This window comes from Xenorhabdus sp. BG5 (genome assembly GCF_015163665.1).
Classification (GTDB): Bacteria; Pseudomonadota; Gammaproteobacteria; order Enterobacterales; family Enterobacteriaceae; genus Xenorhabdus.
Genome location: NZ_JADEUG010000003.1, coordinates 57,672 through 115,342 on the forward strand (window position 1 = coordinate 57,672; position 57,671 = coordinate 115,342).

General features: G+C 44.7%; 38 protein-coding genes (2 of these 38 cut by a window edge). 24 read left to right on the forward strand and 14 right to left on the reverse strand.

Annotation, left to right across the window (positions count from 1 at the left end; translation table 11 throughout):
- Positions 1–1,015, reverse strand: the 5' portion of a protein-coding gene (locus tag IQ209_RS03210; RefSeq protein ID WP_193848938.1) for an HlyD family type I secretion periplasmic adaptor subunit. Its footprint begins 341 nt before the window's first position; the window shows 1,015 of its 1,356 coding nt (coding positions 1–1,015); the start codon lies at positions 1,013–1,015; its stop codon lies beyond the left edge, outside the window.
- Positions 1,008–3,113 carry a peptidase domain-containing ABC transporter gene (locus IQ209_RS03215; protein ID WP_193848940.1) on the reverse strand — a complete coding sequence of 702 codons (2,106 nt, stop codon included), beginning with the start codon at positions 3,111–3,113 and terminating at the stop codon, positions 1,008–1,010. The genes IQ209_RS03210 and IQ209_RS03215 overlap by 8 nt, the downstream gene beginning before the upstream one ends.
- A gap of 536 nt (positions 3,114–3,649) precedes the next feature.
- On the opposite strand from IQ209_RS03215, the gene IQ209_RS03220 reads away from it, so the two are divergent.
- The 3 genes from IQ209_RS03220 to rtxA are packed head-to-tail and all read left to right on the forward strand — an operon-like array spanning position 3,650 to position 18,326.
- Positions 3,650–4,000, forward strand: a complete 351-nt coding sequence (locus tag IQ209_RS03220) for a peptide chain release factor 1 (protein WP_193848942.1) — start codon at positions 3,650–3,652, stop codon at positions 3,998–4,000.
- A gap of 34 nt (positions 4,001–4,034) precedes the next feature.
- Positions 4,035–4,496: an RTX toxin-activating lysine-acyltransferase RtxC gene (rtxC, locus tag IQ209_RS03225; RefSeq protein WP_193848944.1), complete on the forward strand. Its 462-nt coding sequence runs from the start codon at positions 4,035–4,037 to the stop codon at positions 4,494–4,496.
- A 21-nt stretch (positions 4,497–4,517) separates the two neighbouring features.
- Positions 4,518–18,326 (forward strand): MARTX multifunctional-autoprocessing repeats-in-toxin holotoxin RtxA, encoded by a 13,809-nt coding sequence (gene rtxA / locus IQ209_RS03230; protein ID WP_228005693.1) that lies wholly within the window; start codon positions 4,518–4,520, stop codon positions 18,324–18,326.
- A 189-nt stretch (positions 18,327–18,515) separates the two neighbouring features.
- Here rtxA and IQ209_RS03240 read toward each other — a convergent pair whose 3' ends face one another.
- From IQ209_RS03240 to ybfF, 4 genes are all read right to left on the reverse strand, one after another.
- A complete protein-coding gene (locus IQ209_RS03240; RefSeq protein WP_193848946.1) occupies positions 18,516–20,054 on the reverse strand; it encodes an FAD/NAD(P)-binding protein in 1,539 nt (512 codons plus the stop codon).
- A 69-nt stretch (positions 20,055–20,123) separates the two neighbouring features.
- Entirely contained in the window at positions 20,124–21,083 is a 960-nt protein-coding gene (locus tag IQ209_RS03245; protein ID WP_193849066.1) for a methyltransferase, read from the reverse strand.
- A 397-nt stretch (positions 21,084–21,480) separates the two neighbouring features.
- Positions 21,481–22,215 carry a class I SAM-dependent methyltransferase gene (locus IQ209_RS03250; protein ID WP_193848948.1) on the reverse strand — a complete coding sequence of 245 codons (735 nt, stop codon included), beginning with the start codon at positions 22,213–22,215 and terminating at the stop codon, positions 21,481–21,483.
- A 186-nt stretch (positions 22,216–22,401) separates the two neighbouring features.
- Entirely contained in the window at positions 22,402–23,181 is a 780-nt protein-coding gene (gene ybfF, locus IQ209_RS03255; protein WP_193848950.1) for an esterase, read from the reverse strand.
- Positions 23,182–23,543: 362 nt separating this feature from the next.
- Between ybfF and seqA the strand changes: the two genes are divergently transcribed.
- Positions 23,544–24,077 (forward strand): replication initiation negative regulator SeqA, encoded by a 534-nt coding sequence (seqA, locus tag IQ209_RS03260; protein ID WP_193848952.1) that lies wholly within the window; start codon positions 23,544–23,546, stop codon positions 24,075–24,077.
- An 81-nt stretch (positions 24,078–24,158) separates the two neighbouring features.
- Complete coding sequence (pgm, locus tag IQ209_RS03265; RefSeq protein ID WP_193848954.1) at positions 24,159–25,799, forward strand: phosphoglucomutase (alpha-D-glucose-1,6-bisphosphate-dependent); 1,641 nt, start codon at positions 24,159–24,161, stop codon at positions 25,797–25,799.
- A 38-nt stretch (positions 25,800–25,837) separates the two neighbouring features.
- Here pgm and IQ209_RS03270 read toward each other — a convergent pair whose 3' ends face one another.
- A complete protein-coding gene (locus IQ209_RS03270; RefSeq protein WP_193848956.1) occupies positions 25,838–26,266 on the reverse strand; it encodes an EamA family transporter in 429 nt (142 codons plus the stop codon).
- A 449-nt stretch (positions 26,267–26,715) separates the two neighbouring features.
- Between IQ209_RS03270 and pulA the strand changes: the two genes are divergently transcribed.
- Complete coding sequence (pulA, locus tag IQ209_RS03275) at positions 26,716–29,514, forward strand: pullulanase-type alpha-1,6-glucosidase (protein ID WP_228005694.1); 2,799 nt, start codon at positions 26,716–26,718, stop codon at positions 29,512–29,514.
- 58 nt (positions 29,515–29,572) lie between these two features.
- Here the strand turns inward: pulA and kdpD are convergent, their stop codons facing one another.
- The 5 genes from kdpD to kdpF are packed head-to-tail and all read right to left on the reverse strand — an operon-like array spanning position 29,573 to position 36,803.
- Entirely contained in the window at positions 29,573–32,290 is a 2,718-nt protein-coding gene (gene kdpD, locus IQ209_RS03280) for a two-component system sensor histidine kinase KdpD (protein WP_193848960.1), read from the reverse strand.
- Complete coding sequence (kdpC, locus tag IQ209_RS03285; protein WP_193848963.1) at positions 32,277–32,876, reverse strand: potassium-transporting ATPase subunit KdpC; 600 nt, start codon at positions 32,874–32,876, stop codon at positions 32,277–32,279. Before kdpC ends, kdpD begins: the two co-directional genes overlap by 14 nt.
- A gap of 56 nt (positions 32,877–32,932) precedes the next feature.
- On the reverse strand, positions 32,933–34,999 hold the full coding sequence (gene kdpB, locus IQ209_RS03290; RefSeq protein ID WP_193848965.1) for a potassium-transporting ATPase subunit KdpB: 2,067 nt from the start codon (positions 34,997–34,999) through the stop codon (positions 32,933–32,935).
- Positions 35,000–35,015: 16 nt separating this feature from the next.
- The gene (kdpA, locus tag IQ209_RS03295; protein WP_193848967.1) at positions 35,016–36,713 is read right to left on the reverse strand and encodes a potassium-transporting ATPase subunit KdpA; all 1,698 of its coding nucleotides are present in this window, start codon (positions 36,711–36,713) and stop codon (positions 35,016–35,018) included.
- A complete protein-coding gene (gene kdpF, locus IQ209_RS03300) occupies positions 36,714–36,803 on the reverse strand; it encodes a K(+)-transporting ATPase subunit F (protein WP_193848969.1) in 90 nt (29 codons plus the stop codon).
- A gap of 351 nt (positions 36,804–37,154) precedes the next feature.
- Here kdpF and IQ209_RS03305 point away from each other — a divergent pair, with 351 nt between their 5' ends.
- The gene (locus IQ209_RS03305) at positions 37,155–37,364 is read left to right on the forward strand and encodes a YbfA family protein (protein WP_193848971.1); all 210 of its coding nucleotides are present in this window, start codon (positions 37,155–37,157) and stop codon (positions 37,362–37,364) included.
- Positions 37,365–37,597: 233 nt separating this feature from the next.
- Positions 37,598–38,341, forward strand: a complete 744-nt coding sequence (locus IQ209_RS03310) for a type 2 GTP cyclohydrolase I (protein WP_193848973.1) — start codon at positions 37,598–37,600, stop codon at positions 38,339–38,341.
- Between the two features lie 30 nt (positions 38,342–38,371).
- Here the strand turns inward: IQ209_RS03310 and IQ209_RS03315 are convergent, their stop codons facing one another.
- The gene (locus IQ209_RS03315; protein WP_193849068.1) at positions 38,372–39,520 is read right to left on the reverse strand and encodes an MFS transporter; all 1,149 of its coding nucleotides are present in this window, start codon (positions 39,518–39,520) and stop codon (positions 38,372–38,374) included.
- A 120-nt stretch (positions 39,521–39,640) separates the two neighbouring features.
- Here IQ209_RS03315 and IQ209_RS03320 point away from each other — a divergent pair, with 120 nt between their 5' ends.
- On the forward strand, positions 39,641–40,426 hold the full coding sequence (locus tag IQ209_RS03320) for a helix-turn-helix transcriptional regulator (protein WP_193848975.1): 786 nt from the start codon (positions 39,641–39,643) through the stop codon (positions 40,424–40,426).
- A gap of 121 nt (positions 40,427–40,547) precedes the next feature.
- On the opposite strand, the gene IQ209_RS03325 is transcribed toward IQ209_RS03320, so the two are convergent.
- Positions 40,548–41,843, reverse strand: coding sequence for a citrate synthase (locus tag IQ209_RS03325; RefSeq protein WP_193848977.1), 1,296 nt, complete (start codon positions 41,841–41,843; stop codon positions 40,548–40,550).
- Positions 41,844–42,465: 622 nt separating this feature from the next.
- Here IQ209_RS03325 and sdhC point away from each other — a divergent pair.
- The 15 genes from sdhC to tolR form a co-directional block, all read left to right on the forward strand.
- Positions 42,466–42,855: a succinate dehydrogenase cytochrome b556 subunit gene (sdhC, locus tag IQ209_RS03330; protein WP_193848979.1), complete on the forward strand. Its 390-nt coding sequence runs from the start codon at positions 42,466–42,468 to the stop codon at positions 42,853–42,855.
- Positions 42,849–43,196, forward strand: coding sequence for a succinate dehydrogenase membrane anchor subunit (gene sdhD / locus IQ209_RS03335; protein WP_047770308.1), 348 nt, complete (start codon positions 42,849–42,851; stop codon positions 43,194–43,196). The genes sdhC and sdhD overlap by 7 nt, the downstream gene beginning before the upstream one ends.
- Positions 43,197–44,963, forward strand: coding sequence for a succinate dehydrogenase flavoprotein subunit (gene sdhA, locus IQ209_RS03340; RefSeq protein ID WP_193848981.1), 1,767 nt, complete (start codon positions 43,197–43,199; stop codon positions 44,961–44,963).
- A gap of 37 nt (positions 44,964–45,000) precedes the next feature.
- Positions 45,001–45,717 (forward strand): succinate dehydrogenase iron-sulfur subunit, encoded by a 717-nt coding sequence (locus IQ209_RS03345; RefSeq protein ID WP_193848983.1) that lies wholly within the window; start codon positions 45,001–45,003, stop codon positions 45,715–45,717.
- A 336-nt stretch (positions 45,718–46,053) separates the two neighbouring features.
- Positions 46,054–48,861 (forward strand): 2-oxoglutarate dehydrogenase E1 component, encoded by a 2,808-nt coding sequence (gene sucA, locus IQ209_RS03350; RefSeq protein WP_193848985.1) that lies wholly within the window; start codon positions 46,054–46,056, stop codon positions 48,859–48,861.
- Between the two features lie 15 nt (positions 48,862–48,876).
- Complete coding sequence (odhB, locus tag IQ209_RS03355; RefSeq protein ID WP_193848987.1) at positions 48,877–50,088, forward strand: 2-oxoglutarate dehydrogenase complex dihydrolipoyllysine-residue succinyltransferase; 1,212 nt, start codon at positions 48,877–48,879, stop codon at positions 50,086–50,088.
- Between the two features lie 158 nt (positions 50,089–50,246).
- Complete coding sequence (sucC, locus tag IQ209_RS03360) at positions 50,247–51,413, forward strand: ADP-forming succinate--CoA ligase subunit beta (protein ID WP_193848989.1); 1,167 nt, start codon at positions 50,247–50,249, stop codon at positions 51,411–51,413.
- Positions 51,413–52,282: a succinate--CoA ligase subunit alpha gene (sucD, locus tag IQ209_RS03365; RefSeq protein ID WP_193848991.1), complete on the forward strand. Its 870-nt coding sequence runs from the start codon at positions 51,413–51,415 to the stop codon at positions 52,280–52,282. Before sucC ends, sucD begins: the two co-directional genes overlap by 1 nt.
- A gap of 643 nt (positions 52,283–52,925) precedes the next feature.
- Entirely contained in the window at positions 52,926–54,497 is a 1,572-nt protein-coding gene (gene cydA, locus IQ209_RS03370) for a cytochrome ubiquinol oxidase subunit I (protein ID WP_193848993.1), read from the forward strand.
- Between the two features lie 14 nt (positions 54,498–54,511).
- Entirely contained in the window at positions 54,512–55,651 is a 1,140-nt protein-coding gene (cydB, locus tag IQ209_RS03375) for a cytochrome d ubiquinol oxidase subunit II (protein WP_193848995.1), read from the forward strand.
- 11 nt (positions 55,652–55,662) lie between these two features.
- Positions 55,663–55,779: a cytochrome bd-I oxidase subunit CydX gene (gene cydX / locus IQ209_RS03380; protein WP_099131149.1), complete on the forward strand. Its 117-nt coding sequence runs from the start codon at positions 55,663–55,665 to the stop codon at positions 55,777–55,779.
- Positions 55,779–56,066 carry a cyd operon protein YbgE gene (gene ybgE / locus IQ209_RS03385; RefSeq protein ID WP_193848997.1) on the forward strand — a complete coding sequence of 96 codons (288 nt, stop codon included), beginning with the start codon at positions 55,779–55,781 and terminating at the stop codon, positions 56,064–56,066. Before cydX ends, ybgE begins: the two co-directional genes overlap by 1 nt.
- A 114-nt stretch (positions 56,067–56,180) precedes the next feature.
- Positions 56,181–56,585, forward strand: coding sequence for a tol-pal system-associated acyl-CoA thioesterase (gene ybgC, locus IQ209_RS03390; protein ID WP_099131151.1), 405 nt, complete (start codon positions 56,181–56,183; stop codon positions 56,583–56,585).
- Entirely contained in the window at positions 56,582–57,271 is a 690-nt protein-coding gene (gene tolQ, locus IQ209_RS03395; protein WP_193849000.1) for a Tol-Pal system protein TolQ, read from the forward strand. Before ybgC ends, tolQ begins: the two co-directional genes overlap by 4 nt.
- A 24-nt stretch (positions 57,272–57,295) precedes the next feature.
- Positions 57,296–57,671 carry the 5' portion of a colicin uptake protein TolR gene (gene tolR, locus IQ209_RS03400; RefSeq protein ID WP_099131153.1) on the forward strand. The gene runs 56 nt beyond the window's last position, so only the first 376 of its 432 coding nucleotides appear in the window; it begins with the start codon at positions 57,296–57,298; its stop codon lies off the right edge, out of view.

The following is a 57,671-nucleotide window of genomic DNA, read 5'->3' on the forward strand; positions in this document are numbered from 1 at the left end:
GGACATGTTCATCAGGAACAATCACCATCAAATTCTGCGCAGGTTGCAGTACCGCGCCGAAGGTATGGACAGTTAATTGTTGAACGGTGCCGGTTACGGGAGAGCGCACAACTTCAAGCTCTTCCCGCTCTTGCATTTTCGAAATTTCTTGATGCGTTAACGCCAACTGTATTTCTGCTTGTTTTCTTTTCTCAAACCATTCCCGTTCTTTTTTTATTTTGGTGCCTTTTAAGCGTTCTTCCAGGCTTTTGTACTTCGTTATCAGAATATCGAGTTCCGATTTTTGTTGGGCGATCAGCCTTTCGGTTTCCAGAAATTCCTTTTCTTGCTCCAGATATTCCACTTTGCTGATGACCTGCTTTTGGCTCAAGGTTTTTCTGGCCTGTAAACGTTGGTTGATATTTTCACGCAGGTTGGTTAATGAGCGAATATCGCTGTTTCGTGCCTGTTGGGAAGTCAGGTTCTCTGCCATTTCCGTATGGATACTGGTAATGATTGAATCAAATTCCTGCTTTTCGTGAGCGTAATGCGTCAGAATGCTTGTCTGTCTATCTGCGGATTGTTGCTGGAAAAGTGGCAGGGATTTTGGATCGTGCTTTTCAAGCAGGGCCTGGTAACGGATTTCCTCTTCCACCAGATAATCACGTTGCTCGCTTAAACGGGCAATATCCTGATTGACGCCCAGCGTATTGAGTGTAAGCAGAGGTGTGCCTTTCTCAACATGCTGACCATTTTTGACATGGATAGCAATCAGGCGGCTCTGCTCATAAGCCTGAATGATTTGGGAACGACCAGACGCTATCAAGCGTCCGGTTGCGGTTGCCTGTACATCCAGTTTCCCCAGACAAGCCCATAGCAGGGCAAGCAAAACGCTAATACTTAGGGTGATTGCCGTATAACGGGCGAACGGTGAAGGTGGACGTTGTGACAATGCCAAATGGGTTGGTAAAAAATCATAATGCGGGTTGGCAGTACGTAACGGTTTGATTCCTTTCCCAAAGATAGCCTTAAACATGGGCAGGCTCCTCCTGTTTTAGCTCTTGTTGTAACTGCCAAAGTTTCCGATAGTGTTTGCCTTGTTGCAGAAGCTGTTCATGGCTACCTTGTTCGATGATTTGGCCCTGGTGTAATACAATAATCCGGTCACATTGGCGTACCGTAGAGAGACGATGTGCAATGGTGATGACGGTTCTGCCTTGGGCAATCTCAGCCATGTTAGATTGAATGATGGCTTGTGATTCATCATCCAGTGCACTGGTGGCTTCATCCAGGATCAGGATGTTGGGATCTGACAGCAGGGTTCTGGCTATAGCCAAACGCTGTCGCTGGCCGCCTGATAGCGACTGTCCTCCTTCTGCGATCACCGTGTCATACCCCATCGGCAATCTGAGAATAAAATCATGTGCCCCAGCCAGCTTTGCCGCTTCGATGACCGCAGATAACGGGGCGTCAGGGCAGGATTGAGACAAATTCTCATACACTGTTTTATTAAATAGAAAGTTTTCTTGCAGAACGATACCGATCTGCTGCCTGATGGATTCAATATTGAAATTTTGCAAGGGAACGCCATCCAGCGTGATAGCCCCACTTTCTGGGGTATAAAGCCGTAACAGCAAACGTGCAAGGGTACTTTTCCCGGAACCAGAGGTGCCGACAACGCCTACAGTTTCCCCCGCCCGAATATCTAGGGTGAAATGGTTGATAGTGGGGGGGAGATCGGGTTGATAGCGAAAGACGATATCCGAAAATGAGATTGCCCCGTGTAACGTAACCTGTTCGTTACCTGATTGCTGCTCTGTTGGCAGATTCAGCATATCTCCCAGTTTTTCAATGGCAATGCGTGAACGGATAAATTGTCCCCACAGTTGCACTAACTTAGCCAGTGGTTGCTGGGTGTGGCTGACCATCATGTTGAAGGCGATCAGTTGACCAATGGTCATGTGCAGGGAAAGCACTTCCGAAGCCCCCAGCCAGATAATGATGGCACTGGTGACTTTTTGTAGCACCATCACCAGATGGCCGGAGCGATTATCCCATTGCTGTACCTCATAACTGGTGCTGACCATTTTTTCAGTCTGGCTATCCCAGCGGCGAATAAAGCGGGGTTCAGCGGCGAGGCTTTTCAGTGTCTCGGCACCGGCCACGGTTTCGGTCAGGAAAGAGGTATTCATTGCGGCATGAGTGAACTGTTTTTCCACCGCTTTTTCGATTTTCGGCGTCACCCACCAGGCCAGCAGGGCATAGCAGGGTAGGGTAAGCAGGAAAACCAGAGTCAGCATACCGGATAGCAGGCTCATGACATAAATAAAGACAAACATGAACAAAACGTCGATACACAAGGTGAACATGGAGCCGGTTAGAAACTCCCGAACGGTTTCCAGTTCCCGTACCCGTGTCACAATCGCGCCCACTTGACGGGATTTAAAAAACAGCAATGGCAGGCCAAACAGGTGGTTAACCAGCTTCAAACCTAGTTTTATATCAATTCGGTTGGCGGTGTGAGCATACTGATATTCACGCAATCCCCGCAAGATAATTTCAACCAGTCCGGCTGCGACCAGCCCAAAAATCAGCACATCCAATGTGGAAAGCGCCTGGTGCACAAGCACCTTGTCCATAACAACTTGCACCACCAGAGGAGAGATAAGTGCCAGGATCTGTAGAACGAAGGAGAACAGGAGGATCTCCGTCAGGTTCTTCTTTTGTCTGACAAATTCAGGAATAAACCAGCGAATATTAAATTGGTTGCTTTTTTGTGTTATTTTTATCCACTTACCACTCCATAAATTGATAAATTCTTCTTTATCTAATATCTCCGGTGTATCTTGATAAGGTTTTTGGATTAAAATCCGCTGTTCATCATATTTAGCCAGAATAAAAGGTTGTCCATCATTATTAAACAAAATGGCCGGCAGAGATATGGCACCTAACTTCTTATTTATAGAGTATTTATTTTTAATTTTAATATTACATTCTTTTTGTAGCTGGTTGAGCGCGGAAATATAATCATCACCATCATTTAAATTTTTATTTGATATTGGCGTATGATCTCTATTAGATATCATTATTATTAAATTAATTAATGATATTATTGTTTTTTCTATTTCATTCATTAAAGTAAATCTTTTTAAATAAAAAGTCACATTTTTGATATAAACAGATAACCTGGAAATGGGTGAAATGTTAATATATTAAATAATTTTAACAAATCGATAAAAAACATTATCTGCTATCAAAGAGCCTGTGAATGTCATTAATTGGAATAAAATGCAAAGTCTGAATAGACATGCGCTATTTATATGTTGATTTTAGCCAATAAATAGTTATATCTTTATCCAAAGTCGTTGGCAAACTATAGTTGGTAACGCATCGTCAGTAAAGTACCTGATTATAGAGTCATCCTTAATTTTGCCCATACTTTACTTGCTATTTTGTATTTTGGATAGTTCATTTCAAAATGATCGGTTTTTCAAAAATAGCGATTGAAAAATAAGGGAAATATAAATGGCTTTAGCTGACATTGATGAACTGTAGTAATCAGGTTAAATCATAAATGAAGCTATCATGTATATGGGTTCATTCATGATTTAATCATATTAATTTAATGAAATATTAACATTAAATTAATATTTATTTAATGGATAATGCTATGTCTGAAAAATTTGTTCAAACCATCTCAAGCGTTAATTATAACAAAGGCGTATTTTCTCTTTATTTTGTCGGCCAGGAGCCTAATCAAATGGCGAAGGGTACGCTGGCAGAAAATGATCAGGAATTGCAGTTAAAACAAGTGATCCATATGCCTGCTTCTGGTTTTATGTATATGGTTTCCATGGTCAAAAGTATGCTTGAAGACCCAAGAATGGTAGCCGAAATCAATAAACTGATTGCCGCGGGTTTTTTACCGATGCCTGAGATCAATGAAAGCGAAAAACCGACGGAAGCCGCCGCTACTGAGCCGAAAAAGCGTTCAACACGCAATTCTGAAACCACAAAATAGTATCAGCAAAATTTTATCAGGCAGTTGCTAACTTATGGTGATCACACATCATTCAGCAACACTGAGTGCGCATGAAATACAGGCAATGATGGGTGGGGTGATGTTGCTTTGTCAGCATTCCCCCTTGCACCAACGTTATTTAGTTGCTGAATGGCAACAACGTATCTTGCCATCATTCCAGCTCAATCAGTTTTGCTATTACGAAGATGAACATCAACGCCCAATTGCTTTTTGTAATTGGGCTTTTTTGTCTGACAGCAGTCGGGATGCCATTCTTGCCGGTGAACGGGAAATTGCACGGGAAGATTGGCGTTCCGGCCAGCATATTTTTTTTCCAGAAATGATTGCGCCTTTCGGTCATGCGCGTGACATTGCCTGCGATCTGCGCCGGCGTGTCTTCGCCGCATGGAAAGGGCAAAAAGCCTGCACAGTCAGGGGAATGCTGGATGTGCCAAATAACCGCTGTATCCGCCGGGTACAGTGGTTTTCGATTTAACTTTTACTCAGAGATTGATATATGGGAAAACCATTTTGGAGAAGTGTTGAATACTTCGTTACGGGGAATTACTTCGCCGATGATGGTGATAACAACATTAAGGCCATTGGATTTGGCGGTAATATATATGCTTACGGCGGCAATGACCATATTACAGTGGGATCAATTGGTGCTACGGTGTATACGGGATCTGGACATGATACCGTTGTAGGAGGAGCCGCCTATCTTAAGGTCATTGACACCACTGGAAACCTGACGGTCAAAGGAGGAGCTGGCTACGTAGAAATTGACAAAGATAATGACGGAAATATTGAATTTTCTGGTGTTGCTGGTGGGGTGTCGATAACGCACACGGGCAAGGACGGTGATATTACGTACAGTGGTGGTGCGGCTTATAACCGTATCGAGCGTATACGTCAGGCGACTGATACCTACTCTGAAACTCGTGGGAATATCCGGTTTGAAGGCGTAGGCGGTTATAACCGCATTTACTCTGATGTTGCGCACGGTAATATCAATTTTACAGGTGGCGGTGCTTATAACGAAATTATCCGCAAAGGAGCCGCCAATGATTTCAGCAGCGAAGGGATGGAATACGCCAAAGCTGAAGAGGTTGTGCTGACAACGGCAACCATGAGTGGCGCATGGATTGGCAACTCCCATCAGGTGACAGGGGTTAAATCGGCACGAGAGCCGAATACTTACCTGTTTGCATTTGAGGATGGTACTTACACTAAAATCAACAAGGTGCAACTGCGCAATGATCCCGAAACGGGCAAACTGAGATATTTTTCGACTGCCTGGTATAAAGAAGGCAGGCATCTCAAGGGGCTGGAAAAACAAGATATCTCGGCTCAAAGTGGCTTTAATTCAGTCGGTACTGACGGCGCATACACGTTATCAAACCTGATCGTTGAACAACAGAAACCGATCACGATCCATGCGGTTGAGAAAAAGCTGACAGAAAACCAATGGGTAGATTATGGTAATGGTGTCCAGATTAACGCAGCAGATATTACTTTGTCTGATGCCAAAATGGGCGGTTATGCTATTTATCGTGATGGAACCACCGTTGATGTAAAAGCCGTCAAATCCAACCGGATGCCGAACACCTATATTTATGGTAAGCAACTTGGCGAATATACCAAGGTCGTGGTAGTTGAACTAAAGAATGATCCCAATACAGGAACGCTGCAATATATCGCTCGCCCTTGGTATAAAGAAGGCAACCATACCGCTAATCTGGCGAACACCGATATCTCTCTTGCCAATGGTTACCACTATATGGGAACCGGTAGCTACTCACTAAGTGATCTGCATTACAGCGTTAATACTGTGCGCACAACCTCCAGTCGTGTGCCTGATATGCATGAATATAGTGATCTTGAACTGTTCAACTCAGCAACTGGCAGTAATGACAGTTCCGGTAATATTTATTATGTTGGTGCCGGTGGTGGCAACCTCATCAAATCCAACGTGACTCGTGGCAATGTCAGCTTCAAAGGTGCGGGTATTGCGAACGTAATTGAACATAGCTCTGAATTCGGTGATACAACCTTCGCAGGTGGTGGTGGCGCAAACATCATCATCAAAAAAGGCAAAGAAGGTAACCTGAACTTTGATGGTGCTGGCATTGCCAACGTATTGCTGCACCAGAGCCGGAGCGGTGAGATGAATGTCAATGCGGGCGGGGCAGCAAACGTGTTGGTTCGCGTTGGCGATGGCCGCTATCTTGCTCACCTTCTGGCGGTTGGCAATATCTCTATTCACAAAGGCAACGGCAACAGTCGCGTTGCAATGGGCGGTGGTTTCAATACCCATACCCAAATCGGTCATGGCGATGCGTTCTGGATGGGCATTGGTGGTGCCAATGTTCTGACCCAGATGGGGAACGGTAATGTCGCATCAATACTGGCGGGTGGCACTAATATTCTGACCAAAGTCGGTGAAAGCGATTTGGAATCTGCCATGCTGGGTGGAGCCAATATTATTACCCATATTAGCCATAATGAGACTTTGGATTCCGGTTCTGCAAATACATCGGCAATTGCGTTGGGCGGTGCCAACATCCTGACGAAAAAGGGCAAAGGTAATATTCAGGCCGTTATGGGCGGTGGCGGTAATGTCCTGACCCATATGGGGGATGGCAAAACGACCGGTGTTATGTTGGGTGGTGCCAATATTCTGACCAAAGTTGGCCAGGGTGATACGACCGGCATTATGTTAGGCTTGGGTAACGTTTTGACCCATGTTGGTGATGGGCAAACGCTGGGTGTGATGGGTGCGCTGGGTAATATTTTCACCAAAGTGGGTGATGGTACAACCATTGCGGCGATGATTGGTGCAGGCAATATTTTCACTCATGTGGGTGAAGGCAATGCCTGGGCGTTGATGGGCGGTAAAGGCAATATCTTCACGAAAGTTGGCGATGGCGATGCACTGGCCTTGATGCTGGCATTAGGCAACGTATACACGCACGTTGGTGATGGCAAAAGTGTTGCTTTGATGATCGCCAAAGGCAATATTGCGACCAAAGTCGGCGATGGCGATGCCCTGTCTGCCATGATTGGCAAAGGCAATATCTTTACCCAGATTGGTGATGGTTCCACTTTTGCGGCCATGATTGGTGGGGCAAACGTGCTGACCAAAGTGGGGGATGATCTGACCGCGGCATTGATGGTGGGTAAAGCCAACATTTATACCCATGTCGGAGACGGCACCAGCATTGGTTTGTTTGCAGGTAAAGCCAACATCATGACTAAAGTGGGTGATGGCACAACATTGGCTGCCATGTTTGGCGAAGCCAATATTATGACCCATGTCGGTGATGGTTTAACCGGTGTATTGGCATTAGGCAAAGCCAACATTGTGACAAAAGTCGGCAATGATTTTATGGGCGTTGTGGCCGCTTCTGAAGCCAATGTGGTGACCCATGTTAATCAGGAAGGCAATAGCACAACGGCAGCCGTGTTGATGGGCAAAGGCAATATCCTGACCAAAGTTGGTGATGGAAGTGCGGTTGGCCTGCTGGTTTCTAAAATCGGCAATATCATGACCCATGTTGGTGACGGCACAACGGTCGGATTTGCCAAAGGGGAAGGCAATATCATCACTAAAGTGGGTGATGGATTGGGCATCAATGCCGCCTGGGGTAAAGGTAATATCCTGACTCAGGCTGGTCACGGCGATCGCTATAACTTTGCCAAAGGTGATGCAAATATCATTACCAAAATCGGCGATGGTCAGGAAGTGACCGTTGTCCAAGGGCAAGCCAATATCGTCACCCATGTTGGCAACGGTGATGACTATACCGGTGCGTGGGGCAAGGCTAATGTCATCACCAAAGTCGGTGATGGTCGTAACGTTGTACTCGCTAAGGGTGAGGCCAATATCGTCACCCAAATCGGGCATGGCGATAGCTTCAATGTGTTATGGAGCCAGGGCAATGTCGTCACCAAAGTGGGTGATGGTATGCAAGTTACGGCGGCCAAAGGTAAAGGCAATATCACCACCACAGTGGGGAATGGCCTTAGCGTGACTGCGGTTCATGGCGACCTGAACATCAATACCAAAGTCGGCGATGGGGTTTCCGTCAATGTGGCCTGGGGTAAATTCAACGTCAATACCCGTGTGGGTGACGGCCTGAATGTTTCCGTCATGAAGGGCAAGGGCAATGCCAATATCCGTGTGGGTGATGGCCTGAACGTTAACGCTTCTTATGCGCGTAACAACGTGGCAATTCAGGTGGGTAATGGTGATTTTTATAGCCTTGCGGTGGCGGAAAGCAATACCCAGAGCAATAAACTGAATGCACTGTTTGACAATCTCAAACAAACCGTACTGGGTAGCGCGGGCAGTCAGGGCATCAATTATCTGGTGAATGGCGATGAAGCCACGACATCAGGAACCCATAAAGGACGAGGCGCCATTGACCTGCCGGAAGTTTCTTCCCTAAATGGTTTCAAACTGACAGAAGTTAATGAAATCTCATCGGATTTGGCAAAAGATTTGAAAGGGGCTGTGACCGGTGTAGATACCCCAGATATTGCAGGGATCGAGAAGACACTTGGCAGTAAAAAACGTCTGAACCCGAATCGACCACGCAATTTAATCGCCAATGGTGATTTTGAACAAGGTGTTGTGGGATGGAAATCCACCAATGGCATTGAAGCCAGCCATTCAGCCAAGGCATATGGATTGAGTGATGAAGGGCATGGTAAGCGGGTCAGTGAACTTGATGTCAGTGGTAACACAAATATCTATCAGGATATCCAGAACTTAACGGCGGGTGAAGAAATTACGGTTAAGTTCGATTTTGCAAGGCGTGCTGGCAGCTCTGCGGATAATGGGCTGGAAGTGTGGTGGAATGGAAAGGTTGTTTTTGCAGCCGCCAATGGTGACAGTGAGTGGCAAAACAAAACACTGACCTTAACCGCCAATGCGGGAAGTAACCGGCTGGCATTTTCTGGAATTGGCTTAAATGATGGTTTTGGTTATGTGCTGGATAATGTAGTTGCAACTACTGAACTGAAAGACAGTGGGGTTGCTGACCATGTGAAACAGGATAAAGCGGCACACAATGCCTTGCAGGACAAGGACGCAGCAGAAGCCGATAGCCAACGTCTGGCTCAGGAAAAAGATAAGCAACTTGCAGCGATTTCTGGCAGCCAGTCACAACTGGAAGCGACAGATCTGGATGCCCTGAATGAGAACGGGCAGAGCCAGCGTAATGCCATCAAAGAAGAAGCGCAGGCGGTGACAGATGAGATGCTGGCGCAGGTTAAGGGGCTGGAAACACTGGATATCCATGCCAGCCATCATGGTGAATCAGGCCAACAATGGCGTGATCAGTTCGCGGCTGGTTTACAGCAGCGTATTCAAACCGAATTGAATCAGTCTGGTGAAACTGCGCAGAATCAATTAGATAATATCCAGGAAGTGATCGCAGCGCGTTTGGGCGATACTAAAGATGCTGTCGCTAAATCAGAAATGGGTGCACTTAAGGCTGAGCAAAATCAACAAGATGCTGAGCAAGATATTGAAGAAGCGCTCATTCAGGCCAAAAACAGAGAGAAAGAAGCCCTTGATCGTGAGCTAAAAGCTAAGCGGGCAGAACATGAGGGTAATCTGGCCGTACAACAAGCAGAGCAGCATGGTCAGCATGAAGTCTCTGCGGCAGACAATAAAACTGCGCAAGTGCAACATGATGCCAAGGGTTCAAAACTGGATAACAGCCATAAACCGGTTCGTACAGGCGCAACAGGCAGTGGTTTGTCTGGTAAAACTTATAACGCTAATTACTCTGAAGACATTGAACAAGCAGAAAAATCCAAGAGTAATATCAATGCCAATTCGACTGTTCAGGCTGATGGTCGATTCAGTGAGCAATTACAAGAGCTGGATAAGGATCTGAGCGAACTTGATAATGCCAAAGCTGCCTTAAACCGCTTGCAGATCAATGCAGGGATACGTGCCAAAAAAGTGTTAACGTCTGTTCATGGCGAAACGTCGGATAATCAGATAATTAGCCAACCTTCTGCCGTGGTGACTGAATGGATCAGGGACACGCCAAAAATTTCGGGACTGGATCTCAGTGGCTTGAAAGCGTTGGGTGAAGAACATGTTCAGCAAGATTCAGTAGCTCTGGCTGAAACTGGTTATTCTGTTGCAAGCAAGGCACAAAAAGTCGCCAATGTTTACCGTTGGTTAGATAAAGACAACAAACTTGCCTCGGAAAAGGAAAAATATATTCCCGTGCCGGGGTTTGATCGTGTGGATGCAGATATACCGGATGACCTCAGACAGAAAATGGTCGCCTATATTATTGATCCACAGTTAGGGGATACGAGTAATCTATCGAAAGCCCAGATCGCTTCACTGAAAAAATTATTTAAAAAAATAAAGAATACGATTATACCGAAAGACCAGTTCCCTTCACTGGTAAGACTCTTTGTTGATGCCACCATTGATTACGACTGGGACAAGCGCGTTGAATTCGTTTCGAAACTGGAAAGCTATGGTTATAGTTTCGAGCCTGTACATGGTGATAACAGTATTGTTACCTTTTGGTCTGGCAAGGGGCCTAAGAGTCTTGAGAAATCCCGTGAAATTATTGATGCAATACAGACTGATGGCAAGAAGGTGGTTTACGATATTGATGTCAAAGGTAACGAGTTTGCTATTGCCCTGAACAGAATGCTGATGAATTGGAGCAGCTTATCGCCTAGTGGGATTGCGGAAAAGGAAGCGGTGAAATCATCCATTTTGGCTTCTGCACGCAGCAATACCGGATTCTGGAGTTCCCTCTATGCAACTGGCTCACGTAACGATGTTTATCTCATTTCGGAAGGCGGATTGCCTCTTGGCAACTATTTCTGGAATGTTGAATTACCTGTATTGCGTCAATTACAGCGTGAGGGCCTGATCGGGGAAATTCGCCTGCTGGATAAAGCTGATGAAGAGTATCAAGGCGCGTCACCTGAATCCCTTGGCCGCAGATTGACAGAAGCCGGTGTGACTGTAAAAGTGCGTTTTAATTCACTCAGCCTTGCAGAGCAGAAAAGGCTGCTTGCATTGGACCCTGACAAATATAAACCGTATACATTGGTTGATTTGGATATCAAAACCAGTGCCATCGATAACTTGCTGAATCAAGCCTTACCATTCTATGGTTTGCGTACAGAACGCAATTTGTTGGTGAGTGAAGCTGATGGTGAAGGTTTTGAAGTCCGCCCTTGGCCGGGTAAGAACAGTGATAGCTTCAAAACTATCATGTTGGAAAATCCAAAAGATTCTGCTCAGATTAAATCTGTTGAGCGTTTTATTCTCGCCAACTATAACCATTACGACCAACTGCCTGATGAATTGCATTTGGTGAAAGATCGTATTATTTCCCACGAACACGGACGTACTCGCATTATCGCTGAAAAAGCGGAGGGTAGCTGGCGCTATAAGCCGCAAACTGACTTAATGTCTGTGGGGGAGTTGCGGGAAGCCGCTTATGTTAAAGGCAAGATCCTTGGTGACAGCTATCGAAAAGTGTTGGATGCCCTCAGTAACTACGAAAATATGTTGCAAAATAGCAAGGATTATAGCTTTGATGCAGTAGAAAAATTAACCGTTCTGCGTTACCAGGTTGAAAGCTATTTGCAAGGACATCCAGATTCAAAACGCGTTCCTGCACTGCAAAATTTGTTGTCACAAGTGAGTGTCCGTCTGGAAGAGTCGCTGGTGCTGACGGAAGTTACCCTGAGAGGTGGCGAAAAAGTTGCCATTGACAATAATGGTACGCCACCACGTGACAGTGAACCGTCCAATTCAATAACGCGTTTGATAAACGAGCGGCTTTTCGGCACCAAAGAAGAACGCCGTAACGTAGATAACGATACCCAAATGATATTGGATGAATTTGTCAATCAGGGGACAGCGGATAATATCACGTTACAGGGCGAAGCAGGACGCTTAACCGGTTATTACTATAACGGTGATCAGCAAGAGCAAGATGAGCCGAGTACGGCGAAAAAAGTTGTGCTTTTCCTTCATGGTTCCCATTCATCTGCGGAAGAGCAAACCATCACTGTCCAAAATTATTACCAAAGACAGGGTGTGGATATGCTGGCGGTGAACATGCGGGGTTACGGCGCCAGTGATGGTCATCCAAGTGAAAAAGGGCTTTATCAGGACGCCCGTACCATGTTCCGCTATTTGGTTAATGACCGTGGCATCCAGCCTGAAAATATCATTATTCATGGCTATTCCATGGGAGGCGCTGTTGCGGCGGATCTTGCCCGTTATGCCGAGCGCCGTGGGCAAGCTGTCTCCGGTTTGCTGCTTGACAGGCCAATGCCAAGTATGACTAAAGGGATTACCGCCCATGGAGTGCCAAATCCTGTGGGGATAAGCGGTGCTCTGGCAAAAGCGGTTAATGGTCAATTCTCGGTGGAGAAAAACTTGCAAGGCATCTCGAAACAGACGCCAATCATGCTATTGACCGATAATGAAGGATTGGGCAAAGAAGGGGAAAAACTGCGTGCCAAACTGGTTGTCGCCGGTTATCAGGTATCAGGCCAACCGACTTCTTATAGTCATGAAGACCATGGATTGATAAGCAATTATGCAGACCAGATTGTCTCAACACTTTCTGCACCTCAGCATGAAAATGGTAGCGTGAAGGCGGGTTTGCGGGAAAAATTGCTTTACATCCTGTTTGATATGAAATCAGGTGGCAAAGAGTTAGATAAATACTCACTCCATTTCAATCAGGGAGGATCTCTGCTCAATGATCTTCAGAAACTTGTACCTGAAATTGGCAATGTTCTCCTGACTAATGGGAATCACGTTGAGTCAAAAGAATTTCTGGAAGGCATCTGTTTTGCCTTGTCTGGCCGTTACCTGATAGAAGAGCGAGTTCATGGGCTGGGGGGTGGCAAAGCCTATTTGTCGTGGCTGACCGATGCAGTCAAGGCCTACAATGACAATACGGTGAATAAAAAGAGTGATATCAATTCGATTGAAGCCTCTTTGCTTAATCAGTATCGCCGCCAAAATATCGGCCCGGCAATCCAAGATCTGCTATCAATGCAGTATAGCCAGACGCAAAACCTGTCCAATTTGGCAGACCGCAGGAAAGCCAACCAGGCTTATGGCGGTAAATTGAAAGCCAATGGGCTGACGGGAGATCGCATTGACCGCTCGCTGAGCAATGATATTGCTGGCTATGAGAGCGTCATGGAGACACTGCGCAATGTGGATAAGACGACCTATATGTCCTTTATGTCTGAAGATCACGCCATGGCCGTTGTTGTCCATAAAGGGGAAAGCCAAACTGTTTGGTCATTCTATGATCCTAACTGTGGTATCAAATCATTTGATAACTATAAAGACTTTGAACACTTTATGGACTCTTTCCATAAGGGAATGATAACGGGATATCAATCCAAGTTTGCTTATACCTATGAGGCCAGCCAAGAAGAAGGCCAAAGTTTCTATGTTAACTACAATATCTTTGAAGATGACACCATTACCCAGTATGACGGAGTCTGGAAACAGGCGCGTGAAGGTGAACAACCGTACGTATTGCGTGCGCTGAAGGAGCAGGGTAAGACCTTTAAGCTGGGTGCAAACGTAACGGGACGTGTGGTTGATTATGATAACGATGCCGTGACATTGGAAGTGACGACCAAGAAAGGTGAGAAAATTCGGGTTGAAGTTGAAAGTCACAATTTCAAGCAGGCGGCTAACCTTGTACAGTCGAATATCGATACAGTCGTTGCCCATGCCAAAAATGGCACATTCATACTCAAAGCATCGGCAGAGAATATTACCCAACAACCTAACGCAGAGATTGCGCCTGATTCGTTTGAAGTGAGACCTCAGCCTGACGAACCAGAAGTACTCAAAGGTACTGATAACGACCTTAAACGTTACGGTGAAGTAATAAAACCACAGCCATCCGGCTCAAGTAAGAAGCTGACAGATATTCGTACAACCGAAGATTTTCTGGTGGGTTACAAGCAAGGCCATACGGAGCAGGTGGTGGATGGTTTCCGTCCAAACATGAATCTCAAGCAACTGGTGGATTTGCTGGTTAAGGGTAACTGGAGCCTGGAACAGAAAGGCGCTTTGGCTTGGGAAATTGAAAGCCGCGCCTTGAAAATCACCTTCCAGCCAAGAGCTGAAAAATACAATCGGTTGTTCCGTGATGTCGCTTCAACCGGCATTGCTGACACTAAAGCGAGTGAACAACTGGCACCCCAATTGTTATTGCTGAATCTGTCAAATGATGGTTTTGGCGGACGTTGTGACCCACTGTCGAAGTTGATTCTGGTTGCGAAACAACTTGAAAATGAGGGGCAGGATGGTGTTGCCCGTCAATTGCTGGAGAAAATGTATTCTGCGGCAGCGGTACTTAACAACCCAGAACGGTATTCTGCCACTGAGCACGCCAACGCAAATAAGCTGTTGGGATCTTTGGCCGCACTCCATGCTAAGAACCCAATGTCAGCGACATCCATGAAAGTATGGAAAGAGAAACTGGAAGACACGAAAGCACTGACAGTCGATGGCGTCGTCCAGAAAATTACTGCTGGCAATCCAGAAGGTAAACCAGTGTTGCTTGAGCTGGATGGCCCAGACCATGCCATGGCGGCGTGGGCGAAAGGCAGTGGTGAAAATCGTGTTTATGGTTTCTATGATCCCAATGTGGGAATTATTGAATTCTCGTCGGCGGAGAAGTTTGGCGCTTACGTGACGCGTTTCTTCGGTGAATCCGATCTAAACATGGCACAAAGCTATAAACTGAAAAAAAATGCAGCAGGGGAAAGTGTTTTCGAACGTGTCGCCGTTATGGATGGTGAGGTCTTGGCAACTTATCGTCCAAAGTGGGATGTTAAATTCACGATGCGAGACATCTTAGAACTGCCCGTGTTTGATGATACCCCAATCAAGAAACCGACAGAGATTGATACAACTCATAGTGTGAAAAAACCGTTAGGTGATGACTCGCTGGAAAGCCATATTCACGTGGATAACCAGGACGTCAATGCCTGGGAAAATATTGTGGTCAAACCACAGCCGGAAAGTAGCGATAGTCGTTTTGCGGGTCAGATCATTATCCAGACTGAAAATGATCCTACTGTTGCACAAGCCACCGCGAATTTGGCGGGTAAGCACCCAGATTCCACTGTGATTGTTCAGCTTGATGCCAATGGTCAATACCGTGTGGTGTATGGTGATCCGGCTGTCTTGTCCGATAAATTACAATCCGGAAAATTACGCTGGCAGATTGTGGGGCATGGGCGTGAAAAATCGCTACAAAACCACACACGTGTCAGCGGTTATAGTGCCGATGAACTGGCCTTAAGGCTGAAACAGTTCAATACCGATTTCAAACAGGTTGGCATGCCTGATCATATCAGCCTTGTCAGTTGTTCTTTGATCGGTGATGACAAACGAGAGGGGTTTGCTCGCCGCTTTATTTCGGCACTGGATGAGCAGGGTATCCGTACCACGGTATCGGCGCGCAGCAGTGAAGTTGCGGTAGACAGTATTGGCCGCAAATACACAAAAGATGTGCAAGAACAGTGGGTTCACAAGCTGATGGATAATAAGCTGGTGCTGGGATGGAATGACAACGGTGAAGTGGAAAGCCACTCCGAACGAATCCGCCGTGGTATTGCTGAAAATGACATCAACTTGTCCCGCGTGGGGCAGGCAGATGTGGATGCAAAAGCGCAAGGTGCGATTGCCGATAATACCGAGACATTCCATGCACCGAAACAACGCGATGCGGCGGATAACCATTCAGCGGCGGCATCATCCAATAACCAACTGAGTTATTCCGGCAATATTCAGGTACAGGCGGGTGATGGTGAGTTTACGGCGATTAACTGGGGCACGACCAACGTGGGCATCAAAGTCGGTACAGGTGGCTTTAAGTCTCTGGCCTTTGGTGATAACAATGTGATGGTTCACATTGGTGATGGTAACAGCAAGCACAGTGTTGATCTTGCCGGTTATCAGGCACTTGAGGGTGCACAACTGTTTATCGGCAACCGCAACATCAGTTTCAACATGGGACGCAGTAATGATCTCATCGTTATGTTGGAAAAATCTATTCCAACTCCACCGTTGATTAACCCATTTGATGGTGCAGCCCGTATTTCGGGTGTATTGCAAAACATTGCCGGCTCGTTTGATTCACCAGATTGGCTGGCGACCCAAAACCAGCAATGGACACTGGAAAGTGCGAAGAAATACGTCAGTGATCTGTCTGGTCTCGATTTGACCAGCAGTGTGGATTATAAGACCCTAACTGATCTCGACTCACAAAATGAACGTAGCAGCCGTGGCCTGAAAAATGATCTCGAAAGCACGCTGAACAAGAAATACAACCAATGGTTGAGTGGAAATGGCAATACCCCGGAAATGGGTAAAATCAGTCGGGCGGATAAATTCCGTCAAGCGAATGAAAAACTGGCCTTCAACTTTGCCGTGGGTGGACAAGGTGCGGATATTCAGGTTACGACGGGTAACTGGAACTTTATGTTTGGTGACAACATCCAGTCGATTCTGGATACCAATCTGGGTTCATTGTTTGGCTTGATGACGCAGGAATATACCTCAACGGGTGTGGCAAAAACCACGTTTACCTTTAGCCCAACGGACTTGCCACGTCAGATCAAAAACAAACTGTTGGGGAATCTGGCGGGGGTCAGTGCGGATACTACACTGGCAGACATCTTTGGTGTGGATTATACCGCGAAAGGCGCTATTGTTTCCCGCTCTGGTCAGGATGTTGATGGTGTAGCTATTGTGCGTGAAATGCTGGAAATCATCGGTGAATTCAGTGGCGATCAACTGAAAACCTTCACTGATCCAGAAAAATTACTGGATAGCCTGAAAGCCGGCCTGAATATGGGGGCTGATGGCGTGAAATCTTTTGCTGAAAGCCACGGTCTGAAAGCCAAAGCACCTGATGAAAATCAGGAGGGGCGTGTTTCCATCAGTAAAGGGGATGCATCAGCACCAGAAACGACACAGGCAGATCGCGCCTTTGGGCTGACATCCCTGAACCTGCCAAACCTGTTTGCAACGCTGTTCAATCAGGATAAACAGGCTGAGATGAAATCGCTGGTCACTAACCTGAAAGAGAACCTGACAGCCGACTTACTCAACATGCAGGATAAAACTTTCGACTTCCTGCGTAATAGCGGTCATCTGCAAGGGGATGGTGACATCCACGTCTCCCTGGGTAACTACAACTTTAACTGGGGTGGTGACGGTAAAGATCTCGGTGCGTATCTGGGAGATAACAATAACTTCTGGGGCGGCCGTGGTGATGACGTTTTCTATTCCGTAGGCACCTCGAATATTTTCACAGGCGGCCAGGGTAATGATGTCGGTGTCATGATGGGGCGTGAAAACATGATGTTTGGTGGTGCAGGCAATGATGTGGCTGTATTGGCTGGACGGATTAACTACGCCTACATGGGAGATGGCGATGATCAGGTCTTTGCCTTTGGTGAAGGCGGCGTGATTGATGGCGGCAAGGGACGTGATTATATCGTGGCTTCCGGCAACTTTAACCGCATTGATGCAGGGGAAGATCAGGATTACGTTGTCGCCATTGGCAATAATAATCAGGTTGATTTGGGTAAAGGTAACGACTTTGCGACGGTATTCGGCAACAATAACCGAGTCGATGGCAAGGAAGGTAACAATGCCATCAAATTGATGGGTTATCACGCTGTTATCAATGGGGGGATAGGTAGTGATCACCTGATTGCCGATGTGATCTCTAAGTTCAGCCAACTTAACGGTGGCGATGGGGATGATCTGCTGGTATTGGGTGGATACCAAAACCACTTCAAAGGCGGCACGGGCGTGAATAGCTTTGTGGTCAGTGGTGATGTGATTGATAACGTGGTTGAAGATATCAAGCAAGGTGACAAGATTATTTTCAACGACATCAATTGGCAAAACCTGTGGTTCCAACGCAGCGGTTACGATTTGGTTCTGTTGACCCAGCGTAATGTCAAAGATACCTCTGCACAGGGGGAATTTGAGGCAATGGGTTCTGTAACGTTCAATGACTATTTCAATGGCAACCGTGCGGATATCATCACCCAAATGGGAGATAAAGATGCACAGGGTGAGCGTGAATATACAGCACTTTCTGCCAATGCCGTCGATTCTCTGGTGCAGGCCATGAGTGGATTCGCACCTAATATGGGAGATAGCGGCTTTATTGATTCACTTGATAGTAAATCGAAATCAACCGTTATAACGGCTTGGTCTGATACCCTAAACGGGAAATCTAAACTAGCCTGATAGTTTTATTCACTGAACTTAGTTAACAAAATGGCCCATGCATGAGTGTGGGCCATTTTTCAATTAATGTGTTATTGGGATTTATTTTATCCATCTATGATTGCTTGCAAGAGAACCATGCTTAACATGGATCTTCCTCTTCGGTATTAAAACCTTAAGGAAAATCCATGTCAGACGAACGGGTTAAAATTATGTGCTGATTTCTAGCTCTTTTTCGTGGTTACCTACAGCAGTTGGGGCCTGAACATCTATTTGTAACATATTCTTAATCACCCTGGTCGCAATATTCGCTACCACGACGAGGGCATTGGGCACCCATAACCGCTTATGCGCGGGCGTTCCGACAAACCAAATACTTTCCTTTTCTTTAAGGTCAGGGTGGATGGCGACCATTTCTGGCGAGATCGATATGGCGCGTTCTGAACGCTGGCCGTGAGTGTCAATCTCAAGTTTCCCATCCTCGTCAATGACAAAGTCAGGTTGGTGATAACCAACAGCAGTGACAACAGCATCAAACGGTTGATAATCCTGCCCTAAGTTGACTAACCAGGTATTAGCCTCTCCTTCCTCTATAACAGCATCTAGAATTTCTCCTTGCTGGATGTTCAGAGAACCCTCATCCATATAGTGCAGAAGCTTTCGTGCATTGGGTAAAGCAATGGCGGTGATATATCGATGAAGCATTTTTTCGACGTTGGGATGAAATGAACCGTCGAAATGGGTTTTATCATTTAAATGCACTTCATTAATGACATCCATGAAGTTGACTATCATATCCTGCCATTGACTCTTTCCTTGCTCGGCAATAGCTATTTCTTCACGCAGACGTTCCCGATAACTATTGGCATTAGAAAACTGTTCTCGCCAGGGTATTTTGGTGTATTTGTTGAGTGCGCGGTAGAAATATTTTAGATATGCCTGTTTCAATGAGTCAGGAAAAAAATGGTTCGATCGATTCCCCTTACGGGTCATTATCGACATTATGTTTTCATGCTCAAAGAAGGTTCCAGGGCTTCGCATAAACCGTGAACGAACAGCGGGAATATCTCCTGATGGCGACGTCATGGTGACGCGATGCCCTTCACGGCAGAGAAGAATAGCTGCATCGATGGCTGAAAGTTTACTGCCGATAACCAATACCCGCGATTGTGAGGGTATTTTGGCTAACATATCCTGTTCTGGATAGGGGCAGTGAATAAAAGTTGGGTGAGTTAAGTGGGATTTCAATACCTCAGGGATCCGAGAAGAGCCAAAGCCTGTACAGAAAATGACATCGGTCACTTCCAGCGATTGAGGTGACAAGGTATCACCGTACCAGAGCGTATAACAACGATGTGAATTGATTTTTAACCCCTTAAATACATAGGGGATATGGAAAACATCGATTCCGGTCTTGAGAGCGATAGTGTTAAATTCCAGAAACTTTTCATTCAGATAGTTTCCTACCCATTGGCGCGGTACGAAAGATTCCGGTGTAACGGTATGCCCACGTTTATGCAGATAATCCAGAAAATCCAGAGGGTTATCTGCCTCGACGGACATGGTATCAACTGAGGTATTGCAGAGGATATCACCATCCAAATTGAAAAAGGCCATACCGGGGCCAACGGCCCCAGGCTCAATAATATAAATGGTTTGTGCCACACGATGTTGCACTGCTGCGATGAATGTTGCCACGCCCGCAGCCCCGCCTCCGACAATCGCAAGACTTCTTTTTTGAAAAGACATCATTATTTCCTATATTTTAACTATATTGAAATTAAGGACGTTTTATCCGGCTGACTTAAGTGAAGGCATTCATTCTGCAATGGCTTCGACAATCGAAATATAACAGCCTGTATCAATGACGCGATTAAGTTTCAAATCTGCGTTAGCCAGTAATTGTCGTAGCTCATCCTCTGTGCGTTCGCGTCCCCCTTCGTAGATCCCCATGCAGAGGAGATCCATTTCCTTACCTGCGTGCGAAACGTTGCCACTAGGGATTACGGGGTCCATTATCAGCACTCGGCCGTCAGGGGACATTGCTTGTCGGCAGTTACGTAGGATGCGTATACATTGTTCATCAGGCCAGTCGTGCATAATGTACTTGAGCAGATAGATATCGCCCTGAGGACATGACTCGAAAAAGTCGCCAGAAGAAACCTCCCAACGCGTATCGTCACCTAGCGCGTTAAGTTGATGTCTGGCCAGTACGTGTGGTTGGTCGAAAAGGATCCCTCGCAGAGTGGTATTAGCCTGTAATACGCCTAATAACAGGCCACCAAATCCGCCAGCGATGTCGACAACTGTCGCGTTTTTCGGGAAGTCATAACTGTTTACGAGAAACAGATTTTCCACTTTAGACATTGAGGACATACCGGCATGAAAATCCTCAGCTTGTGTGTCCTTCTGCGCCCAATAATCAAAGAAAGGAAGTCCGTAGAGGTGTTTGAAGGCGGGATTGCCGCGGACACTTTCTACAATCTCACCAAGAGGTTGCCAAAAGGTCCTGTCAGTCAGCATCAATACTGCTGCCTGGAGGGAGTGGTGTGTGTCTTTGCGCAGGAACTCTGCGGCGGGTGTTAGTGAGAACCGATTTTCTTCGGTTTCACGAAAGATATTTCGTGTGGCGAGCAACCGGAGAACTCGGTGTAGTTGTTGCTCTTGGGCTCCGACAGTTTTGGCAAGTTCATGCACTGTTTTTGGCCCATTGCTCAAATGATCGGCGACACCCAGAACTGCGGCAGCACGAAGCGCCGCTTGATAAGAATACCCCATTGTTTGATTAAGTAAATGTAACGCTGCTGATGTGTAGTTAGAAATTGCTGTGTTATTATTTAAAATGTTCATATATATCTCATTTATAATTTAATATTAAAATCAAAAAAATATAAACCACTTTATTGTTTCATTTATATTATTAATCAGAAAATTCTTATTCTACAATCATAAAAAATCTTATACGAAAGTATCTTGTTATCATCATTTTTATTAATGAGGGATAATGAGTGAGGTTATTTTTACGAAAAGGTTATGCTATGAAATTAAGTTTTTTTTAGTGAATGTTTTTAGGGGGGATAGTCATTAAATAACAACAATGAAAAAATGCATCAGGGTTTAATGAAAACTCCATAATAAACAATCCCCCGTAATAAAATTACGAGGGATTATTTTGTTAAAGTTGACAAACAAGGGCTGCATCAATGCAATTTCTTTGGAAATCATCCCAAAACCCTGGTGGATAACTCTCAATATCACTTTCCAATAGCATGGGCTTATGCCATTCAAATTTTAACCCTGCCTTAGTGATTGCATCCTTATATTGTTCACGGCTCCAACGATGCATAGTAAAAGGGCTGGGTGGGGTAGTAAGGAATTCAGCCCTCACAAGAGTTGTATCTTTCACAGGTTCTTCACTTAGAACCTTTATGCAATAATTTTCATAGTTCCCTTTTTCTAAACGATAATCGGGTTCAAATGTATAAGCGATGAGTTTACCGGAAGGTTTAAGATGATCTGCAATGACACGAAACATACTTTCAAGTTGTTCAAGTGTTTCTGCATGGCAAAATAACCAGGCAGCAACTATCAGGTCAAATTTACCAAATGACTCCATTTTGCTGACATCTCTGATATAGTATTCTATACCATCGTCACATTGTTGCGATTTGTTTTTAGCAATTTCTATCATCTTCTCTGATATATCAACACCAATAACTTTTGCAGCGCCGCGATTTCTGAATTCCCGACTAAATAGGCCATATCCACATCCTAAATCTAACATCGATTTTCCTTTTACATCCCCTGCCAAATTGAGGAGGGTACGAGTGACTATTTTTATTTGAGCGCTAGAGTCTGAAAATTCTTCGTAAAGATGTGCAATAGGATTATATAAGATGTTATCTTTCATAATTTTGTCCTTAATTAAAGTCAAGATATTTTATTTGCTTGTAGAATACATTATTTAATATTGGTGTAATAATGATTGATTTTTTTCTTTGTTGTATATTAAGGTGACAGTAATGAATTAGATATAATTATTTTTATATTGGTTATTTTTTTTATCAACCCATATTACGATGGGTTGATATCGTAATTATTTTGTATCTAAAAAGCGATGAATTGCCCTGAGTACAGCTTCTGGTTTTTCTGCATGCACCCAATGCCCGCATCCTGCTACAACCCATGCTGTTGCTTGTGGAAATTGGCTGATAATATCTTCTCGATATTCTTCTATAATGTAATCTGAATTTCCACCACGGATAAACAGGGCGGGTTCGTGCCATGCCGGAATAGTTTCCCAACCGATAATCTTTTCGTACTCTTTTTGCAAAACGGGCAGGTTGAATTTCCATTCCCCTTGATGGAATGATTTCAGTAAAAACGGAATAACGCCCTCTTCCCGAATATCCTGACGCATAATATCTGCCGCTGCTTGCCGGGTTTGTACACCGGCTGCCATGACTTTGTTCAGTGCTGTGAAAATGCTGTCATGACGGCGAACCGGATAAGCGACGGGAGCCATATCAATCACCACGATTTTTTCAATCCGTTCTGGCGCAATAGCCGTCATGGTCATGGCGATTTTGCCACCCATGGAATGCCCAATAATAATGGCTTTGGGCATGGTTAGTTCATCAAGTAGTGTCAGGACATCCTGTGCCATATCGTGATAATTCATATTTTCCATACGGGATGAAATACCGTGGTTACGTACATCAATTTGAATCACCGGATAATGTTGCTGTAGATCTCGCCCCAATACGCCCAAATTGTTTAAATCGCCAAAAAGCCCATGAATCAAGACAATGGGAGTTGAAGATTGCAGATTTTCTACAGTGTGAAGATGATAATTTAATTGACAATTTGACTTCATGATTTGCCTGAATTTAATACCATTTATACGCATTGAACTTCAAGTTGCAATTTACAACACTATATGAAATGTGATCCCTCCCCGCTTTGCGGGGAGGGATCACATGCATCTTGAAGTTAGATTGGTATATATCATGTTTAATATTGAGATGCTTAATATCATGATATGTGAGCTGTGACAAACTCAATAGGATGAAATAGTTGTAACTAATTGATTTATTTTAAAGGAAAGTTGCTTTCCTAAAGATTCTCTATTTTTAAAAGAATCACTTTAAGTTATTGAAAGTTTAATTGTTTTGTTTTGTGGCATTATATCTTATAATCTCAGGATAATTTTTTCATAAAGAACAGTACTGGATAGAAATGAAAACGATAGAAGTTGATGAAGAACTTTACCGCTTTATTGCAAGCCAAACTCTGCATATCGGTGAAAGTGCATCTGATATTTTACGGCGCATATTGAAGTTAGACGCCGGGCAGCCAGTACAAATTACAGAGCCTGCCAACGACCCTGCACCCGTTGTTAAAACTCCAGTTACCCGCTCCCGTGATGCTGTTCGCGTTGTTCGTGAATTATTGCTTTCGGATGAGTATGCTGAAAAGAAAAAATCTGTTGAACGCTTTATGTTGGTTTTGTCTACCCTGTATAGCCTGAACAGCGAGAATTTTTCTAAAGCAACAGAAACGATGCATGGCCGTACCCGTACTTATTTCGCCGGTGATGAGCACACGTTATTGGCTAGTGGTAAGCAAACGAAGCCACGTCATGTTCCTGGTACGCCTTTTTGGGTGATCACCAATACCAACACTGACCGTAAACGCAGCATGATCGAACATATCATGCAGGATATGAAGTTTCCGGCAAATTTGATTGAAAAAGTGTGTGGTACTATTTAATTCTACTACTAATACAATCGATTAGTTTATTAGTACTGCGCTGGCGGTAAGCCAGTGCGGTCTCCCAGGAGAAATAATAAAGTGGCCATTCATCCAAGAGCTGGGCAGCTCGCCCAGCAGCATGATTTAATCAATATTGCTCAGCTCACTTCACAGTATTACACCTTACAACCCCATTCTGAAAATCCAGCCCATAAGGTCAAGTTTGGTACTTCCGGCCATCGTGGCAGTTCTGGCCGCAATAGTTTTAACGAAACACATATTCTGGCTATTTCTCAGGCCATTATAGAAGTGCGTTCGCAACATGGGATTACTGGGCCATGTTATGTGGGTAAAGATACCCATGCGCTTTCAGAAGCAGCATTTATCTCCGTATTGGAGGTGTTAACGGCGAATGGAGTGGATGTCATTGTGCAGGAAAATAACGGGTTTACACCGACTCCTGCCATTTCTCATGCCATCTTATGCCATAACCGTCAGGGAAAAAGTTTGGCTGATGGTATCGTGATCACGCCATCTCATAACCCGCCAGAAGACGGTGGTATTAAATATAATCCACCTAACGGCGGGCCAGCCGATACTGATTTGACGGCAATTATTGAACAGCGTGCGAATGAATTACTGGCTTCTGGTCTCAATGGGATCAAACGCCTGCCTTATGAACAGGCATTAAAAAGTGAATATCTGCATCCTCAAGATTTGATCGATCCTTATGTCACTGCTCTGGGTGAAGTTGTAGATATGGTGGCTATCCAGCAGGCAGGCTTAAAGATTGGTATTGATCCACTGGGCGGTTCTGGGATTGCCTATTGGCAGCGAATTGGGGAATATTACAATCTCGATCTGACACTGGTTAATGATAAGGTCGATCAGACATTCCGTTTTATGACACTGGATCATGACGGAGTGATCCGTATGGACTGTTCGTCCCGTTGGGCAATGGCGGGGTTACTGGAGCTGCGTGGTAAATTTGATTTAGCCTTTGCCAATGATCCTGACTATGACCGTCATGGGATTATTACGCCGACTGGCTTAATGAATCCTAACCATTATTTAGCAACGGCTGTCGATTACCTATTCCGCCATCGCCCACAATGGCCGAAAAATATTGCGGTGGGCAAGACTCTGGTTTCCAGCGCGATGATTGATCGTGTTGTAACTGATCTGGGGCGTGAATTAGTAGAAGTTCCTGTCGGTTTTAAATGGTTTGTGGATGGATTATATAAAGGCGAATTAGGCTTTGGTGGAGAAGAAAGTGCCGGGGCATCTTTCCTGCGCTTTGATGGCACTCCGTGGTCAACTGATAAAGATGGCATTATTCTGTGCTTGTTGGCGGCTGAAATGACGGCAATTACCGGTGAGAACCCACAGCAACGTTACGACAAACTGGCTGCTAAATTTGGTACACCAAGCTATAGCCGTATTCAGGCTCCGGCGACTCATCAGCAAAAAGCATTATTGTCCAAATTATCACCGGAAATGGTTAAGGCCGATATATTGGCAGGTGATCCGATTACCGCTCGTTTGACCACCGCATCGGGGAATGGTGCTTCCATTGGTGGCTTGAAGGTGATGAGTGATAATGGTTGGTTTGCCGCCCGTCCTTCTGGTACGGAAGAGGCCTATAAAATCTATTGCGAAAGCTTCCTTGGTGTGGAGCATCGTGAAAAAATTGAACAAGAAGCCCTGGAAATCGTCAATCAGGTATTTTCTGCGGGTTAAAAATACAAGCCGTAGCGATTGCTGCGGCTTCTTTGTTTTTATCCCAAAGCGACCATCAAAGCGCCTAGGGTAATTAGCACGATACCAGCAGAAGTCACCAGAGAAATTTTCTCGCCAAATAGAATTACCGCCAGAATGACAGCAAATACCACGCTCAATTTATCGACAGGAGCAACTTGGGAAACGTTGCCATGTTTGATCGCCAGAAAATAGAATAGCCAGGAGAGTGCTCCGGCAATACCACTTAATAGAATAAACAGAAGTGCCTTGCGATTGGCGAGAATTTCGCCGATAAGATTCAATTTTCCCTGTACAACGACAACGCCTACCAAAAACAGTGCCATAATAACAGCACGAATGGCGGTTGCTGTATTGGCATCCAAATTTTGCAACCCAATTTTTCCAAAGATAGCGACCAGCGCTGCCGTTAGCGCGGAGAGTAAGGCATAAATCAGCCATGTACTCATATTCAATTAACCCTGTGTTTGATATTAATGTGTTGTATCAGAGGAATGCATCATAGGCTAATTTTGTTGATCTGAATATGCATAATTCCACTGAAATGCTAAAAATATTTATACGCTTTATTTTTCAAATTGCCGCAACTTTTAATTATGTGAAAGCACAATTAATTAATATCACAGAAGATAGCTCATCCTTTATCCTACTCCTGATATTTATTAATAAAGGATGAGGTGAACTTATCTAATACAATGTTTAATCATTATTTTCATTTTTATTAAGAATAGAGTTGATGTGATCTTTCTATTAAAAAGGTTTTGCTATGAAATCTGTCTTTTGGAGAAAGGTTTATCTTATTGTATTGAGCAGCCTATTTGTTTTATTACTTTCAAGTTGCGCACAACAGCGTTATATCCCAAATAAAAATCATTCGTTCAAAACCCAGGAGGAACTGATGACATATAGTTTGAAGCAAATATTCGGCAGTGAACAAATCTATCGTTGTCATTCTGAGCCAGAAATTTCTCAGGCCTCCGCACATTGGGTTGATCGACAAACATTATTATGGTCAGGTGGAGCAGGCCAGCCTATTGTTCGCCTATATTATAATCACAACAATAAGGTAGAAGCTAATGAGCAAGGTTATTTTACCGATAACTATCTGACGTTAACACCGACGAACGTAAGCCAAGAGACGGCAAGGAAGTTTCCTCATCTGGCAAAATGGGCGGCGTTCCGTCTACCGGAAGGAACGGATATTGATCTTCTTCTGACTGGCGATTTGGTGGCTTTGGCTGCTAATGAACAAGGTTTGCTACTATCGGCAACTCAAGTACAAACGGCGGGTGTGTTGGATGAGCGTTTCGCCGATGCTGCGGATAAACTGGAGTATGGGGCGCAGATAAACGAAAAAGGCGTGATTTTCCGCTTGTGGGCACCGACTGCCCAAGAAGTCAGTCTGATTATTTATAATCAAGATAAACAGATTGTCGCTAATCATTTAATGCAGCGCGATGCCGCAAGTGGTTCCTGGTCATGGCAAGGCAACAAGAAATGGATTGGTGCTTACTATCGCTATGCTTTAAAGGTCTACCACCCAGATTCCCGCAATGTGGAACGTTATGAAGTGACCGATCCCTATTCTTATAGCCTGTCTACGAATTCGGAATATAGCCAGGTCGTTAATTTGGATGATGCATCCCTAAAACCACAAAATTGGGATAACCTGCTGGCTCCCCATCCGCAAAATACACCAGCGGATATTGCCCGTATGACCATCTATGAAGCGCATATCCGCGATCTTTCCGTTGCAGATAGCACGATACCAACAGTCTGGCGTGGTAAATATCTGGCACTAACCGCCAAGAATAGCGATATGTTCAAGCATCTTGAAGCGTTGAGTCAGGCGGGAATGACACATATGGAGTTATTACCGGTGTTTGACATTGCCTCCGTTAATGAATTTAACCATCAGGTGGCTGATCTTGATCACTCTTTTAAACGTCTGTGTCAAGTCAATCCAATGGTGAAAAATAGCCGTTTTGCGGGTTATTGTCATAGCTTATTGACCATACGGGAGGTTTTGCAGCAATTGCGGCGTGATGACAATATCAATAATCCGCAGGTACAAGAATTAAATACGATGGTGGCAAAGACGGATTCCTATAACTGGGGCTACGATCCGTTTCACTATTCAGTACCGGAAGGCTCTTATGCCACTGATCCGGAAGGTTCCGGTCGTATAAAAGAGTTTCGTTCCATGATACAGGCTATCAAACAGCAATTGGGCATGAATGTGATCATGGATGTTGCCTACAACCATACCGATGCGGCGGGCCCTGCGTCCCGAACGTCGGTATTGGATAAGATCGTGCCTTGGTATTACCACCGTTTAGATGAAATAACAGGCAATGTAGAAAATAATACCTGTTGTGCTGACACTGCGCCTGAACATCGTATGTTTGCCAAACTGATTGAAGACTCGCTGGTAACCTGGGTTAAAGATTATAAGATAGATGCATTTCGATTCGATTTAATGGGTTATCACCCCAAAGCGCAAATTATATCGGCAGTGGAAAAAGTACGAGCGATTAACCCATCGATCTACTTTTTTGGAGAGGGCTGGAATTCTGGACAGGATGATCGATTTGAAACCGCATCACAAGTTAATCTTAAGGGGAGTGGTATTGGGACTTTCTCTGACCGATTACGAGATGCAGTACGTGGCGGCGGGCCTTTTGATGTTGCCGACAGTATTCGCAATAATCAGGGAGTAGGCAATGGTGCTGAAATATTGCCGAACGAAATTTCTAGCTTAGATGCAGATAAGGCTCGTCATTTATGGGATCTGGTGCGTCTTGGCATGGCGGGCAATTTGGCAGAGTTCATCATGATCGATAAAGATGGAGAGGTAAAAACAGGCAGGGAAATTGATTATAAGGGCACCGCTGCGGGTTATGCATTAGATCCCATTGAAGTGCTGAATTATGTATCTAAGCACGATAATCAAACATTGTGGGACATGATTAGTTATAAAGCAGCCCAAGGGGCAGATTTGATGACGAGAGTTCGGATGCAGGCGATCTCTCTTGCAACCGTATTCCTTGGGCAAAGCCTGGCTTTTGATCAACAAGGGTCAGAGTTATTGCGTTCAAAATCGTTTACCCGTGATTCTTATAATGCGGGTGATTGGTTTAATCGTGTTAGTTATGACTATAAAGACAATAATTATGATGTAGGGTTACCTGAACGTAGTAATGACGGCAAAAATTATCTACTGATTGATCGGGTGAAAAATCAGGTGGAAAAACCAGGCGAAAATGAATTATTACAGATGATGGCGTTTTATCAGGAACTACTGAGATTACGTCAATTTTCACCGCTGATGACACTTGGCGACGGTGCGGCTGTCAGACAGCGTGTTGATTTTGTTAATGTTGGTCCTCACCAACAACCTGGTTTACTGGTTATGACGATTGATGATGGCAATATGACATCGGGTGATCGTGATTGGCGGTTTGATGGTTTGGTCGTCGTCATTAATGCTGCACCCTGGACTGTGACTGTTAAAGATCTTAATGTCGAGGGGCTGAGATTAAATGATATTCAACGTGAATTAGGCGAAGCGTCTTTGGCTGCGGGAATACGAATCACAGAAAATGGCGAGATAACCATGCCTGCATGGTCAGCAGCCGTGTTGGTTCTGCCACAAGAAGGAATTCGTGGCACAGGTTTGCCTGTTCACAGGAAATAACGAAATTAAGAAATATTTGATTATTCTTAATGCCAGATGGTTAGGGGTTGAAGCGGTTTCAGGTTTTTGTCGCTGATGCCCCATGTAAATCTGGTGGGTTTTGCAACGGCAGCAGAAAATGAAAACTGGTTCCCCCTTTTTTATTATTAGCTGCCCATATCTTCCCACCGTGGATTTCAATAATGGATTGGCAGATCGCCAGACCTAGCCCGACACTAGGTATTGCTGATTCTTTACTGGCGCGTGAGAATTTATCAAAAATCAGTTTTTCTTGTTCTGGTGGAATTCCTGTGCCTGCATCCCAGATTTCAATATGCACCTGTTTTTGAGCAGTTTTTTCCTCGATTGTGGCTTGTATGCCTAAAGGAGTCTGTTCACTGGTGTATTTAATGGTATTTTCCAGCAGATTGATAAAAACTCGTTCCAGTAAGGCGGCATCACAATGTAGCAATAAATTGTTGGGTAAAGAAAGTGCTACAGTATAGCGATTGAGGGTATGTTCCAAAGAGCGCAAGGCACTGCCGACAATTTCTTCCAGTGGACACCATTCAAGGTTAAGCTGAATGCCACCTGATTGCAGTCGTGCCATATCAAGCAGGTTATTGACCAGTCGTGAAAGGCTGAGAATTTGCTGGCGAATTTGATTAACTTGTTGGGTATGGGGCGAATTTTCTGTCGATAAATCCAACATCAGTATTTCAGCCTGCCCGAATAGTACAGTCAACGGAGTAAGTAAGTCGTGAGATAGTGCCGCCAGCAATGAATTACGCAGTTGCTCCCGCTCAGTTTCTAACCTGGCAGATTCTGCGCTGCGGGTCAGGTGCAAGCGTTCCAGCGCATTGGCAATAAGTCCCGTGAAGATTTGTAATAGCCGCTGTTGTTCCGGTACTAGTAACTGGCGCTGGTTAGGGGATTCAATAGCAAGTATGGCAAAAACCTGTGAGGGCGTAGCGATAGGCAATAATTGATAAGGGACACCCGGTAATGTATCAGTACCCGCTCCGGCAGGTTGTTTTTTCTCAAAACACCATTTGGCGATTGCTTCATCGACCTGCATCTGACCACCATTAGTGGATTTCACTTGATATAAATGCTGGTTGCCATCTGGCAGCAGCAGGCCTGTTTTTGCCTGAAAGCTGTTGGATAGAAAGTGATAGCTAATACGCGCTACGTCTTCTTCGTTCAGAGCCTTGCTCAGTGTCCGAGTTATTTCATACAGGTGCCGTGTTCGTTGTTCTCGATAACGGGCTATTCTGGCTTGATAGCGTATACCTGCGGTAAGGTTGCCAACAACTGCCCCGACAATCAGCATTACAGTCAGTGTGAGCAGATATTGTATGTTTTTGACTTCCAATGACCAATGTGGCTGGACAAAGAAAAGATCAAAACTGATGACATTGACAAAAGCAGCAAAGACCGATGGCCAACGACCATAAAACAGCGCAATAATGACAACACCGAGCAGGTAGAGCGCTACCAGGTTGGCTTTATCAAGGGTCAGCAAGAAAGTTCGGGAAAAGAGGGTAATGAGAGCACAGAGTGTGATAGCCATCAAAAAGCCCTGAATCGGGACTCGCCATTTATCATTGAATGTTCGGTTATCTTTTGGCTCTTTGTCTCTGTTTTTTTTATCTTCCAACGCAACGATAATCAAATCCAAATCAGGACCGAGTTTTCCCAGACGCTCTGAAAAGTCACGATACCATTTAAAGCCGAAGAAATTTACCTGTGAATTGTAATTGCGGCCAATAAGGATTTTACCCAGATTATGTTCTCTGGCGTAGCGCAGGACGGCTTTTTCTTCATCGGAATCAGAGAGTGTTGCAGTTTCAGCGCCCAGATCTTGTGCCAGCTTTAAGGCTTGCAAAATGGTACGTCGTTTGCCTTCTGGCAATCGATGTAGTTTGGGGGTTTCAACGTAAACGGCATGCCAGGTACAGTTGAGCTTTGCTGCCAGGCGAGCGGCTTTCCGAATCAGTTTTTCGTTACCGCCATTGTAGCCAATACACAGCAATAAATTCTCTTGTGTATGCCATACGGGTTCTTTTCCGCGAGTATCACGAAAAGCACGCATTTGGTCATCTACACGATCTGCCGTGCGACGCAACGCCAATTCACGCAGGGCAATCAGGTTACCTTTGCGAAAAAAATGTTCAATGGCACGCTCAGCCTGACCTGAAATATAAACCTTGCCGTCATTGAGCCGTTGACGCAAATCATCAGGCGGAAGATCGACCAGAACAACATCATCGGCCTGATCAAAGATATGATCAGGAACGGTTTCCCGAACGCGAATACCGGTAATGCCGCCGACAACATCATTTAAACTTTCCAAATGTTGCACATTGATGGTAGTCAGTACATCAATGCCAGCTTCCAATAATTCTTCGACATCTTGCCAGCGCTTCGGATGGCGACAACCTTTAGGGTTACTGAATGCCAGTTCATCCATCAGAATAATGGCAGGATGGCGGGCAAGGGCAGCATCAATATCAAATGCTGCTATCCGGCGTTCATTATGGCGGAAATATTTCGCTGGTAATCGGGGTAACCCTTTCAGTAAGGCGGCGGTTTCTGGTCGCTCATGGGTTTCAACAACACCGACAATGACATCTAACCCCTGCGCCAGTAGCCGTTGAGCTTCTTGCAGCATGGCATACGTTTTGCCGACCCCGGCACAAGCACCGAAAAATATTTTTAGTTTGCCGCGTGGTTTTTCGTTTACCCGTGTCAGCAATTTATCAGGATCAGGGCGCTGCGGCTCATTGTGTTCCATATTCTGATCTTCCTCTTTGGTCCAGGTTATCTAACGCCAGATTCAGTTCCAGTACATTGACTATGGGTTGCCCCATATATTCCAGCAGAGGATATTGAATGTGTTGCTCAATGAGTTTATGGATAACTGCACGTGGCATATGACGGGCTATCGCCACTCGTTGTGCCTGAAATTCTGCCGCTTCAGGGGATATATGGGGATCTAACCCGCTACCCGATGCCATGATTAAATCAACAGGGATTGGATAGGTTTCGGGATAGTTAAATAAACGTACCCGGATAATGTTTTGATGTATTTTTCTGCTCAATACAGGGTTGGTTACCGCAAGATTACTGCCTCCAGATGACAGCGGGTTGTACGGCTTTTCGACTGTCATGGAAGGTCGCCCATGAAAATAGGTGGATTTGGTAAAATTTTGACCAATTAATTCGGAGCCAACCAGTTTGCCATTCTGCTCTATTAGCGATCCTTTAGCTTGATAGGGAAATAAAAATTCTGATATTCCTGTTACCAGTAATGGATAGGCAATCCCCGTGATTAAGCTAAGAAATACCAGCAGAACAATGGAAGAACGTAACCAGATCATTTTTCATCACCTTATTTGAAGCACCGATTTTTAAATACGCTGTCGTAAAAAGATCGTTAGTTAAACATTAAGGCAGTGAGCAATATGTCAATCAGCTTGATACCCACAAAAGGTACAAGCAGGCCACCAAGGCCATATAGCCATAGATTTCGGCGCAAGAGTGACAATGCATTCATTGGGTGGTAACTGACGCCTTTTAGGGCCAATGGCAGTAAAAAGATGATGATTATCGCATTGAAGATAACCGCAGACAGTACCGCCGATTCTGGAGAATGCAGGTGCATGATATTCAACACATTAAGTTGTGGATACGTGACCGAAAAGGCGGCGGGAATGATGGCAAAATATTTAGCAATATCATTGGCAATACTGAATGTGGTTAAAGCCCCGCGGGTCATTAGCATCTGCTTGCCAATATGGACAACTTCGATCAACTTGGTGGGATTGGAATCCAGGTCAACCATATTGCCTGCCTCTTTCGCTGCCTGTGTGCCTGAATTCATGGCAACGGCAACATCTGCTTGTGCCAGCGCTGGCGCATCGTTTGTACCATCACCTGTCATGGCAACCAGACGCCCTTCGGATTGATATTGGCGGATAAGAGCAAGTTTCGCTTCGGGAGTGGCTTCTGCCAGAAAGTCATCAACGCCTGCTTCGGCGGCAATGGCTGCGGCGGTGAGATGATTGTCACCCGTGATCATGACAGTCTTGATCCCCATTTTGCGCATTTCATTGAAGCGTTCTTTAATTCCGCCTTTCACAATATCTTTTAAGGCAACAACGCCCAAAACCTGCTGGTTCTCAGCAACAACCAGCGGTGTTCCCCCTTTATGTGCAACTTGCTGTACCAGTTGGTCAATTACATCCGGGAAATGGCTATGATTAGCTTCAATATGGCGGCGAATAGCATCGACAGCGCCTTTGCGGATCAGGCGATTACCAATATTGACTCCACTCATGCGCGTCATTGCGGAGAAGGGGACAAATGTCGCGTTTAATTCTCGCAGATCACGTTCACGCATATTGAAACGTTGTTTTGCTAAAATCACAATACTGCGTCCTTCCGGTGTTTCATCTGCAAGAGAAGAGAGTTGAGCAGCATCAGCCAACTGCCGTTCCGTGACGCCCGATGCGGGTAAAAATTGGGACGCCTGACGATTTCCTAGCGTGATAGTGCCCGTTTTATCGAGTAGCAAAACATCGACATCCCCAGCGGCTTCAACGGCTCGACCGCTGGTAGCAATAACGTTGGCTCCCAACATTCGGCTCATACCCGCAACGCCAATAGCTGACAGTAATCCACCAATGGTGGTGGGGATCAGGCAAACCAGTAAAGCAATCAATACCGTAAGTGTAATAGGCGCGCCAGATTGGTTAGCCTGAACGCTAAACAAGGAAAAAGGCAGCAGACTGACACAGACCAACAGAAAAATAATGGTCAGCGCAGTGAGCAGAATGGTGAGGGCGATTTCATTGGGTGTTTTACGTCGCCTGGCACCTTCAACCATGGAGATCATCCTGTCTAAAAAGGTTTCTCCCGGATTGACGGTGCATTCGACGATTAACCAATCTGATAAAACTCGCGTACCACCGGTGACAGAGGAAAAATCGCCGCCGGATTCGCGGATAACTGGCGCCGATTCTCCTGTAATAGCACTTTCATCAACGGAAGCGCCTCCTTCAAGGACTTCTCCATCACAAGGAATAATTTCTCCGGTTTCCACCAGTACAATATCGCCTTTGCGTAAGGTGTCAGAAGTGACTTTTTCTTTTGCGGCCTCACGGTTGGATGATGCCAGTTTGGTTGCCCAATTAGTTCTTTTTACCCCTTTCAGACTGGATGCTTGAGCCTTGCTACGCCCTTCAGCCAGCGCTTCTGCAAAGTTGGCAAACAGTACGGTAAACCATAACCAGAGAGCAATAGAGCCGGTAAAAAGTGCGCTGCCCGTTAATTGCCCCACTAATATGCCGATCCATAAGGTGGTGGTCAGGCAACTTCCCATATAAACAACGAACATGACCGGATTGCGCCATTGTTGAGCTGGATGACATTTTTTAAACGAATCGATAAGTGCATGGCGAAGTAAAGTCGGTTCGAATAATACTTGTTGTTTGTTTTTCATGCGTTACCTCACATTCTCACGGCCAAAGTTGTAGATGTTCTGCGATAGGGCCAAGAGCCAGAGAAGGAATAAACGTAAGAGCACCGATCAGTAAAATGACCAGAATTAATAATCCAATGAAGAGCGAGCCGTGAGTCGGTAAGGTGCCGCTGCTAATCGGTTGGCGTTTTTTATTCACCATAGAACCTGCGATTGCCAGAACAGGCAGAATGATACCAAAGCGTCCAAGAAACATGATGATGCTCAACAATAGGTTGTAAAAGACACTGTTGGCGTTGAGTCCGGCAAAAGCACTGCCGTTGTTGTTGGCTGCGGATGAGAAAGCATAAAGCACTTCGGTGAAACCATGAGCGCCGGGATTTGCAATAGCGCTGCGACCTGCGTCGATTGAAATTGCCAAAGCCGTGCCTAATAAGACAAGCGAAGGCGTGATTAAAATTGCCAGTGCGACCATTTTCATGTCATAGACATCAATTTTTTTGCCTAAGTATTCTGGTGCGCGGCCAATCATCAAGCCCGCAATAAATACAGCCAGCAAAACGAACAATAATATGCCATAAAGACCAGAACCCGCCCCACCGAATATGACTTCCCCAATTTGCATCAACCAGAGCGGTATCATTCCACCCAGTGCGGTAAAGGAGTCATGCATTGCATTTACGGCACCACAGGAAGCGGATGTCGTCACAACGCTATAGAGAGAAGAGGCAAGGATACCAAAGCGGGTTTCTTTGCCTTCCATATTAAAGTGGTTACCGATATTGGGATGTATGAGCTGGGTATTGCCTGCGGTTTCGGCATACATCACAACGCTGGTGGCAATAATGAAAATAATGCTCACTGCCCACAGCAGGGCATATCCCTGACGGTTGTCGCCAACAACCAGACCGAATGCGAAACATAATGCACAAGGGATCAAGAAAATAGCCAGGATCTGGACAAAGTTACTCAGTGAAGTTGGGTTTTCAAATGGATGGGCTGAGTTTGCTCCAAAAAATCCTCCGCCATTAGTTCCTAAAAGTTTTATCGCTTCTTGGGAAGCGACTGGACCCATAGGAAGCCATTGTTGTTGCCCCTCAAGAGAGTGGATGAGGAGATAGGGAGAAAAGTTTTGAATAACGCCTTGACTGACAAAGAATAAGGCCACAATGATCGCAAGTGGAAGTAAGAGATATATTGTGATACGTGTAATGTCTATCCACGCATTTCCCACTGTTTTAGTGCCTTGACGGGAAAATGCCCGTATTAAGGCAAAAGCCACAGCAATTCCCGTTGCCGCAGACAGAAAATTCTGAACAGTTAATCCGGCCATTTGGCTCAGGTAACTGAGGGTATTTTCTCCGCTATAAGCTTGCCAATTGGTATTAGTGATAAAACTGATTGCGGTATTAAGTGCCAGATCCCATCTCATACCAACAAAATGTTGTGGGTTCAGTGGCAGGTTGCCTTGGCTGATTAGCAGGGTAAACAGTAGTAATAGCCCGGCGATGTTGAATATAAGGATGGTGAGAGCATACTGCCACCAGTTCATTTCTTTGACATTGCTACCCGGTTTTTGCAGGCCACAACAACGCCATAAGATGGTTTCTGTTTTGGTCAGCCAGTGAGGTAGCTCTCCTTCGACGAGTCTGGCAATCAGGATACCAAGCGGTTTACCCAATAGAAATAGTATGAGCAGGAAACTGGCAATCAGTAAAAAAGCGGATATTGCCATTTAGAAATCCTCCGCATTCAATAACGCATAAATTAGGTAGACCAGTAATAGCATCACCAGAAAAATGCCAAGGATCAGAAAGATATTCATGGTGGTGTATCTCCTTGCTTATTTCTTCACGAAATAGTCAGTTACAGCATAGAAATACCATACAAAGAAGTTATTAAAAGGGTTCCTGAAAGCGTAAAAAAAGTATAAGTGATCTGTGGAATTCATCGACAAAGCATCATAAAGCAAGTGTAGCAAACTATGTTGAGTTAATTTTTTGTTTTCAATTTGTTTGTTTTGTTTCTGTTTAAGAATGATTTTGTAATTAAATTACGTAATCAGAGAAAAAAGGTGATTTATACCACTAAAAAAGTGGTCGGATGAGTAGTAAGTTTTCATTTTATCGGATAAAATTTTATGCATATTACAGGTTAAGCCCATGAGGGGGTATCAATGTCTATATATCGTGCATACTCTTGGCATCAGATTCTCTTGCGGCGTATTGGCGCTATATCACTGGGTGTCATTGCGTTTCCTGTTATGCTGTTTCGTCGTGATCGTGCCCGTTTTTATAGCTATCTGTATAAAGTATGGCGAAAAACCAGTGATAAGCCAGTATGGCTGGAATGTTCAGAAATGACTTTAGAGACTCGGAATCGCTAAAATGGCATGATGACTGAGCCTAATCAGGCATACGCATTAAACTTCAAGTTACAACACGATATGAAATCACACGCATCTTGAAGTTAGATTGGTATAGTATCTTGGCACCTTGTCGGTTTATGCTGGCAAGGTGTTTTGTTTTATATTGGATTTATAACCAATCTATTTTGACTTAATCCATGGCAGGTATGTATTTTATGATGAAGAAAATGCTAAGTGACAAGGAGAATGTGATGAACAATGTTGAATTGGAGCATGTGCTCAATACGGAATTGAAAATCCGTGAATTTCAAGATTACGCTCCCAATGGATTACAGGTGGAAGGCCGCCCTCATGTTCAACGAGTAATTACAGGCGTGACAGCCTGCCAGGCACTGTTGGATGAAGCCGTTCGCCTTGAGGCGGATGCTGTCATCGTTCATCATGGATATTTTTGGAAGAATGAATCTCCGGTTATCCGTGGCATGAAGCGTCGCCGTTTGCAAACACTGCTTTGTAATGATATCAACCTGTATGGCTATCATCTTCCGTTAGATGCTCATCCTGTTTTGGGTAACAATATCCAATTGGCCCGTCAGATGGGTGCAAAGGTTATCGGTGAGATTGATACTCTTCTTCCTCATGGTGCTTTTGATCAACCTATTACACCGGCAGAATTGACTGAGCGTCTCGAAAAAAGTCTGGAGAGAAAGATACTGCATTGTGGTGATAATGCACCCGAAGAGATCCGTACACTGGCATGGTGTACAGGTGGTGGTCAAAGTTTTATCGAACAGGCGGCAGAGTTTGGTGTTGATGCCTTTGTGACAGGAGAGGTATCAGAAAAAACGATCCATGTTGCCCGTGAAATGGGACTGCATTTTTTTGCGGCAGGGCACCATGCGACAGAGCGCTATGGCATCAAAGCGCTCAGTGAATGGCTGGTGAATAATTATGGGTTGGATGTGACTTTTATCGATATTCCTAATCCGGCTTGATTTTTTAGTGAATTTATATCGCCCCGAATTTTATTTCCATTTTGGGAAGTGGGGCTTTTTATCTTGAAAGAGAGATAAAACAATCATTGCGATCCCACAACATATTAATACGCTGCCTAATGCCTGACTCCAGCCTGCCAATGCCAAACCAAGTCCCAGTAGCAAATAGTAAAACAGCCCAAGTAAAGCACCCGCTGTACCTAGCCTATCTGAATAGTTAGTTAATGCAGAAGCTAAAATATTCGGGATCGCCAGCCCATAAGCGATAACTATTCCTAATATTGGAAAAATAAAGAACCCGCTATTTTCGAGCAAGTATACACCGATCCCACTGAATAAACTGATTAATGAGGCAAGAGCAACTAATTGAGTTGATATCCATTGTTGCTTTAATAGATATTTGTTTAATAGTGAACCTAATCCAACGCCGAAAGTTAATAACAAACCAGTATAACCAAATACTTTCTGTGATAATCCAAATTGTTGGAAACGAAATGGCGCTAATTGGTAATAGCTAAATAAACAAATATTGAAAAATGCGATCAAAAACGCATTTCGCCAAATTGAAATATCTTTAAGCATCATAATGACTGTGCTGAATAAAGCCACTTTTGTTACGTCAGTTGGTCGGGTTTCTGGTAATCGGGCAAGAGACCAACAGATCAGGGTAACCGCCAGAATAATTAACCCAGCAAAGATTGCCCTATAGCCAGCAAAATAGTTCAATGTTGAACCACTGAGCATGCCAATGGCAGGGCTGATTGCTAAGGCAATTCCCATGACAGAAAAGACTCGTGTTAACTCTTCCCCATGATAAATATCACGCATAATGGTTTGTGTGCCGACAGAGCCAACTGCGGCCCCGAAAGCAGACAGCATTCGGGCAACGAGTAATAACCAAAATTGTTGTGTCAATAATGCCAGCAGGGAAGCGAGGCCATAGAGTGATAGGCCAGCAATAATAGTTAGACGTCTGCCAATGACATCACACATACGTCCCCATACAACAATACCAAGGGCAAAAGCAAAAAAGTAGAGTGATAATGTTTGGGCAGCTTGCTTTGGGTTGACGGAAAATCCGTCGGCAATACTGGTTAATGCAGGGCTATAGATGGTTTCTACGATCTGCGGGAACATCATCAGGGCAATAGCGAGCCAAAGTGATGGTTTAGTTTGCATGATTTTTTTCTTTTGCTGATAAGTCATGGCTTGAAAGGTTAGCATTATGGTCGCTGTCTCTTTATGATAATAAAGACCATTTATTTATTTAATCGGACATTAAATCAGAAGGAATGAATTATGGTGTGGCTGCAACAAAGTGATTATTTTGATCCTGATAACCTGGATATGCCTGTGATAGGGATTGCCGCAGAGATGGGGCAACACGATTCTGGTTTTCATCAACATGATATGGGGCAATTGTTGTTTACTCAGCGGGGCTGTATCAAGATCACATTGGAAAACCAGATCTCTGTTTTACCCCCAACCAGGGTGGCCTGGATACCTCCCAGGACACGGCATCGGGTAGAAATGCGTGGCTCTGTAGGCTACCGTTCTATTTATTTAAATTCTAATTATTTGAAATCTCTTGAAATGGAGTCACTTTCGACGCGAAGTGAAGTATTAGAAGCTACGCCACTATTACAGGCTCTTTTAGAGCGTATAGCGATATCTTCTTTTGACTCTGATTGGCATCAGGGAAAAGGCGCAAATTTGTTAGTACTATTTTTTGATGAAATTCGCGAGGCACGTAGGGAACCAACTTTATTGCCGTTACCTTTTGATCGGCGTTTAGCACATTTATCATTTGATCAATTGCCGTCACCATTACACATATTAGCGACTTATATTGGCGCCAGTGAGAAAACCATTACCCGGATATTTCAGCGTGAAACAGGAATGAATTATCAACAGTGGCGGCAGCAATGGCGATTGGTAAAGGCAATAGAGTTATTGGCGCAGAATAAAACGTTATCCTATGTTGCACAGGAACTCGGTTTTGCTAATGATAGTGCGTTTGTGACATTTTTTCGCAAAATCATGGGGAGACCACCAAGGGAATATATGGCAGGTTCAAAGAGCTAAAACAAAACTATACCTCTAATAAAAACTACACCTCTAATATCAGAATAAAAACTGACATAAGAGGTGCAGAAATACACTATTCAAAATGTGTCAGAATATGACCAGAATGTGAATAGTCGTGTTATTGATTCAATGACTTTTTCAGCTGGCTCTTGAAATCGCGTTTCGTGTGACCAGTATAAAGCTGGCGCGGACGTGCGATCTTCAAGCCTTCATCGTGCATTTCATTCCAGTGTGCAATCCAGCCAATAGTACGGGCAATAGCAAAAATCACGGTGAACATGGTCGATGGAATACCCATAGCTTTCAAGATAATGCCTGAATAGAAGTCGACGTTTGGATACAGTTTTTTCTCAATAAAGTACGGGTCATGCAAGGCAATACGCTCTAATTCCATTGCCACTTCCAGCAAACTGTCATTCAGACCAAGCTCATTTAGCACTTCATGGCAGGTTTCACGCATCACTGTTGCGCGAGGATCATAGTTTTTGTAAACACGATGACCAAAACCCATCAGGCGGAAAGAGTCATTTTTGTCTTTAGCGCGAGCGATGAATTCAGGAATATGTTCGACAGTTTGGATCTCTTCCAGCATCCGCAAGCAGGCTTCATTTGCTCCACCATGCGCTGGTCCCCAAAGGGATGCAATACCCGCAGCAATACATGCAAATGGGTTGGCACCAGAAGAACCCGCAGTGCGTACCGTGGAAGTTGAAGCATTTTGTTCATGATCTGCATGCAGAATGAAAATGCGATCCATAGCGCGTTCTAATACTGGATTAACTTTATATTCCTCACACGGTGTTGAGAACATCATGTACAGGAAGTTAGCAGAATAAGACAGATCGTTGCGTGGATAAACAAAAGGTTGTCCAAGGGAATATTTGTAACACATTGCCGCAACAGTTGGCATTTTGGACAGCAGGCGGTAAGCAGTGATTTCACGGTGGCGAGGATTATGGACATCCAGAGCATCATGATAAAAGGCCGCTAGTGCGCCTGTAACGCCACAAAGTACAGCCATTGGATGGGAATCACGGCGGAAGCCATGGAACAGACGGGTAATCTGTTCATGGATCATAGTATGGCGAGTCACCGTCGTTTTAAATTTTTCGTATTCTTCAGGAGTGGGGGGGTCGCCATATAGCAGAATGTAACAGACTTCCAGATAGGTCGATTCCGTTGCAAGCTGATCGATGGGAAAACCACGGTGTAGCAAAATGCCTTCATTGCCATCAATATAGGTGATTTTCGACTCACAGGAGGCAGTGGAAGTAAAACCTGGATCATAAGTATAGAAGCCTTTTGAGCCGAGGGTACGAACGTCAATCACTTCAGAACCTAGGGTCGGCGTTAGTACGTCTAGTTCGATAGCAGCTGAACCATTTATGTTCAACGTAGCCTTTTTATCAGCCATTTATATCTCCTTAGCGCTTATTTTTATAACCCCTAACAACCAGATAGGCGCAATTTATACTGTGCCGAAGGCATTGTGCTACCGGAGAGAATTTAAAATCAGGCTGGTATCACATTTAACGCTGAAATCTCATTACGGATGACAATGGTTTTCAGGTTGTTAAAAAGTTTTTGGAAGTTATGTTTAAAGTATTATTGACATAAAATGTTATCATTTTGTGCTTATATGATACTTTTGCATAACTTTTATTTTTCGTTAAGATTAATTTTTCATCATAAAATGATGGCAAATAATATATAACGACATATATGTAAGATAAATGTTTAATCTTTGTCAAATGAGATTGTTAATTTTATGAAAAATGTTTGAAGCGTGATCTTTCTCACTGTTCAAGCTAAATGTTAATAATCATATTGTGTGGCAATTGTAATAACAATGTGAAGTACTTATACTTCTGGGAGGTCTCCGGATTATCCTGATGTAGGAGCACCCAGCGTAACCAAATCACAACTTTTGATGAACAGTAGGGATTGTTTAAGTTAATTATGTTGTGTCTTTGTATCCTCTTCGCGCTGTCTGATTTCCGCCCAGGACCGGAGGATGGAAAATAAAAAAAAGCTTTGTGGGCAAAATTGTGAAAAAACAAAGACCTGTCAACCTTGATCTGCGGACGATTAACCAACCCGTCTCCGCGATAGCATCGATCTTGCACCGTATCTCAGGCATCATCACCTTTATCGCAGTTGGCATTCTACTGTGGTTATTGGGGATGTCTCTATCTTCGCAAGAGGGCTTCCTGCAAGCATCTGAAATCATGACTGGCTTCTTCGCCAAATTTATCCTGTGGGGGATATTGACGGCGCTGGCTTACCACATCTGTGGAGGTATTCGCCATGTGTTGATGGATTTTGGTTTCCTGGAAGAAAATCTCGCTACCGGTAGTGCATCTGCCAAAGTAGCAATAGCAATCGCGGTTATTCTGTCTATTCTGGCTGGGGTATTATTATGGTAAGCAACGCATCCGCTTTGGGTCGTACAGGTATTCAGGATTGGCTGCTATTGCGCGCATCCGCAATTATTATTGTCTTGTACGTTCTCTATCTCGTCGGTTTTGTCGCAACAACGTCGGATATTACCTACGAAGTCTGGCGGGGTTTCTTTTCTTCATCCCTCACTAAAGTATTCACCGTGTTGACGCTGCTTTCCATTCTGGTTCATGCGTGGATTGGAATGTGGCAGGTATTGACAGATTATGTCAAACCGCTCGCATTGCGTCTGGTTTTGCAACTGGTGATTATCGTTGCGCTGTTAACTTATTTGATTTACGGAACAATTGTGGTGTGGGGTGCATAAATGAAACTGCCAGTAAGAGAGTTTGACGCTGTTGTTATTGGTGCGGGTGGCGCAGGTATGCGTGCTGCACTGCAAATTTCACAAATGGGTTTATCCTGTGCTTTGATTTCCAAGGTGTTCCCAACTCGCTCCCATACTGTATCAGCACAGGGTGGGATCACTGTTGCTTTGGGCAATTCCCATGATGATAACTGGGAATGGCACATGTATGATACGGTGAAAGGTTCCGATTATATTGGTGACCAGGATGCTATCGAATATATGTGTAAGACTGGCCCAGAAGCTATTTTGGAACTGGAACACATGGGGCTGCCATTCTCCCGCTTGGATAATGGCCGTATTTACCAACGTCCATTTGGTGGGCAATCCAGAAATTTTGGTGGTGAGCAGGCTGCTCGTACTGCCGCTGCTGCTGACCGAACTGGTCATGCTCTATTACATACTCTGTATCAGCAGAATTTAAAAAACCACACGACCATCTTCTCCGAATGGTACTCGTTGGATCTGGTTAAGAATCAGGATGGCGCAATTGTCGGTTGTACCGCAATTTGTATCGAAACCGGTGAAGTGGTCTATTTCAAAGCTAAGGCGACTATTCTGGCAACCGGTGGTGCTGGCCGTATCTTCCAATCCACAACTAATGCGCATATCAATACCGGTGATGGTGTGGGGATGGCATTGCGTGCAGGTGTTCCTGTTCAGGATATGGAAATGTGGCAATTCCACCCAACGGGTATTGCTGGCGCGGGTGTTTTGGTTACAGAAGGCTGTCGTGGTGAAGGTGGTTACCTACTGAATAAAGATGGTGAACGCTTTATGGAACGTTATGCGCCAAATGCCAAAGACCTTGCTGGTCGTGATGTGGTTGCACGTTCTATGATGATCGAAATCCGTGAAGGCCGCGGCTGCGAAGGCCCATGGGGTCCGCACGTCAAACTGAAACTGGATCATTTGGGTAAAGAAGTATTGGAATCCCGCCTGCCAGGTATCCTTGAATTATCCCGTACTTTCGCCCACGTCGATCCAGTAAAAGAGCCGATCCCTGTTATCCCAACCTGTCATTATATGATGGGAGGTATTCCAACTAAGATTACGGGTCAGGCGCTGACAGTCAATGAAAAAGGCGAAGATGTGGTGATCCCTGGGCTGTTTGCTGTGGGTGAAATTGCTTGTGTATCTGTTCACGGCGCGAACCGTCTGGGCGGTAATTCACTGCTTGATCTGGTGGTATTTGGTCGCTCCGCAGGCTTGCATTTGAAAGAGTGTTTGATGGAACAAGGCACTAGCCGTGATGCCAGCGAATCTGATGTCGATGCAGCACTTCAACGTTTGAACCGTTGGAATAACACCCGTTCAGGTGAAGATCCAGTGGAAATCCGCAAAGCATTGCAAGCTTGTATGCAGCATAATTTCTCGGTATTCCGTGAAGGTGATGCGATGGCAAGAGGATTGGAAGAGCTGAAAGTGATCCGCGAACGCCTAAAAAATGCTCGTCTGGATGATACTTCATCGGAATTCAATACCCAACGCATCGAATGTTTGGAATTGGATAACCTGATGGAAACAGCCTATTCAACTGCGGTTGCTGCGAACTTCCGTACAGAAAGTCGTGGTGCCCATAGCCGCTTTGACTATCCAGAGCGTGATGATGCTAACTGGCTGTGCCATAGCCTGTACTTACCGCAAACTGAGAGCATGACTCGCCGTGAAGTGAATATGCAGCCAACGCTGCGTGAAGCTTTTCCGCCGAAAGTGCGTTCTTACTAATTGTATTGCTGATGTTCCAGTTGCGGAGAAATAGATTATGAAACTTGAATTTTCAATTTATCGTTATAATCCAGATGTCGATGATGTACCTCGTATGCAGGATTACACGCTGGAAGCAGAGGAAGGGCGTGACATGATGTTGCTGGATGCGCTCATCCAGCTAAAAGAACAAGATCCAACTTTGTCATTCCGCCGCTCTTGTCGTGAGGGTGTTTGTGGCTCTGATGGCGTGAATATGAACGGTAAAAACGGTTTGGCATGTATTACATCCATTTCAGCGTTGCGTCGTGGCAATAAGAAAATTGTTATTCGTCCATTGCCTGGTCTGCCTGTGGTTCGTGATCTGGTTGTTGATATGAGTCAGTTCTACACGCAATATGAGAAAATCCGCCCTTATCTGATTAATGATGGTAAAAATCCACCCGCGCGTGAGCACCTGCAATCACCAGTACAGCGTGAAAAGCTGGATGGTTTGTATGAATGTATCTTATGTGCCTGTTGCTCAACGTCTTGCCCATCATTCTGGTGGAATCCGGATAAATTTATCGGTCCAGCCGGTCTTTTAGCGGCATACCGTTTCCTGATTGATAGCCGTGATACTGAAACAAGTTCGCGATTGGATAATCTGAATGATGCATTCAGTGTCTTCCGTTGCCACGGAATTATGAATTGCGTCAACGTATGTCCTAAAGGATTGAATCCGACAAAAGCGATTGGTCATATTAAATCGATGTTGCTGAAACATAGCGCATAGCAAAATAAAAAATTTGTGCATAAATAACACATAAATAGTGTGTAAATAGTGCATATAATGTTGCCCTCCACAATTTTGAAATAAATATCAAATCAGTGGAGGGCATTAAAGAATGAAAAATGATAAATTGCCTACTGCTAAAGACGAAATATGTTTCTAAATAAAGGGATCTTTAAAAACTGATATTCGGTTTTTAAAGGTTCCTTGAAGGGTAGGAAAACCCAAAGAAGAACATGCATTAAGCACGTCCAAATGAACCTTTTATCAACACCGCTAATTAAGCGGTATTTGTTAACCACGGCGAAAACTAAAGCTTTTAAAGCTTAAGGGCTCACAATGCAGAACGGCGCAATGAAGGACTGGCTGGACTCAAGCTTTCTGGCTGGTGCAAACCAGTCTTACATAGAGCAAATCTATGAAGACTATATAACTGATCCTAATTCTGTTGATGCAAGTTGGAGAGAAATTTTCCAACAATTACCTGATGCAGGACTTAGCGGCGAACAACTTCACTCACAGACACGCGATTATTTCCGTCGTCTGGCAAAGGATGCCACGCGTTACCTCACTTCAGTCAGCGATCCAGCAATGGATGCAAAACAAGTCAAAGTTTTGCAGCTCATCAATGCATTCCGCTTCCGCGGACACCAACATGCAAACCTTGATCCATTGGGATTATGGAAACAGGAACCTGTACCCGATCTTGATCCTAGTTTCCATAATTTAACAAAAGCGGATTTTGAAGAAACGTTTAATGTAGGCTCTTTTGCTATTGGCAAAGAGACGATGAAATTGGCTGATCTGTATGACGCGCTGAAACGCATTTATTGCGGTTCAATTGGTGCGGAATATATGCACATCACCAATACGGAAGAAAAACGTTGGATCCAGCAGCGTCTGGAATCAGTGACAGTAAGTTCACAGTTTAGTGCAGAAGAAAAGCGTCGTTTCCTGAAAGAATTAACATCAGCGGAAGGTTTGGAACGCTATTTAGGTGCCAAGTTCCCAGGGGCGAAGCGTTTCTCCCTGGAAGGTGGCGACGCACTTATCCCTATGTTAAAAGAATTGATCCGTCATGCAGGTAAACAAAATACCCGCGAGGTGGTATTAGGAATGGCTCATCGTGGCCGTCTCAACGTTCTGGTCAATCTCTTGGGTAAAAAACCGATTGATCTGTTTGACGAGTTTGCGGGTAAACATAAAGAGCATCTGGGTACAGGCGACGTAAAATATCATCAAGGTTTTTCTTCTGATTTTGAAACCGAAGGGGGTTTGGTGCATTTGGCATTGGCCTTTAACCCCTCTCACCTTGAGATTGTCAGCCCTGTTGTTATCGGCTCTGTACGTGCTCGCCGTGATCGCCTTGATGAAGGTCGCAGCAACATGGTTCTGCCTGTGACTATCCACGGTGATGCCGCAGTCACAGGGCAGGGGATTGTTCAGGAAACGTTGAACATGTCTCAGGCTCGTGGTTATGAAGTTGGCGGTACTGTTCGTATCGTAGTGAACAACCAGATTGGCTTCACCACTTCTAACCCGAAAGATGCTCGTTCAACACAATATTGTACTGATATTGTGAAAATGGTTCAGGCGCCAATTTTTCACGTTAATGCAGATGATCCGGAAGCGGTTGCATTCGTCACACGTTTGGCGCTTGACTTCCGTAATACCTTCAAGCGTGACGTCATGATCGATCTGGTCTGTTATCGTCGCCACGGTCATAACGAAGCTGATGAGCCAAGTGCAACTCAGCCACTGATGTACCAGCAAATCAAAAAACAACCAACTGCACGTAAAATCTATGCAGATAAGCTGGTAACGGAAGGTTTGCTGGAAGCCAATGACGTTACTGAGATGGTGAACCTGTACCGTGATGCACTGGATCATGGTGAATGCGTTGTCGATGAATGGCACCCAATGGGGTTGCACTCATTCACATGGGAACCCTACCTGAACCACGAATGGGATGAAGAGTATCCACATAAGATGGATATGAAACGTCTGCAAGATCTTGGCAAAAGCATCAGTACTGTTCCTGCCGAAGTGGCAATGCACTCACGTGTTGCGAAAATTTATGGCGACCGTGCAGAAATGGCGAATGGCAATAAATTGTTTGACTGGGGTGCTGCGGAAACACTGGCTTACGCGACTTTGGTTGATGAAGGTATTCCTGTCCGTATCTCTGGTGAAGATGCGGGACGTGGTACTTTCTTCCACCGTCATGCCGTTATTCATAACCAAAACAATGCTTCTGTTTATGTGCCTTTGGCGAATATCCACAATGGACAGGGTGTATTTAATGTATGGGATTCTGTCCTTTCAGAAGAAGCTGTACTGGCATTTGAATACGGTTATGCAACAACTGAACCTCGTGTCCTGACGATTTGGGAAGCCCAATTTGGTGACTTTGCCAACGTGGCTCAGGTTGTGATTGACCAATTTATCAGCTCTGGCGAACAGAAATGGGGCCGTATGTGTGGCCTGGTTATGCTGCTGCCACATGGCTATGAAGGGCAGGGACCAGAGCATTCATCGGCACGTCTGGAGCGTTATCTGCAACTGTGTGCTGAGCAAAACATGCAGGTTTGCGTACCATCGACTCCAGCTCAGGTTTATCACATGCTGCGTCGTCAGGCTCTGCGTGGTATGCGCCGTCCGCTTATCGTCATGTCACCGAAATCACTACTGCGTCATCCATTGGCGGTGTCTACTCTGGATGAATTGGCGTACGGCAAATTTGAACCAGTGATTGGTGAAATTGACACCTTGGAGCCAAAAGGCGTTAAACGCGTTGTGCTTTGTTCCGGTAAAGTTTATTACGATCTGCTGGAACAGCGTCGTAAGAACGAACAGACTGACGTTGCTATTGTGCGTATTGAACAGCTGTATCCATTCCCACGCCAGCATCTGCAAGCTGAGCTTGAGCAGTATGCCCATGTTCATGACTTCGTCTGGTGTCAGGAAGAGCCACTGAACCAAGGGGCTTGGTATTGCAGTCAACATAATTTCCGTGAAGCGATCCCATTTGGGGCTTCTTTACGTTATGCAGGTCGTCCGGCATCTGCTTCCCCAGCTGTGGGATATACGTCTGTTCACCAGCAGCAACAGCAAGCACTGGTTAATGACGCACTGAACGTTGAATAAATTTAAGGATAGAAAATGAGTAGCGTAGAAATTCTGGTCCCAGACCTTCCTGAATCTGTTGCAGATGCCACTGTGGCAACGTGGCATAAAAAACCAGGTGACACCATAGAGCGTGATGAAGTGCTGGTTGAAATTGAAACGGATAAAGTTGTTTTGGAAGTACCAGCAAGTGAAGCCGGTGTTTTGGAATCCATTTTAGAAGAAGAGGGTGCCACTGTTCTGTCCAAACAACTGTTAGGTCGTATCCGTTTAGGTGACAGCACGGGTATACCTGCCGAAGTAAAAGCTAAAACAGAGGCAACGCCAGCACAGCGTCAGACTGCGTCTTTGGAAGAAGAAAGCAACGATGCACTAAGCCCTGCTGTTCGTCGTCTGATTGCAGAGCATGATTTAGATCCTGCTGCCATTAAAGGCAGTGGTGTTGGTGGCCGCATTGTTCGTGAAGATATCGAAAAATATGTCGCTGCGAATAAAAAAGTGAGTGGTAAGCCTGCTGCATCTGCTGAACAGCCATCCTTATTGCCACACCGCAGTGAAAAACGTGTCCCAATGACGCGTCTGCGTAAGCGTGTTGCAGAACGTTTGCTTGAAGCGAAGAACAATACGGCAATGTTGACGACTTTCAATGAAGTCAACATGAAGCCAATTCAGGAATTGCGCAAGCAGTATGGCGATGCATTTGAAAAACGTCATGGTGTACGTCTGGGCTTTATGTCTTTCTATGTGAAAGCGGTTGTTGAAGCGTTGAAACGCTATCCAGAAGTGAACGCTTCCATTGATGGAACGGATGTGGTTTACCACAACTATTTTGATATCAGTATTGCTGTATCTACACCACGTGGTCTGGTTACACCTGTATTGCGTGATGCAGATGCATTGGGCATGTCTGACATTGAAAAAAGCATCAAAGAGCTGGCTATCAAAGGCCGCGACGGTAAACTGACTGTTGAAGAACTCACTGGAGGTAATTTCACCATTACCAACGGCGGTGTTTTCGGCTCTCTAATGTCCACCCCGATCATTAACCCGCCACAAAGCGCGATCCTTGGCATGCATGCTATTAAAGATCGCCCAATGGCTGTAAATGGTCAGGTTGAGATCCTTCCGATGATGTACCTGGCACTGTCCTATGACCACCGTCTGATTGACGGTCGTGAATCAGTCGGCTTCCTGGTGACCATCAAAGAAATGCTGGAAGATCCAACACGTTTGTTGCTGGATGTATAGCATCACTATCGGCGGAGAGTGTGAATTCCGCCAAGTCTGAAGTAATACGACGTTGATGTAAAAATATATGCAGGCCAGCCCCTTGGGGCTGGTCATATCCAGAGCAACAAAATAGAAGGTAATTTACCTTTCTTAAATTAAATTATGGATAGAACATCATGAATTTACACGAGTATCAGGCAAAACAACTTTTTGCACGGTATGGTTTACCAGCACCTGCTGGCTATGCTTGTACCACACCGCGCGAAGCAGAAGAAGCAGCATCCAAGATTGGTTCAGGCCCTTGGGTCGTTAAATGTCAGGTTCATGCAGGTGGCCGCGGTAAGGCTGGTGGCGTAAAAGTCGTCAACAGTAAAGAAGATATCCGCACTTTTGCTGAACTATGGCTGGGTAAACGACTGGTAACTTACCAGACAGATGCACAGGGGCAACCTGTCCATCAGATCTTGGTGGAAGGGGCAACCGATATTGCCAAGGAGCTGTATCTCGGGGCTGTTGTTGACCGCGGTACACGTCGTGTAGTGTTCATGGCCTCTACTGAAGGTGGCGTCGAAATAGAAAAAGTGGCGGAAGAAACGCCTGAACTCATTCATAAAGCCATTATCGACCCACTCTCTGGCCCTATGCCGTATCAAGGCCGTGAATTGGCATTTAAACTTGGTCTGACTGGTAAGCAAGTTGGTCAATTCACCAAGATTTTCTTGGGCTTGGCTAACCTGTTCTTAGAGCGTGATTTGGCATTGGTCGAAATCAACCCTCTGGTGATCACAATGCAAGGTGATTTGGTTTGTTTGGATGGAAAATTGAGTGCTGATGGTAATGCGATGTTCCGTCAGGCTGAATTGCGTGAAATGCACGATCCTTCACAGGAAGATCCACGTGAAGCTCAGGCCGCACAATGGGAACTGAACTATGTTGCGCTGGATGGCAACATTGGTTGTATGGTGAATGGTGCAGGTCTGGCAATGGGAACGATGGACATTGTCAAACTGCACGGTGGTGCACCGGCCAACTTCCTTGATGTCGGTGGTGGAGCAACAAAAGAGCGTGTTACCGAAGCATTCAAAATTATCTTGTCAGATGAAAACGTTAAGGCTGTTTTGGTGAATATCTTTGGTGGTATCGTTCGCTGTGACTTGATTGCTGACGGTATTATTGGTGCGGTGGAAGAAGTGGGTGTTAACGTACCGGTAGTCGTTCGTCTGGAAGGAAACAATGCTGAGCTGGGTGCTAAGAAACTGGCGGATAGCGGCTTGAACATCATTGCAGCTACCAGTTTGACAGACGCAGCTAAACAGGCAGTAGCAGCAGCGGGGAATAAATAATGTCTATCTTAATCGATAAAAACACCAAAGTGATTTGTCAGGGTTTTACTGGTAGCCAAGGTACTTTTCACTCCGAACAGGCGATAGCTTACGGTACTCAAATGGTGGGTGGCGTCACACCGGGTAAAGGTGGCACTGAGCATTTAGGATTACCTGTATTCAACACCGTACGTGAAGCCGTTGAAGCAACGGGGGCAACCGCTTCTGTTATCTACGTTCCGGCACCATTCTGTAAAGATTCTATTCTGGAAGCGATTGATGCAGGCATTAAACTGATCATCACTATTACAGAAGGCATCCCAACACTCGATATGTTGACCGTAAAGGAAAAACTGGATCAGGCAGGTGTTCGTATGATTGGTCCTAACTGTCCGGGTGTCATTACTCCTGACGAGTGTAAGATCGGTATTATGCCTGGTCATATTCACAAGTCAGGTAAAGTGGGCATTGTTTCCCGTTCAGGCACACTGACTTATGAAGCGGTTAAACAGACCACAGATGCTGGGTTAGGGCAATCTACCTGTGTTGGTATCGGTGGTGATCCAATCCCAGGTTCAAACTTTATTGATATTCTGCAACTGTTCCAGGAAGATCCACAGACAGAAGCAATTGTCATGATTGGTGAAATTGGTGGTACAGCCGAAGAAGAAGCTGCGGCTTATATCAAAGAACATGTGACTAAGCCAGTTGTTGCTTATATTGCGGGTGTGACTGCCCCCAAAGGTAAGCGCATGGGCCATGCCGGAGCGATTATCGCAGGTGGTAAAGGAACAGCAGATGAGAAATTTGCTGCACTGGAAGCCGCGGGCGTGAAGACTGTCCGTAGCCTTGCAGACATTGGTGATGCTGTAAAAGCGTTATTGGCATAAAGATCACAAAATAAACTCTTTTTATAGAAAAAGGCTGCCTTTGGGTGGCCTTTTATTTTAATTTATAATATTAACAGTAGGTTAGTCATTTATAAGATCAGTTTTTTTTCAATTTAATTGAACTTGATTTTAGTAAAACCTATTTATTTGATTAATAAAATAGGAAATATCGGGAAAATATATTTTTTAAAGAATGAAAACGAAAAGTTAATTTTCTAACGCGTTTTACAGCAAAAAATAAATTACGAATCATTGCAAATAACAACTTATTAACACTAAGTAAACCATAATGAAATAATAACTGTAACGCTTAACAAAATAAGGAAAAAATTGACTAAAATCAATTTATTACTCTGGATTGTATTCGCTAAACTTGATTAAATTGATCTAGTATATATAGGTATTAACCTGAGAATGTATAGTATTGTTGACCTATATTCAGAATTCTAAGCTGAGTCACGTAAAAGCTATTTATTGTATGTGAATATAGGCGTAATATTATTGTGGTATCTATTGAATTTTTGATTTTGTAATAATTCATTGTTGTGTTTGAGGCATTTATTGCTGGTAGTTACGAGACTTTCGTTTTACGAAGTCGGGTTGCCGCAAGTCGGTGTCTTCCTGCTAGGAGCAAGGAGTCAAGATGTTTGATATTGTCGAACTGTCACGATTACAGTTTGCCTTAACTGCCATGTACCATTTTCTGTTCGTCCCATTAACGCTCGGTATGGCGTTTTTGCTTGCGATCATGGAAACGGTATATGTCCTTTCTGGCAAACAAATCTATAAAGATATGACAAAATTCTGGGGTAAGTTATTTGGTATTAACTTTGCCTTGGGTGTCGCAACGGGCTTGACCATGGAGTTCCAGTTCGGAACCAACTGGTCATATTTCTCACATTATGTTGGTGATATTTTCGGTGCGCCTCTGGCCATCGAAGGTCTGATGGCATTCTTCCTCGAATCCACATTCGTTGGTCTGTTTTTCTTTGGGTGGGATCGGCTGAGTAAGAAACAACACTTGGCGGTTACCTGGCTGGTTGCATTAGGCTCTAACTTCTCTGCATTGTGGATACTGATTGCGAATGGTTGGATGCAAAACCCGATTGCGTCTGACTTTAACTTCGAAACTATGCGAATGGAAATGGTGAGCTTCAGTGAACTGGTACTTAATCCAGTTGCACAAGTGAAATTTGTTCACACTGTTGCAGCCGGTTATGTTACTGGTGCCATTTTTGTGTTGGGCATCAGCTCCTACTATCTGCTTAAAGGGCGTGATTTGGCGTTTGCTAAACGTTCTTTTGCGATTGCAGCAAGTTTTGGTATGGCTGCGGTACTGTCTGTCATCGTTCTGGGTGATGAATCTGGATATGAAATGGGGGACGTGCAGAAAACCAAATTGGCAGCAATCGAAGCAGAGTGGGAAACTCAACCACCACCAGCTTCATTCACGCTGATTAGTCTTCCTGATCAGGACAAAATGGAAAATAAATATTCCATTCAAATTCCTTACGTTTTAGGTTTGATTGCTACCCGCTCTACAGATACACCTGTCGTTGGTCTGCGTGATTTGATGAGCCAGCATGAGCAGCGTATCCGTAATGGCATCAAGGCTTATGAATTACTGGAAGAACTGCGTGCAGGTAATGTTGATCCAAGTGTTCGCAGTGCATTCAATGAAAGTAAGAAAGATCTTGGCTATGGTATGCTCGTGAAGCGTTATACCCAAAACGTAACTGATGCGACAGAAGAGCAAATTAAAGCCGCAGCGAAAGACTCTATCCCGCGTGTAGCACCGCTCTACTTTGCATTCCGTATCATGGTTGCTGCTGGCTTTATTATGTTGGTGGTTATCGGTCTGTCGTTCCTGAGTGTTCTCCGTAACCGTATCGGTCAACATAAGTGGCTGTTACGTGCTGCTTTGTTCAGTATTCCATTGCCATGGATTGCCGTTGAGGCTGGTTGGTTTGTCGCAGAATATGGCCGCCAGCCATGGGCGATTGGTGAAGTGTTACCAACGGCTGTCGCGTCTTCAACACGCAGTGTCGGCGATCTGATTTTCTCAATGGTGCTGATTTGTGGTCTGTACACGTTGTTCTTGATCGCAGAGATGTTCTTGATGTTCAAATTTGCCCGTCTTGGCCCAAGTAGCCTCAAGACTGGACGTTACCATTTTGAACAAAAAACCGCTGCTTCAGCGAATAATATTGAGTAAGCAGGAGTCCACTTATGCTTGATTATGATGTATTACGATTTATATGGTGGCTGCTGATTGGTGTGTTACTGATCGGTTTCACGGTGACTGATGGTTTCGACATGGGAGTGGGTATCCTGCTGCGGATCATTGGTAAAAATGATACCGAACGCCGCATCATGATTAACTCAGTTGCCCCGCACTGGGATGGTAACCAGGTTTGGTTAATTACCGCTGGTGGTGCCCTGTTTGCCGCATGGCCGATGGTATATGCCGCCGCTTTTTCTGGCTTTTATGTGGCAATGATTCTGGTCTTGGCTGCACTGTTTTTCCGTCCGGTTGGCTTCGATTACCGTTCAAAACTGGAAAGCAGCAAATGGCGTAATATGTGGGATTGGGGGCTGTTTATCGGTAGCTTCGTACCGGCATTGGTTATCGGGGTGGCATTTGGTAACTTGCTGCAAGGCGTACCGCTGGCGGTAGATTCTTACCTGCGTGTCTCCTATGAAGGTTCATTCTTTGGATTGCTGAACCCTTATGGGTTGCTGGCTGGGGTGATTAGCCTGATGATGATTGTGACGCAGGGTGCAACTTATCTGCAAATGCGTACAACAGGCGAATTGCACTTGCGCTCCCGTACTGCAACCCATGTTTGTGCAGCGATAACAGCAATTGCATTCCTGTTGGCAGGAATATGGTTGATTTATGGCATTGATGGCTATGTTGTAACAGGAGGCCTGGATGTTAATGCGGCATCCAATCCGTTACATAAAGAAGTCATCCAGCAGGCAGGCGCATGGCTGACCAACTTCAACAACTATCCGGTTCTGTGGGCTATACCTGTGTTGGGCGTATTGCTTCCTCTGCTGACTATGCTGGCTACCTGGATGGATAAAGGTGCCTGGGCATTCTTGTTCTCATCACTGACAGTAGCTTGTATTATCCTGACTTCAGGTATTGCTATGTTCCCGTTCGTGATGCCATCAAGCATTGATCCGAATGTTAGTCTGACTATGTGGGATGCGACCTCCAGTCAGTGGACGTTGCAAATTATGTTCGTTGTTGCACTTATCTTCGTTCCTATCGTGTTGTCTTACACCATTTGGTGTTATTACAAAACCTTCGGGCGTTTGGATAAGAACTACATTGATAACAACAAACACTCACTGTACTAAGGAGCATAGTCATGTGGTATTTTGCTTGGATTCTCGGAACGCTCCTGGCTTGTAGCTTTGCGGTTATTGCTGCTTTGGCACTTGAGCATAGCGAATCACAGAACGCTTCTGAGAGTGACAAAAAATAATGTTGGTTGATAAATGCTACCAACTTATGGATAAGAGCCTATTGAGGGCTCTTATCCTCATTATCGCCTTAACACTTGCTGCATGTGTGTTTTGGGACCCTGCCCGTTTTGCCGCCAGTACCAGTTCACTACACATATGGCAAGGTATTTTATTGATCTGGGCAGTGTGTTCTGGTGTTACTTTTGGTGTTGGTTTTCATCCTAAGCGTATTATTTGGCGATTATTTTTTCATCCGTTACCTGCATTTTTTATTCTTCTTTTTGGCTTATATCATTTCTTTAAGTAAACTAATTGTAATTTTATAGGCCTACGGCCTATAAATTTTTTTTACTGACAGGTCATTCCAAAGCGCTATTGTCTTAAGTATAGTGACAGCGTCAATTCGCCTAATTAGGATTATATGAGTAATATGTTATTCCGTTGGCCTATCCGTGTTTACTACGAAGACACAGATGCTAGTGGTGTGGTTTATCACGCTCGGTATTTGGGTTTTTACGAAAGAGCTCGTACAGAGATGTTGCGGGAAAGAGGTTTCCACCAACAGTCTATGCTAGATGAACAAGTTGGCTTTGTTGTTAGTCGCATGACGATTGACTACCGGAAACCAGCAAAACTGGATGACCAACTGGTTGTTGAAAGCGAAGTTACGAATATCCGTGGTGCTTCTTTGACATTTATTCAACGAATTGTTGATTGTAATGGCGTCGTTGTCAGCAGCGCAGAATGCCTGGTTGTCTACGTGAATTCATCTCAAATGAAGCCGATTGCGCTTCCAAAGTCTATTGTCGCGGAGTTTAAGCAGTGACTGACATGAACATCCTTGATTTATTTCTTAAGGCAGGTTTCTTAGTGCAGCTGATCATGCTGATTTTGATTGGCTTCTCTATCGTCTCTTGGGCAATCATTATTCAACGAACAAAAATCCTGAATGCCGCCAGCCGTGAGGCAGAAGCATTTGAAGATAAATTTTGGTCTGGTATTGAATTATCTCGCCTTTATAAAGAAAGTCAGTCACGCCGTGATTCGTTAAGTGGTACTGAGCAGATATTCCATTCCGGGTTTAAAGAATTTGCTCGTTTACACCAGGCAAATAACCACGTTCCAGAAGCTGTTATCACAGGGGCTTCCCGTGCCATGCGTATTTCACTAAATCGTGAATTGGAAGTATTGGAAAATCATATTCCATTTCTGGGTACGGTAGGTTCTATCAGCCCTTATATTGGTTTGTTTGGTACGGTTTGGGGGATCATGCATGCCTTTATTGCATTGGGAGCGGTCAAACAAGCAACCCTGCAAATGGTTGCGCCTGGTATTGCTGAAGCTTTGATTGCAACAGCTATCGGCTTGTTTGCGGCAATTCCTGCGGTGATGGCCTATAACCGCCTGAACCAGCGGGTTAACAAACTAGAACAAGTTTACGATAATTTTATGGAAGAATTCCTGGCTATCCTGCATCGTCAGGCTTTTGCTTCCAATACTAATAAGTCGTAATAAATCGTAAGGGGAAATCAGCGAATGGCGCGCACTCGTAGTCGCAGACGTGAGCTAAAATCCGAGATCAATATCGTCCCCTTGCTGGACGTGTTGCTGGTATTACTGCTTATTTTCATGGCAACAGCACCGATTATCACGCAAAGTGTGGAAGTTGATTTACCTGATTCGGTGGATTCAAAGACAGTTTCCAGCACTGATAATCCGCCGGTCATTGTGGAAGTTTCTGGGGTAGGGCAGTACAGCATGATTGTTAATCAGGAGCGCTTGGAATTGTTACCTGAACAGCAAATCGTTGCAGAAGCTCAAACCGTGATGAAAGCCAATCCGAAAACGATTTTCTTGATTGGTGGCTCTAAGGAAGTTCCTTATGATGAAATTATCAAAGCGTTGAATATGC

Bases quoted from the DNA above. Each gene is read 5' to 3' on its own strand.
- IQ209_RS03215 (WP_193848940.1), bottom strand. From the start codon at position 3,113: ATGAATGAAATAGAAAAAACAATAATATCATTAATTAATTTAATAATA.
- IQ209_RS03220 (WP_193848942.1), top strand. From the start codon at position 3,650: ATGTCTGAAAAATTTGTTCAAACCATCTCAAGCGTTAATTATAACAAA.
- rtxC (WP_193848944.1), top strand. From the start codon at position 4,035: ATGGTGATCACACATCATTCAGCAACACTGAGTGCGCATGAAATACAG.
- rtxA (WP_228005693.1), top strand. From the start codon at position 4,518: ATGGGAAAACCATTTTGGAGAAGTGTTGAATACTTCGTTACGGGGAAT.
- IQ209_RS03240 (WP_193848946.1), bottom strand. From the start codon at position 20,054: ATGTCTTTTCAAAAAAGAAGTCTTGCGATTGTCGGAGGCGGGGCTGCG.
- IQ209_RS03245 (WP_193849066.1), bottom strand. From the start codon at position 21,083: ATGGGGTATTCTTATCAAGCGGCGCTTCGTGCTGCCGCAGTTCTGGGT.
- IQ209_RS03250 (WP_193848948.1), bottom strand. From the start codon at position 22,215: ATGAAAGATAACATCTTATATAATCCTATTGCACATCTTTACGAAGAA.
- ybfF (WP_193848950.1), bottom strand. From the start codon at position 23,181: ATGAAGTCAAATTGTCAATTAAATTATCATCTTCACACTGTAGAAAAT.
- seqA (WP_193848952.1), top strand. From the start codon at position 23,544: ATGAAAACGATAGAAGTTGATGAAGAACTTTACCGCTTTATTGCAAGC.
- IQ209_RS03270 (WP_193848956.1), bottom strand. From the start codon at position 26,266: ATGAGTACATGGCTGATTTATGCCTTACTCTCCGCGCTAACGGCAGCG.
- pulA (WP_228005694.1), top strand. From the start codon at position 26,716: ATGACATATAGTTTGAAGCAAATATTCGGCAGTGAACAAATCTATCGT.
- kdpD (WP_193848960.1), bottom strand. From the start codon at position 32,290: ATGGAACACAATGAGCCGCAGCGCCCTGATCCTGATAAATTGCTGACA.
- kdpC (WP_193848963.1), bottom strand. From the start codon at position 32,876: ATGATCTGGTTACGTTCTTCCATTGTTCTGCTGGTATTTCTTAGCTTA.
- kdpB (WP_193848965.1), bottom strand. From the start codon at position 34,999: ATGAAAAACAAACAACAAGTATTATTCGAACCGACTTTACTTCGCCAT.
- kdpA (WP_193848967.1), bottom strand. From the start codon at position 36,713: ATGGCAATATCCGCTTTTTTACTGATTGCCAGTTTCCTGCTCATACTA.
- kdpF (WP_193848969.1), bottom strand. From the start codon at position 36,803: ATGAATATCTTTCTGATCCTTGGCATTTTTCTGGTGATGCTATTACTG.
- IQ209_RS03305 (WP_193848971.1), top strand. From the start codon at position 37,155: ATGTCTATATATCGTGCATACTCTTGGCATCAGATTCTCTTGCGGCGT.
- IQ209_RS03310 (WP_193848973.1), top strand. From the start codon at position 37,598: ATGAACAATGTTGAATTGGAGCATGTGCTCAATACGGAATTGAAAATC.
- IQ209_RS03315 (WP_193849068.1), bottom strand. From the start codon at position 39,520: ATGCAAACTAAACCATCACTTTGGCTCGCTATTGCCCTGATGATGTTC.
- IQ209_RS03320 (WP_193848975.1), top strand. From the start codon at position 39,641: ATGGTGTGGCTGCAACAAAGTGATTATTTTGATCCTGATAACCTGGAT.
- IQ209_RS03325 (WP_193848977.1), bottom strand. From the start codon at position 41,843: ATGGCTGATAAAAAGGCTACGTTGAACATAAATGGTTCAGCTGCTATC.
- sdhD (WP_047770308.1), top strand. From the start codon at position 42,849: ATGGTAAGCAACGCATCCGCTTTGGGTCGTACAGGTATTCAGGATTGG.
- sdhA (WP_193848981.1), top strand. From the start codon at position 43,197: ATGAAACTGCCAGTAAGAGAGTTTGACGCTGTTGTTATTGGTGCGGGT.
- IQ209_RS03345 (WP_193848983.1), top strand. From the start codon at position 45,001: ATGAAACTTGAATTTTCAATTTATCGTTATAATCCAGATGTCGATGAT.
- sucA (WP_193848985.1), top strand. From the start codon at position 46,054: ATGCAGAACGGCGCAATGAAGGACTGGCTGGACTCAAGCTTTCTGGCT.
- odhB (WP_193848987.1), top strand. From the start codon at position 48,877: ATGAGTAGCGTAGAAATTCTGGTCCCAGACCTTCCTGAATCTGTTGCA.
- sucC (WP_193848989.1), top strand. From the start codon at position 50,247: ATGAATTTACACGAGTATCAGGCAAAACAACTTTTTGCACGGTATGGT.
- sucD (WP_193848991.1), top strand. From the start codon at position 51,413: ATGTCTATCTTAATCGATAAAAACACCAAAGTGATTTGTCAGGGTTTT.
- cydA (WP_193848993.1), top strand. From the start codon at position 52,926: ATGTTTGATATTGTCGAACTGTCACGATTACAGTTTGCCTTAACTGCC.
- cydB (WP_193848995.1), top strand. From the start codon at position 54,512: ATGCTTGATTATGATGTATTACGATTTATATGGTGGCTGCTGATTGGT.
- cydX (WP_099131149.1), top strand. From the start codon at position 55,663: ATGTGGTATTTTGCTTGGATTCTCGGAACGCTCCTGGCTTGTAGCTTT.
- ybgE (WP_193848997.1), top strand. From the start codon at position 55,779: ATGTTGGTTGATAAATGCTACCAACTTATGGATAAGAGCCTATTGAGG.
- ybgC (WP_099131151.1), top strand. From the start codon at position 56,181: ATGAGTAATATGTTATTCCGTTGGCCTATCCGTGTTTACTACGAAGAC.